General features: G+C 54.4%; 49 protein-coding genes, 1 tRNA gene and 4 pseudogenes. 37 read left to right on the top strand and 17 right to left on the bottom strand.

Translation table 11 applies throughout. The features are described from left to right. Positions 1 to 373 precede the first annotated feature (373 nt). Both H0S68_RS16200 and H0S68_RS16195 read left to right on the top strand, forming a co-directional pair. Complete coding sequence (locus H0S68_RS16200) at positions 374 to 1111, top strand: SDR family oxidoreductase (protein WP_115058470.1); 738 nt, start codon at positions 374 to 376, stop codon at positions 1109 to 1111. Then, a complete protein-coding gene (locus tag H0S68_RS16195; protein WP_410528839.1) occupies positions 1104 to 1247 on the top strand; it encodes a hypothetical protein in 144 nt (47 codons plus the stop codon). Before H0S68_RS16200 ends, H0S68_RS16195 begins: the two co-directional genes overlap by 8 nt. 16 nt (positions 1248 to 1263) lie before the next feature. Here H0S68_RS16195 and H0S68_RS16190 read toward each other — a convergent pair. From H0S68_RS16190 to dpiA, 3 genes are all read right to left on the bottom strand, one after another. Then, positions 1264 to 1339, bottom strand: a tRNA-Asn gene (locus tag H0S68_RS16190). A gap of 113 nt (positions 1340 to 1452) precedes the next feature. After that, positions 1453 to 4542 (bottom strand): beta-galactosidase, encoded by a 3090-nt coding sequence (locus tag H0S68_RS16185; protein WP_410528838.1) that lies wholly within the window; start codon positions 4540 to 4542, stop codon positions 1453 to 1455. A 113-nt stretch (positions 4543 to 4655) separates the two neighbouring features. Beyond that, the gene (gene dpiA, locus H0S68_RS16180; RefSeq protein WP_410528837.1) at positions 4656 to 5342 is read right to left on the bottom strand and encodes a two-component response regulator DpiA; all 687 of its coding nucleotides are present in this window, start codon (positions 5340 to 5342) and stop codon (positions 4656 to 4658) included. A gap of 331 nt (positions 5343 to 5673) precedes the next feature. On the opposite strand from dpiA, the gene citC reads away from it, so the two are divergent. The 9 genes from citC to H0S68_RS16135 all read left to right on the top strand — a co-directional run bounded on the left by citC (position 5674) and on the right by H0S68_RS16135 (position 14601). Continuing rightward, on the top strand, positions 5674 to 6747 hold the full coding sequence (citC, locus tag H0S68_RS16175) for a [citrate (pro-3S)-lyase] ligase (RefSeq protein WP_273848613.1): 1074 nt from the start codon (positions 5674 to 5676) through the stop codon (positions 6745 to 6747). Further along, positions 6744 to 7052, top strand: a complete 309-nt coding sequence (citD, locus tag H0S68_RS16170) for a citrate lyase acyl carrier protein (protein WP_048762543.1) — start codon at positions 6744 to 6746, stop codon at positions 7050 to 7052. The genes citC and citD overlap by 4 nt, the downstream gene beginning before the upstream one ends. Continuing rightward, positions 7036 to 7956, top strand: coding sequence for a citrate (pro-3S)-lyase subunit beta (citE, locus tag H0S68_RS16165; protein WP_020827712.1), 921 nt, complete (start codon positions 7036 to 7038; stop codon positions 7954 to 7956). Before citD ends, citE begins: the two co-directional genes overlap by 17 nt. Continuing rightward, positions 7956 to 9461, top strand: a complete 1506-nt coding sequence (citF, locus tag H0S68_RS16160) for a citrate lyase subunit alpha (RefSeq protein WP_044552441.1) — start codon at positions 7956 to 7958, stop codon at positions 9459 to 9461. Before citE ends, citF begins: the two co-directional genes overlap by 1 nt. A 4-nt stretch (positions 9462 to 9465) precedes the next feature. Further along, positions 9466 to 10014: a citrate lyase holo-[acyl-carrier protein] synthase gene (gene citX / locus H0S68_RS16155; RefSeq protein WP_129940858.1), complete on the top strand. Its 549-nt coding sequence runs from the start codon at positions 9466 to 9468 to the stop codon at positions 10012 to 10014. After that, on the top strand, positions 9995 to 10918 hold the full coding sequence (citG, locus tag H0S68_RS16150) for a triphosphoribosyl-dephospho-CoA synthase CitG (protein ID WP_410529469.1): 924 nt from the start codon (positions 9995 to 9997) through the stop codon (positions 10916 to 10918). The genes citX and citG overlap by 20 nt, the downstream gene beginning before the upstream one ends. 39 nt (positions 10919 to 10957) lie before the next feature. After that, a complete protein-coding gene (locus tag H0S68_RS16145; protein ID WP_020827708.1) occupies positions 10958 to 12421 on the top strand; it encodes an anion permease in 1464 nt (487 codons plus the stop codon). Positions 12422 to 12571: 150 nt separating this feature from the next. Beyond that, positions 12572 to 13801 carry a bifunctional glucose-1-phosphatase/inositol phosphatase gene (gene agp / locus H0S68_RS16140; protein ID WP_048762545.1) on the top strand — a complete coding sequence of 410 codons (1230 nt, stop codon included), beginning with the start codon at positions 12572 to 12574 and terminating at the stop codon, positions 13799 to 13801. 104 nt (positions 13802 to 13905) lie between these two features. After that, entirely contained in the window at positions 13906 to 14601 is a 696-nt protein-coding gene (locus H0S68_RS16135) for a 4'-phosphopantetheinyl transferase (RefSeq protein WP_201896222.1), read from the top strand. 37 nt (positions 14602 to 14638) lie between these two features. Here H0S68_RS16135 and rarD read toward each other — a convergent pair whose 3' ends face one another. After that, positions 14639 to 15532: an EamA family transporter RarD gene (rarD, locus tag H0S68_RS16130; protein WP_122079838.1), complete on the bottom strand. Its 894-nt coding sequence runs from the start codon at positions 15530 to 15532 to the stop codon at positions 14639 to 14641. A 139-nt stretch (positions 15533 to 15671) separates the two neighbouring features. Here rarD and alkB point away from each other — a divergent pair, with 139 nt between their 5' ends. Then, positions 15672 to 16319, top strand: coding sequence for a DNA oxidative demethylase AlkB (gene alkB, locus H0S68_RS16125; RefSeq protein ID WP_020827704.1), 648 nt, complete (start codon positions 15672 to 15674; stop codon positions 16317 to 16319). Here the strand turns inward: alkB and H0S68_RS16120 are convergent. Continuing rightward, positions 16302 to 17237 carry a LysR family transcriptional regulator gene (locus H0S68_RS16120; RefSeq protein ID WP_020827703.1) on the bottom strand — a complete coding sequence of 312 codons (936 nt, stop codon included), beginning with the start codon at positions 17235 to 17237 and terminating at the stop codon, positions 16302 to 16304. The genes alkB and H0S68_RS16120 overlap by 18 nt on opposite strands. An 84-nt stretch (positions 17238 to 17321) precedes the next feature. Between H0S68_RS16120 and H0S68_RS16115 the strand changes: the two genes are divergently transcribed. Further along, the gene (locus H0S68_RS16115; protein WP_048762548.1) at positions 17322 to 17951 is read left to right on the top strand and encodes a serine-tRNA(Ala) deacylase AlaX; all 630 of its coding nucleotides are present in this window, start codon (positions 17322 to 17324) and stop codon (positions 17949 to 17951) included. Between the two features lie 16 nt (positions 17952 to 17967). Here H0S68_RS16115 and H0S68_RS16110 read toward each other — a convergent pair whose 3' ends face one another. Further along, on the bottom strand, positions 17968 to 18216 hold the full coding sequence (locus H0S68_RS16110; RefSeq protein ID WP_048762549.1) for a hypothetical protein: 249 nt from the start codon (positions 18214 to 18216) through the stop codon (positions 17968 to 17970). A gap of 175 nt (positions 18217 to 18391) precedes the next feature. Between H0S68_RS16110 and H0S68_RS16105 the strand changes: the two genes are divergently transcribed. From H0S68_RS16105 to H0S68_RS16070, 8 genes are all read left to right on the top strand, one after another. Next, complete coding sequence (locus tag H0S68_RS16105; protein ID WP_041414747.1) at positions 18392 to 20017, top strand: TIGR04028 family ABC transporter substrate-binding protein; 1626 nt, start codon at positions 18392 to 18394, stop codon at positions 20015 to 20017. 10 nt (positions 20018 to 20027) lie between these two features. Next, a complete protein-coding gene (locus H0S68_RS16100) occupies positions 20028 to 20972 on the top strand; it encodes an ABC transporter permease (protein ID WP_130016434.1) in 945 nt (314 codons plus the stop codon). After that, the gene (locus tag H0S68_RS16095; protein WP_115058480.1) at positions 20969 to 21859 is read left to right on the top strand and encodes an ABC transporter permease; all 891 of its coding nucleotides are present in this window, start codon (positions 20969 to 20971) and stop codon (positions 21857 to 21859) included. The genes H0S68_RS16100 and H0S68_RS16095 overlap by 4 nt, the downstream gene beginning before the upstream one ends. Beyond that, complete coding sequence (locus tag H0S68_RS16090; protein ID WP_130016417.1) at positions 21856 to 23532, top strand: dipeptide ABC transporter ATP-binding protein; 1677 nt, start codon at positions 21856 to 21858, stop codon at positions 23530 to 23532. Before H0S68_RS16095 ends, H0S68_RS16090 begins: the two co-directional genes overlap by 4 nt. After that, positions 23522 to 24568: a putative FMN-dependent luciferase-like monooxygenase gene (locus H0S68_RS16085; RefSeq protein WP_130016416.1), complete on the top strand. Its 1047-nt coding sequence runs from the start codon at positions 23522 to 23524 to the stop codon at positions 24566 to 24568. The genes H0S68_RS16090 and H0S68_RS16085 overlap by 11 nt, the downstream gene beginning before the upstream one ends. Beyond that, positions 24565 to 25683: an alkylhydroperoxidase domain protein gene (locus tag H0S68_RS16080; RefSeq protein ID WP_130016415.1), complete on the top strand. Its 1119-nt coding sequence runs from the start codon at positions 24565 to 24567 to the stop codon at positions 25681 to 25683. The genes H0S68_RS16085 and H0S68_RS16080 overlap by 4 nt, the downstream gene beginning before the upstream one ends. A 258-nt stretch (positions 25684 to 25941) precedes the next feature. Continuing rightward, positions 25942 to 26850, top strand: coding sequence for a sugar glycosyltransferase (locus H0S68_RS16075; protein WP_400826110.1), 909 nt, complete (start codon positions 25942 to 25944; stop codon positions 26848 to 26850). Next, positions 26828 to 28003, top strand: coding sequence for an O-antigen ligase family protein (locus H0S68_RS16070; RefSeq protein ID WP_400826108.1), 1176 nt, complete (start codon positions 26828 to 26830; stop codon positions 28001 to 28003). The genes H0S68_RS16075 and H0S68_RS16070 overlap by 23 nt, the downstream gene beginning before the upstream one ends. Here H0S68_RS16070 and H0S68_RS16065 read toward each other — a convergent pair. Then, positions 27984 to 29090: a glycosyltransferase family 9 protein gene (locus tag H0S68_RS16065; RefSeq protein ID WP_217331411.1), complete on the bottom strand. Its 1107-nt coding sequence runs from the start codon at positions 29088 to 29090 to the stop codon at positions 27984 to 27986. The genes H0S68_RS16070 and H0S68_RS16065 overlap by 20 nt on opposite strands. Positions 29091 to 29237: 147 nt before the next feature. Next, positions 29238 to 29873, bottom strand: coding sequence for a flavodoxin family protein (locus H0S68_RS16060; protein ID WP_198640059.1), 636 nt, complete (start codon positions 29871 to 29873; stop codon positions 29238 to 29240). Positions 29874 to 29994: 121 nt separating this feature from the next. Here H0S68_RS16060 and H0S68_RS16055 point away from each other — a divergent pair, with 121 nt between their 5' ends. The 3 genes from H0S68_RS16055 to H0S68_RS16045 all read left to right on the top strand — a co-directional run bounded on the left by H0S68_RS16055 (position 29995) and on the right by H0S68_RS16045 (position 31996). Continuing rightward, positions 29995 to 30876: a LysR substrate-binding domain-containing protein gene (locus H0S68_RS16055; RefSeq protein ID WP_048762554.1), complete on the top strand. Its 882-nt coding sequence runs from the start codon at positions 29995 to 29997 to the stop codon at positions 30874 to 30876. A gap of 87 nt (positions 30877 to 30963) precedes the next feature. Continuing rightward, positions 30964 to 31551, top strand: coding sequence for a nitroreductase family protein (locus H0S68_RS16050; RefSeq protein WP_020827689.1), 588 nt, complete (start codon positions 30964 to 30966; stop codon positions 31549 to 31551). A gap of 157 nt (positions 31552 to 31708) precedes the next feature. Next, positions 31709 to 31996 carry a DUF2623 family protein gene (locus tag H0S68_RS16045; RefSeq protein ID WP_020827688.1) on the top strand — a complete coding sequence of 96 codons (288 nt, stop codon included), beginning with the start codon at positions 31709 to 31711 and terminating at the stop codon, positions 31994 to 31996. A gap of 33 nt (positions 31997 to 32029) precedes the next feature. Here H0S68_RS16045 and H0S68_RS16040 read toward each other — a convergent pair whose 3' ends face one another. Then, complete coding sequence (locus H0S68_RS16040) at positions 32030 to 32599, bottom strand: helix-turn-helix domain-containing protein (RefSeq protein ID WP_116690177.1); 570 nt, start codon at positions 32597 to 32599, stop codon at positions 32030 to 32032. 39 nt (positions 32600 to 32638) lie between these two features. Between H0S68_RS16040 and H0S68_RS16035 the strand changes: the two genes are divergently transcribed. Further along, on the top strand, positions 32639 to 33157 hold the full coding sequence (locus H0S68_RS16035) for a GNAT family N-acetyltransferase (protein WP_187961644.1): 519 nt from the start codon (positions 32639 to 32641) through the stop codon (positions 33155 to 33157). 25 nt (positions 33158 to 33182) lie between these two features. Next, positions 33183 to 33626, top strand: a complete 444-nt coding sequence (locus tag H0S68_RS16030; RefSeq protein ID WP_048762557.1) for a DMT family transporter — start codon at positions 33183 to 33185, stop codon at positions 33624 to 33626. 53 nt (positions 33627 to 33679) lie between these two features. Here H0S68_RS16030 and H0S68_RS16025 read toward each other — a convergent pair whose 3' ends face one another. Both H0S68_RS16025 and H0S68_RS16020 read right to left on the bottom strand, forming a co-directional pair. After that, complete coding sequence (locus H0S68_RS16025) at positions 33680 to 35866, bottom strand: TonB-dependent siderophore receptor (RefSeq protein ID WP_410528836.1); 2187 nt, start codon at positions 35864 to 35866, stop codon at positions 33680 to 33682. 249 nt (positions 35867 to 36115) lie between these two features. After that, a complete protein-coding gene (locus H0S68_RS16020) occupies positions 36116 to 37003 on the bottom strand; it encodes an SDR family oxidoreductase (RefSeq protein ID WP_129982406.1) in 888 nt (295 codons plus the stop codon). A 144-nt stretch (positions 37004 to 37147) separates the two neighbouring features. Between H0S68_RS16020 and H0S68_RS16015 the strand changes: the two genes are divergently transcribed. Then, a complete protein-coding gene (locus H0S68_RS16015; protein WP_115058490.1) occupies positions 37148 to 38080 on the top strand; it encodes a LysR family transcriptional regulator in 933 nt (310 codons plus the stop codon). 32 nt (positions 38081 to 38112) lie between these two features. On the opposite strand, the gene H0S68_RS16010 is transcribed toward H0S68_RS16015, so the two are convergent. From H0S68_RS16010 to H0S68_RS16000, 3 genes are all read right to left on the bottom strand, one after another. Next, a complete protein-coding gene (locus H0S68_RS16010) occupies positions 38113 to 38712 on the bottom strand; it encodes a hypothetical protein (RefSeq protein ID WP_410528835.1) in 600 nt (199 codons plus the stop codon). A 593-nt stretch (positions 38713 to 39305) separates the two neighbouring features. After that, positions 39306 to 40337 (bottom strand): methionine synthase, encoded by a 1032-nt coding sequence (locus H0S68_RS16005; protein WP_046373150.1) that lies wholly within the window; start codon positions 40335 to 40337, stop codon positions 39306 to 39308. Between the two features lie 27 nt (positions 40338 to 40364). Then, the gene (locus H0S68_RS16000; RefSeq protein WP_128865677.1) at positions 40365 to 41342 is read right to left on the bottom strand and encodes a DUF1852 domain-containing protein; all 978 of its coding nucleotides are present in this window, start codon (positions 41340 to 41342) and stop codon (positions 40365 to 40367) included. 167 nt (positions 41343 to 41509) lie between these two features. Here H0S68_RS16000 and H0S68_RS15995 point away from each other — a divergent pair, with 167 nt between their 5' ends. From H0S68_RS15995 to H0S68_RS15985, 3 genes and pseudogenes are all read left to right on the top strand, one after another. Continuing rightward, positions 41510 to 41713: a transcriptional regulator gene (locus tag H0S68_RS15995; RefSeq protein WP_128865676.1), complete on the top strand. Its 204-nt coding sequence runs from the start codon at positions 41510 to 41512 to the stop codon at positions 41711 to 41713. Positions 41714 to 41857: 144 nt separating this feature from the next. Continuing rightward, a pseudogene (locus H0S68_RS15990) lies at positions 41858 to 41969 on the top strand (type II toxin-antitoxin system PemK/MazF family toxin); the annotation flags it as partial. A gap of 355 nt (positions 41970 to 42324) precedes the next feature. Next, positions 42325 to 42444: pseudogene (locus H0S68_RS15985) on the top strand (patatin); the annotation flags it as partial. Between the two features lie 158 nt (positions 42445 to 42602). On the opposite strand, the gene H0S68_RS15980 reads toward H0S68_RS15985, so the two are convergent. Beyond that, positions 42603 to 43484, bottom strand: coding sequence for a hypothetical protein (locus tag H0S68_RS15980; RefSeq protein ID WP_064793685.1), 882 nt, complete (start codon positions 43482 to 43484; stop codon positions 42603 to 42605). Positions 43485 to 43877: 393 nt separating this feature from the next. Here H0S68_RS15980 and H0S68_RS15975 point away from each other — a divergent pair. Then, positions 43878 to 44141: pseudogene (locus H0S68_RS15975) on the top strand (JAB domain-containing protein); the annotation flags it as partial. A gap of 24 nt (positions 44142 to 44165) precedes the next feature. Here H0S68_RS15975 and H0S68_RS15970 read toward each other — a convergent pair. Beyond that, positions 44166 to 47567, bottom strand: a complete 3402-nt coding sequence (locus H0S68_RS15970) for a DEAD/DEAH box helicase (protein WP_064793687.1) — start codon at positions 47565 to 47567, stop codon at positions 44166 to 44168. Next, positions 47554 to 48327, bottom strand: coding sequence for a Hachiman antiphage defense system protein HamA (locus H0S68_RS15965; RefSeq protein WP_064793688.1), 774 nt, complete (start codon positions 48325 to 48327; stop codon positions 47554 to 47556). Before H0S68_RS15965 ends, H0S68_RS15970 begins: the two co-directional genes overlap by 14 nt. A gap of 365 nt (positions 48328 to 48692) precedes the next feature. On the opposite strand from H0S68_RS15965, the gene H0S68_RS15960 reads away from it, so the two are divergent. From H0S68_RS15960 to H0S68_RS15935, 6 genes and pseudogenes are all read left to right on the top strand, one after another. Beyond that, positions 48693 to 49880: an ABC-three component system protein gene (locus H0S68_RS15960; protein ID WP_064793689.1), complete on the top strand. Its 1188-nt coding sequence runs from the start codon at positions 48693 to 48695 to the stop codon at positions 49878 to 49880. Further along, positions 49880 to 50383 (top strand): three component ABC system middle component, encoded by a 504-nt coding sequence (locus H0S68_RS15955; protein WP_064793690.1) that lies wholly within the window; start codon positions 49880 to 49882, stop codon positions 50381 to 50383. The genes H0S68_RS15960 and H0S68_RS15955 overlap by 1 nt, the downstream gene beginning before the upstream one ends. Next, a complete protein-coding gene (locus H0S68_RS15950) occupies positions 50380 to 52323 on the top strand; it encodes a DUF3732 domain-containing protein (RefSeq protein ID WP_064793691.1) in 1944 nt (647 codons plus the stop codon). Before H0S68_RS15955 ends, H0S68_RS15950 begins: the two co-directional genes overlap by 4 nt. Positions 52324 to 52855: 532 nt before the next feature. Further along, complete coding sequence (locus H0S68_RS15945) at positions 52856 to 54673, top strand: hypothetical protein (RefSeq protein ID WP_227514810.1); 1818 nt, start codon at positions 52856 to 52858, stop codon at positions 54671 to 54673. 359 nt (positions 54674 to 55032) lie between these two features. Beyond that, a pseudogene (locus H0S68_RS15940) lies at positions 55033 to 55482 on the top strand (IS66 family transposase); the annotation flags it as partial. Positions 55483 to 55878: 396 nt separating this feature from the next. Further along, positions 55879 to 56999 (top strand): IS3 family transposase gene (locus H0S68_RS15935; protein WP_089184586.1). Its coding sequence is split into 2 segments (ribosomal slippage): positions 55879 to 56137 and positions 56137 to 56999, totalling 1122 coding nucleotides; the frame shifts between segments, so codons are not numbered across the junction. The last annotated feature ends 95 nt before the right edge of the window (positions 57000 to 57094 follow it).

Genomic DNA, 57094 nt, shown 5'->3' with positions numbered 1-57094 from the left:
GGAAGGGAAAGAGGGCAGCGTTGCGTTCATTGCGTTAATAAAGGGGAGCTCTTGATTAATGCTTCTTTGGTGGGTTTTTGTAAAATGATTTATATGAGGGAAAATAACTTATCCAATAATAAGCTAATTAATTGTTGGTGTGCTGATAGAGGAATTTCTAACCAAACTATGGCGATGAGGTAGTGGTTGGTAAGATGATAGGTCTGTTTTGTGCCAGGAGCGGATGTTGCATGTCCCCTAGAACGCGATTAAACAAATTGCGGTGCGGCTTATTCCTGCCTCTCATGAAAAAGGGCACTAACTGAAAGATGCCAGTCCATCTTCTCATGTATATCTACATCCACACATAGTCATTATGAAAGGATGGATGGAGATGCTGAGAGGTAAAAGAGCTGTGATTACTGGTGGAGGCGCGGGATTTGGGCAAGCGCTGTGCGTGTGGTTGACGCGAGAAGGCGTCGAGGTGCATTTTTCCGCGAGGCGTGCTGATGATATTCAAAAAACTTGCAGTATCATCACGGCTGAAGGTGGGAGTGCAAAAGGGTATATCTGTGATTTAACCCAGCCTGAATCCATTTCTCAGTTTTCTTCACAGCTGTTATTTTCCGACAAGCCCATAGACATTTTAATTCTCAATGCCGCTCAGTGGCTGTCAGGCACGTTAGACGATCAACCCGATACAGAAATCATCAATACCGTCAGTTCAGGCCTGACAGGTTCAATTCTACTGACTCAGGCTTTGCTATCCGGATTAAGACGTTCTGAAAGCGCGGATATCGTCTCAATTATATCTTCATGTGGGATCCCGCATTTTACAGATTCAATTGCGCACCCCGCTTTTTTTGCTAGCAAACACGGGCTTAGCGGTTTTACAACTAAACTTTCTAACCAGTTGTCCGAAGAGAATATACGTGTGACCGGGCTGTATCCCCCGGATTTTGAACTAACCGGATTAGATACATTTGTCGATAGCCAGCCCAGAATGGGGGAACGTCTAATGAATGGGCGCTCGATCTGGGAAACAATTCGTTTTGTGCTGGCTCAACCGCGTAGTTGCCATATCAGTAGCATCTACTTTGAAGGTCCAACTCGCGAAAAACTGAATGTTTGAGGCTGAGTTTGGCGATGTTGAACAGAGCACTCAACGTCCACTCCTCGCTCAAAGCAAAAAGCAAAAAGCAAAAAGCAAAAAGCAAAAAGCAAAAAGCAAAAAGCAAAAAGCAAAAAGCCCGCTCAGGTTTCCCTGAGCGGGCTTCTCTAATATGGCTCCTCTGACTGGACTCGAACCAGTGACATACGGATTAACAGTCCGCCGTTCTACCGACTGAACTACAGAGGAATCGTGTGAACGGCCGGAATCATAACGGGGTGTTGGCAGCATGTCAAAGGCGGATTACGCATTCTGTGACTGTTTGCTTACAGAATGCGCAACCCGTTGAGGTTTTGGCAGATTTAGCCCAGTTCCGCGCGTTTTAACCGCAGCTGATAGTGGTAATGGCTGCGGCTGAGCAGGTAGTCCGCATTGACGCTCGGGCTCCAGGAATCGTCGCCGCCGACCCCCATATGGAAGCCGTCCAGGTTGAGCCAGGTACCGGCTTCCGGCAGCAACAGATGCTGGTGGCTACAGTCCATCAGCTGACGCAGGCCGTAGCGGCTGAGTGAAAAGTGGAACTGCCCGTCGACGTGCCAGTCGCCGTACTGCAACTGGCGGGTGTCGCAGCGCAGGCCGTTTTCGCCGGGGAAGATGTACGGCGTGTGCAGTTCTTCCAGCGGTCGTTGCCAGCGCCCGAATTGCGCGGCAAGGCGACGGTCCGGATAGTTTTCATGCGGCCCCAGGCCCAGCCATTGTACCTGCGGATGGGTGTCCGCCAGTTGGCAGGTCAGGCCGATACGCGCCGGTGGCGGCAGGCTGGCGGCGATTGCGACGTCAACGCTGACGCTGACCGCGCCCTGGCTGTCGAACAACCACTGTTTGCGGCTGCATAACAGCGTTTCCCCATCTACCCCGAACCGGTGCTCGCTCACCACCCTTACGCCGTCGCTCAGCAGATCGGCCTGCAGCAGCACGCAGTGCTCTTCCAGCCGGTACATGCCGGCCAGCTTCCAGCGTTCGACCCAGGCATTGGGATCGATACGTTCCACTTCGCTGATGCCAATGTCGTTATCCAACGGCGCACGGATAAAGTTATCTTGCAGCGGCGTCAGCAGCAGCGCTTCGCCATCTTGCCACCATTGGCTCAGGAGGCCATTTTCGCGGGTAAACTGCCAGCGTTGCTCGCCATGGCCGATCTCAATCGTCCGCTCATTCTGGTTCAGCTGTGGGGCAAGGCCTTTCGTTGCCGGCGGCGCCAAATGCAGCGTGCGCGGTACCGGCCATTGATCCCAGGCGCAGCGATGGTTGGCTTCGGACCAGTCGGTGGCCTTGGACTGCACCACCGCCACATTCAGCCACAGCTCGCCGGGCTGATGAAGTATCGGCAAGCGGTCGAGCAGGTGGAAGCTGGCGCTGCCCTGCGGTGGTAGCGCGAGGTCAAAGCTGCCGCTGGCGCGTTCTAGGCCGTCCAGCTCCAGTCGCCAGTCCAGCCGTTCGTTATCGCTATGGCGGAACAGGTACTCGCTGCTGACGGTCAACGTCAGCGTTGTGGCATCAAAGGCAAATTGGAAAAACTGCTGGGCGCGTTGCGCCTCGAACAGCGCCGGGTGTGGCGTGCGATCGGGGAACACCAGGCCGTTAAGGCAGAATTGCCGATCGTTAGGCGTGTCGCCGAAGTCGCCGCCGTACGCCCAGTACTCATCTCCGTTGTCATCGCGGCGGGTGAGTGCCTGATCGACCCAGTCCCAGACGAAGCCACCTTGCAGGCGCGGATACTGGCGGAAGGCCTGCCAATAACGGTCAAAACCGCCGAAGCTGTTGCCCATCGCGTGTGCGTATTCGCACAGGATCAGCGGCCGCTGTTCATCCGGCAGGCCGATCCACTTCTTGATCGACCACTTGGGCACGGCAGGGAACGGCTGATCCTGATCCACCCGGGCGTACATCGGGCAGATAATGTCGGTTGCGGCGCTGTTGGCGCCGCCGCCTTCATACTGCACCGGGCGAGTCGGGTCCTGGCTTTTCACCCAGCGATAAAGCGCGTCGTGGTTGCAGCCGTGGCCGGATTCGTTGCCCAGCGACCAGATAATAATGCAGGGGTGGTTGCGATCCCGCTGCACCATGCGCGTCACGCGCTCGCTCATCGCTGGTAGCCACAGCGGATCGTCGGAAAGCCGGTTCATCGGCTGCATGCCGTGGGTTTCAATATTGGCTTCGTCGACCACGTACAGCCCATAGCGGTCGCACAGCCGGTACCACAGCGGGTGATTGGGGTAGTGCGAGCAGCGCACCGCATTGAAGTTGTGCTGTTTCATCAACAGAATGTCGTGGCGCATCGTGGCTTCATCCATCACCTGGCCGTGCTGCGGATGATGTTCATGCCGGTTGGTGCCGCGGATCAGCAGCGGCTGGCCGTTCAGCTTCAGCAACCCGTTGCTGATGTCGATCTGACGGAAGCCAACGTCATAGGCTTCCACCTCAATAATTTCCCCGTCTGGCGCCAACAGTGCCAGCGTGGCCCGGTACAGCGTTGGGGTTTCAGCGCTCCATAGCGCAGGCTGTTCCACCGGCAGACGCAGCGTTGTGCGGTCATCATAGGCACCGCGCTCGTCGATAATTTCGCTGCCGAGCGCCTGGATTTTTTCGCCAATCAGCTGGCCATCGCGCCACAGCTGCAGTTGTACCCGGTGCTGTGTCGGTCGATTGACGTGCGCTTCCACCACCAGTTCGCCACGGCGGAAGCCGTCGTAAAGCGGGGTTGTGATGCGAATATCGCTCAGGTGGGTGGCGGGTTTATGCAGCAGGCTGACGTCGCGGAAAATCCCGCTCATGCGCCACATATCCTGATCTTCCAGATAGCTGCCATCACACCAGCGCAGCACCATCACCGCCAGTCGGTTTTCACCGGCCTGCAGCCAGGGGCTGAGGTCAAATTCGGCGGGCAGGCGGCTGTCTTGCGAATAGCCGACCCAATAACCGTTGCACCACAGGTAAAACGCCGAGTTGACGCCGTCAAAGATAATGCGCGTCTGCCCCTCGGCCAGCCAGGCGGGATCGACGGTGAACTGGCGGGAATAGCAACCGGTCGGGTTTTCTTCCGGGACCAGCGGCGGGTTAACCGGGATCGGGTAGCGGACGTTGGTGTAGATCGGCGCGTCATAACCGGCAAGTTGCCAGTTGGACGGCACCGCCAGCCGGTCGGCATCGGGCAGGTCCTGCCGCAGCCAGGCTTCGGGCACCGCCTGCGGGCTGCGGTAATAGCTGAACTGCCAGTCGCCGTTTAACGTTTTCTGGCTGCTGCTGGGGCTGTCGTCACGCGCCGCATTCAGATCGCGCCAGCTCGCAAAAGGCGGATGCGCAGCCAGCCGCTGATAATGGGTGCAGGCCGGATTTTGCCAGTCCCGGCGGGCAATAAGGTCTTTCAGGGAAGGAGAGGGCAGAGCACTCATCGGCGATCGTCCTGTCGGCAAAGTAGAGGGGCATCATGCCGAATAAGATGCTGAGGAGAACCCAAAAAGTAAAGCGGTTACATTCAAGCTTGCAGGGGCGATCAAATAACCGCTTATTCTGGCTGAGCAGGCCGGTAAATCCGCTGCGGACGGCCTACCTTGCCGTAAATGATTTCGGCGCGCAGCTGCTGGGCGGCGGTACAAAACTCCAGATAACGGCGTGCCGTGGTGCGGCTTAACCCCATCTGTTGCGCAACGCTTTCAGCCGTGTGGCTGACCGAGGGCTGTTCGAACAGGCCGCGTATTTTAACCAGCGTCAGCTCATCGATGCCTGCCGGCAATGTCGCCATAGGCTCGCCGCGGGCGTAGGTATTGAACATCTGATCAATGCGGCGCTGGTTAAGGTGTGCCTTATCCTTCAGCGCCTGGTGCCGCTGGCTGAAGCGCAATAGCGTGTGGGCCAGCCGATCATAGGCCAGCGGTTTGATCAGGTAATCGAACACCCCGTAGCGCAGGGCTTCGGCCACGGTGTCCATGTCGCTGGCAGCGGTGATAAAGACGATACCGCCGACATAACCGCTCAGCGTCAGTTCGCGCAGTAGCTCAATGCCCTGGCCGTCGGGCAGGAAGTTATCCAGCAGGATCAGATCCGGCTTGAAGCGCTCGACCATGGTACGGGCCTGCGCCAGGGTACCCGCCAACCAGATTTGTCGGCAGCCGCCGTTTTGCCGGATAAATTCCGCGTGCATTTCTGCCAGCGGCGTTTCGTCTTCGACGATCAGTATATTCAGCCATTCCATAGTGAATCCCGTCTCCCCGTCGTCTTGCAGATTGCGATCAATATGCTACGAAAATGTAAGCTAATTGCCGCGTAAAATAAAGATTATCTCAATAATAAACACCATAAAAATAATTAAGTAAATAAAGAACATTAAATAACTTATTAACCGAAAGGGGTTTGTGAAATAGGTCAATAATTCGCTATTTTTTTCTGTTTACCATTGTTTCATTAAGTGTCCTTGGCGGATTTATCTCCATGGTTTTTAAGGTTTTAATTCCGGTGATAAATGTTAATTGACACTCTTTTTTGTATTTATTTTGTTATTTAATAGTTAACCCAGAGAGCGTGTTATGTTGGGCGACACCCTATTTAATCGAGTCAAAAGGTCCGATCATAAAAGTATCGCGCAGATTAATGCTTTCCTGCGCAGTAACGATCTGAATATTGACACCACGGTTGAAATATTTATTACCGTGACGCAAAACGATAAGTTGGTCGCCTGCGGCGGCATTGCCGACAATATTATCAAGTGCGTCGCCATCAGCCCGCAAATGCGCGGCGAAGGTTTGGGGCTGACGTTGGCAACCGAGCTGGTGAATCTGGCTTATGAACGCCATCACACCCAGCTGTTTATCTACACCAAAATCCAAAATGAGCCGCTGTTCCAGCAATGCGGTTTCTACCCCATCGCCCGGGTGCCGGGCATCGTGGTGCTGATGGAAAACAGCCCGTGCCGGCTGAAACGCTATGCCGCTCAGTTAGCGGGCCAGCGCCGGCCGGGCACCACCATCGGCAGTATCGTGATGAACGCCAACCCCTTTACCCGCGGCCACCAATACCTGGTGCGACAGGCCGCTGCGCAATGCGACTGGCTGCACCTGTTTTTGGTCAAGGAAAATACTTCGCGCTTCAGCTATGAAGATCGGCGGCGGCTGGTGCTGGCGGGCACCGCAGACATTCCTAACCTGACGGTGCACGAAGGGTCGCAATACGTCATTTCACGCGCCACCTTCCCCTGTTACTTCATTAAAGATCAAGGTATTGCCGACGACTGCTACACCGAAATCGATCTGAAGATCTTCCGTCAGTATCTGGCGCCCGCGTTGGGCATTACCCACCGCTTCGTCGGCAACGAGCCTTTCTGCGCGGTCACCGCCAAGTACAACCGCGATATGCGTTATTGGCTGGAAACCCCGGCGCTGCCCAGCCCGCCGATCGCGCTGGTGGAAATCGAGCGTTTGCAATATCAGGGCACGGCGATCTCCGCCTCCTGGGTGCGCAAGCTGCTGGCTGCCGGTGACTTTCACGCCGCCGCGCCGCTGGTGCCGCCGGACACCCTGTATTACCTGCAAGATTTGCAAACGCAGCGCCGGGCCAAGCCGGCGGCACCCCCCTTTGAATCCGCACAATCAGGTGAAAGATGAAAATTATCCGAGAAGCAATGGCCGGCACGCTGGAATCCAGCGATGTCATGGTGCGCATCGCCCCCGCCGAGGGGCCGGAACACGATCTGCTGATCGCCAGCAGCGTAGAGAAACAGTTCGGCGAAGCCATCCGCCAAACGTTGCTGGAGGTGTTGCAACGTTATCAGGTGGAGCCGGTGCAGGTGATGGTCGACGACAAAGGCGCGCTCGACTGCGTGCTGCGGGCCCGGCTGGAAACCGCGCTGATGCGCGCCAGCGACAACGGCCTACTGCCATGGGGGGCGCATCATGAAAACGCTGAATAAACACCGTCTGCGCCGCAGCATGCTGTTCGTGCCCGGTGCCAATGCGGCCATGGTGAGCAACGCCTTTATCTATCAGGCCGATGCGCTGATGTTCGATCTGGAAGACTCGGTGATCCTGCGCGAAAAAGACGCTGCGCGGCGGCTGGTGTATCACGCGTTGCAACACCCGCTGTATCAGGAAGTGGAAACCATTGTGCGCGTCAACGCGCTGGATTCCGCCTACGGGCTGGCGGATCTGCAGGCGGTAGTGCGCGGCGGGGCGGACATCGTGCGCCTGCCGAAAACCGACAGCGCGCAGGACGTGGTGGATATGGATCGCGAAATTGCCGCCATCGAAGCCGACTGCGGGCGTCCGGTGGGCAGTACCGGCCTGCTGGCGGCGATTGAGTCGGCGGCGGGGATCACCCAGGCGGTCGCCATCGCCCATGCCTCACCGCGATTGATCGGCATCGCGCTCGGCGCGGAAGACTACGTGCGCAACCTGCGTACCGAACGTTCGCCGGAGGGTATTGAGCTGCTGTTTGCGCGTTGCTCGATATTACAGGCGGCGCGTGCCGCGGGCATTCAGGCGTTCGACACCGTGTATTCCGATGCCAATAACGAAACCGGCTTCCTGCAGGAAGCGGCGCTGATCAAACAGCTCGGTTTCGACGGAAAATCCCTGATTAACCCACGGCAAATTGAACTGCTGCACAACCTGTATGCGCCAACCGCCAAGGAAGTGGCTCACGCCCAGCGGGTGGTGGATGCCGCGGCGGCGGCGGAGCAGGAAGGGCGCGGGGTAGTGTCGCTCAACGGCAAGATGGTCGACAGCCCGGTGATTGAACGCGCGCGGCTGGTATTGCAACGCGCAGCGCTTTCCGGCATCCGCGAAGCGTCGGTTCAGCACGGAGAGGAAGCATAATGAAACGCCAACAACGACTGATGACCCTGAACAACCTGGCGGACCTGCGCTGCTATCAGGATGCCTCCAAGGCCAACCTGCAGGCGCGCAAGCCGCGCGATATCAAACGCTGCGACACGCTGGAACAGGCGGTACGCCGCAGCGGTTTGCAGGACGGAATGACCATCTCTTTCCACCATGCGTTTCGCGGCGGCGATCTGGCGCTGAATCAGGTGATGGAAACGCTGGCGGCGATGGGGTTCCGCAACCTGACGCTGGCCTCCAGCTCGCTGAGCGAATGCCATGCGCCGCTGGTCGGCCATATCCGCAACGGGGTGGTGAGCCGCATTTACACCTCCGGCCTGCGTGGCCCGCTGGCGGATGCCATCTCACGCGGCCTGCTGGCCGAACCGGTACAAATTCACTCCCACGGTGGCCGCGTCAACCTGATCGAGTCCGGTGAACTGGCGATAGACGTCGCCTTCCTCGGGGTTCCGGCCTGCGACGAATTTGGCAATGCCAACGGCTACAGCGGCGAAGCCTGCTGCGGTTCGTTGGGCTACGCCAAAGTGGATGCCGATACCGCAGGCACCGTGGTGTTGCTGACCGAAGCGATCCTGCCTTATCCGCATCATCCGGCCAGCCTGGCGCAGGATCGGGTCGATCTGATCGTTCAACTCGAGCGAGTGGGGGACGCCGACAAGATCGGTGCCGATGCCACCCGCATGACCTCTAACCCGCGTGAATTACTGATTGCCCGCCGCGCCGCCGAAGTGATTGCCGGTTCCGGCTTCTTTACCGAAGGTTTCTCGCTGCAAACCGGCACCGGTGGGGCTTCGTTGGCGGTGACGCGTTTTCTGGAAGACAAAATGCGCGCGCGTGGCGTTCGCGCCGGTTTCGCCCTCGGCGGCATTACCTCAACCATGGTGGATCTGCATGAAAAAGGGCTGATTGCTCGCCTGCTGGACGTGCAGAGTTTTGACCGTGCGGCGGCGATGTCGTTGGCGCGCAATCCCAATCACATTGAAATCAGCGCCAATCAGTATGCCAACTTCAGTTCGAAGGGCGCTTCGGTCGACCGGCTTGACGTGGTGGTGCTAAGCGCGCTGGAAATCGATACCGGCTTCAACGTCAACGTGCTGACCGGTTCCGATGGCGTGCTGCGCGGGGCTTCTGGCGGTCACTGCGACACCGCCGCGGCGGCACGGTTGGCGATCATCGTCGCACCGCTGGTGCGCGGGCGCATTCCAACGCTGGTCGAGCAGGTGACCACCTGCGTCACGCCGGGCTCCAGCATCGACATTTTGGTTACCGATCACGGTATTGCCGTTAACCCGGCGCGGCCGGAGTTGGCGCAGCGGCTGCAAGAGGCCGGGCTGCCGGTGGTTGGCATCGACTGGCTGCGCCAGCGTGCGCTGTTGCTGACCGGCGAACCGCAGCCGATCGCCTTCACCGACAAAGTGGTGGCGGTCGTGCGTTATCGCGACGGTTCGGTGATCGACGTGGTGCATCAGGTGGCGGAGTAACGTGATGACCTGCGTCCCTCCTGAACTGGCCGCCAACCGCGCCGTCAGCCTGCCGGAACTGCTGACCAGCCGCGAGTGCCGCCAGGCACGGCAGCAGGCGTGGCAAGCTCAGCATGCTTCCACGTTGCTGGTGCTGACGCTGGTGGTGCCCGGTGCGGTAAAAGACAGTGCCCTGACCCGCAACATCTTCAACCTCGGCTGGCAGGCGCTGCAGCAAATGGGGCATGAGCAAAACTGGCACTGCCTGCAGGCGGAAGCGCTGGCGCTTTCCACCGGTTGTGAAGGGTTTATGGCGCTGCAGGCCGATGCCCAACGGGTGAAAGACTGCGCCATGCAGCTGGAGGTTCAGCAGCCGATAGGTCGGCTGTGGGATATCGACGTGCTGGATCCCGAGGGCCGTATTTTATCGCGCCGCGATCTGGGGCTGGCGGAGCGCCGCTGCCTGCTGTGCAGCCAGCCGGCCAAAATCTGCGCCCGTCAGCGGCGACACAGCAGCGAACAGCTGCTGCAGGAAATGGAAAGGATGCTCAATGATGCGCTCTCAACCCGTTGAACTCGCCCGGTGTAGCCCATCGGCGCCGGTCAGTGGCTTTGCCCATGCCGCCTACCGCGCCCTGTTGGTCGAAGTGAACCTGACGCCCAAACCGGGGCTGGTGGATCGCCACAACAACGGTGCCCACCGGGACATGAACATCGGCCATTTTTACCGCAGCGCCCGCGCCATCGGCATCTGGCTGCCGCGTTTTGTCCGCCAGGGGCAGGAAGACGCCCATTGCCCGGCTGCCGAGCAGTTGGTCAGGCTGCGTCCGCTGGGGCTGGCCTGCGAAAACCACATGTTCCAGGCCACCGGTGGCGTCAACACCCATAAAGGCAGCGTATTTTCCCTCGGCCTGTTGTGCACCGCTTTCGGCCGCCTGTCCCAGAGGCCGCAGCCTATTGACGCCGCCACGCTGTGCGCCGAAGTGGCGTCGATGTGTCGTGGGCTGGTGGCACGCGAGCTGCAACAGCGCAATGCGTTGCAGACCGCCGGCCAAAGGCTGTTTGCCCAACACGGCCTGAGCGGCGCGCGCGGCGAGGCAGAGTCCGGCTTCGAGCGGGTGATTAACGGTGCGCTGCCGCTGTACCTGCAACGGCTGAACGACGGGTGCGATGAGCAAACGGCGCTGATGGACAGCCTGCTGTGGCTAATGGCCAACAACGATGACACCAACGTCGCCTCACGCGGCGGTCTCGAAGGCCTGCGTTGGTTGCAGCGGCGTGCCGGCGAACTGCTGGCGCAGGGGGGAGCCCAGGGCAAGCAGGGCATAGCACGCCTGCGGCAGTTCGACGCCGAGTGCATTCACCGCAATCTCAGCCCAGGTGGCAGTGCCGATCTGTTGATCGTCACCTGGCTGCTGGCGCAATTACCGAATTCCACTAAGCCCGCCGCCTTTCAAGCCACAACTTGGAATCCCTAGGGCATAGCTAAAAAAATAACCCGTCTTCAGGAGAAACTTATGTCCGAAACCAAGGAAAAAATCTGGAAAGCGCTGGCGCCGCTGTTGGTGCTGGCGATCCTGCTCTGGATACCCACGCCCGACGGCATGCCGCCGCAGGCCTGGCGCTACTTCGCCATTTTTGTGGCGATGATTGTCGGCATGATCCTGGAGCCGATCCCGGCGACGGCGATCAGCTTTATCGCCGTGACCCTCAGCGTGCTGAGCGCCAACTGGGTGCTGTTCGGGGCGCAGGAATTAGCGGAGCCGGGCTTCAAGGCCGGTAAAGAGGCGCTGAAATGGGGGCTGGCCGGATTCTCCAGCACCACCGTCTGGCTGGTGTTCGGCGCATTTATCTTTGCGCTCGGCTACGAAGCCACTGGGCTGGGGCGACGCATTGCGCTGTTTTTGGTGAAGTTTATGGGCAAGCGTACCCTGACGCTCGGTTATGCGGTGGTGATCATCGATATCCTGCTGGCGCCTTTTACCCCGTCCAACACCGCCCGTACCGGCGGCACCGTGTTCCCGGTGGTGAAAAACCTGCCGCCGCTGTTTGATTCCTTCCCCAACGATCCCTCCTCACGGCGCATCGGCGGTTACCTGATGTGGATGATGGTGGTCGGGACCAGCATCAGCTCCTCGATGTTCGTCACCGGCGCCGCACCTAATGTGCTGGGTATCGAGTTCGTCAGTAAAATCGCCGGCGTGCATATCAGCTGGATGCAGTGGTTCCTGGCCTTCCTGCCGGTCGGCCTGCTGCTGCTGGTGATTGCGCCGTTGATTTCCTATTACCTGTACAAACCGGGCGTTACGCACAGCAGCGAAGTCGCTTCCTGGGCCAATAGCGCGCTGGGGGAAATGGGCAAGCTGACGCGCAAGGAGTACACGCTGATTGGCCTGGTGCTGCTCAGCCTGTGTCTGTGGGTGTTTGGCGGCAAGATATTGGATGCCACCACGGTCTGTTTGTTGGCGGTATCGCTGATGCTGGCCTTACACGTAGTGTCGTGGAAGGACATCACCAAATATTCCAGCGCCTGGAACACCTTGGTGAACCTGGCGACGCTGGTGGTGATGGCCAACGGCCTGACGCGCTCCGGTTTTATCGACTGGTTCGCGCTGACCATGAGCACCCATCTGGACGGATTCTCGCCGGATATGACGGTCGTGGCGCTGGTCCTGGTGTTCTACTTCGCTCACTACCTGTTCGCCAGCCTGTCGGCGCACACGGCAACCCTGCTGCCGGTGATCCTTGCCGTCGGTAAAGGCCTGCCGGGCGTGCCTATGGAGCAGCTGTCGATGCTGCTGGTGCTGTCGATCGGCATCATGGGCGTGCTGACGCCGTACGCCACCGGTCCTGGGGTTATCATTTACGGCTGTGGCTACGTGAAGTCGAAAGACTACTGGCGGATGGGCGGTATTCTGGGCGTGGTGTACATCGCCGCGCTGTTGTTGATCGGCTGGCCGATCATGCGTTTGTGGATGTGATTTTCTAAATTATCGGCGGCCCTCGGCGAAGGGCCGCTGAGCAGACCTTTCCCTGTGATGCTCATCACACACTTTCGGCGTTAACCTCTCCATGATAGCGAAGCAATAGCTAACACATTAAAAATAATCACAATCCTGGAGCCTCTGCGGATGAAAAGAAAAACTTTATTGCTGTGCTTGCCGTTATTTATGACCGGGACTGCCTTGGCGGAAACCAACGACTATCAATTGGATCAGGTGCTGGTGATGAGCCGCCATAACCTGCGTGCGCCGCTGGCCAATAACGGCAGCGTATTGGCGCAGTCCACCCCTAAAGCCTGGCCGGCCTGGGACACGCCGGGTGGTCTGCTGACCACCAAGGGCGGGGTGCTGGAAGTGTATATGGGCCACTACTTCAATGCGTGGCTCAAGCAAACCGGAGTATTGCCGCAGGAAGGCTGCCCGACCGCCGGCAGCGTTTACGTCTATGCCAACAGTTTGCAACGCACGGTGGCGACCGCGCAGTTCTTTACCAACGGTGCTTTCCCCGGTTGTGACGTCAGCGTGCATCATCAGGACAAAATGGGGGAGATGGATCCCACCTTCAACCCGATCATCACTGACAACAGCGAAGCTTTCAATCAGCAGGCTCTGGGGGCAATGAACGCCGAACTGGCCTCGTTGAAGCTGGACGCCTCCTACAAGCAATTAGAAAAAATCATCGATTACAAAGATTCCAGCGCCTGTAAAACCGACAAGCACTGCGATCTGACCAAAGAAGCCAGCAAAATGAGCGCGGTGCCGGGCAAAGAGCCGGGTGTGGCCGGGCCGCTGCGGGTAGGGAACTCGCTGGTGGACGCCTTTATGCTGCAATATTACGAAGGCTTCCCGATGAAGGACGTGGCCTGGGGCAAAATCACCACGCCACAGCAGTGGAAACAGTTGGCGCAGCTGAAGGACGGCTATCAGGATTCGCTGTTTACCTCGCCGGTAGTGGCGCAAAACGTGGCCAAACCGCTGCTGACGTATATCAACGGCGCACTGATTGGCGAACGCAAGCCGGATTCACCGAAGGTAACGGTGCTGGTGGGGCACGACTCCAACATTGCCTCCCTGCTGTCGGCGATGGAGTTCAAGCCGTACCAACTGCCGCATCAATATGAGAAAACGCCGATTGGCGGCAAGCTGGTGTTCCAGCGCTGGCACGATAAGAAAAACGATCGCGATTTGCTGAAAATCGAGTACGTGTATCAATCCACCGACCAGTTGCGCAATGCCACTCCGCTGACGCTGAAAACCCCGCCACAGCGCGTGACGATGGCGTTAAAAGGCTGCCCAATCGATAAGCAGGGCTACTGCGCCTGGAGCGACTTCGAAAAAACCATGAAAGGGATTCTGTAATCCTGTCGTGCCTCTCCCTCGGTAACGGGGGAGAGGAATAATCATTGTTGCTCAGGAGCTCGGCGTCTAAAATTAGCGTTCTGCACACCCAATATGGACAACCCGTGTTCTCTTCTTTTATTCCCACCTTTGAACGGTTGAACCTGGACGATTACCCGGGGCAGGTTGCCCGTTGCCGCTTTTCTGTGGCGCACTACCAGGATGATTGTTTCGCTGCCATTGGCATGACGCTCCCCGAACATCTGGCGCGTGCGGTGCCAAAGCGGCGGGCGGAATATCTGGCCGGGCGTTATCTGGCGCGGACCTTGTTGGCACCGCTGGGTTTTGCGGATTTCACGCTGTTGCGCGGCGAAGACCGGGCACCGCAGTGGCCGCCGGGTATCGCCGGTGCGCTCAGCCACAATGCGGGCACAGCGCTTTGCGCGGTGCATCCGGAACCCGGGTTGGGCGGCGTGGGGCTGGACGTTGAAACGCTCATTCCCGCCGCGCGTGCGGAGGAGCTGCAGCGAGCGATCGTTAGCGAGGCGGAATCTGCCCAACTGCACGCTCATTCACAGCCATTTAACCACCTGCTGACCTTGGCCTTTTCCGCCAAAGAGAGCCTGTTCAAAGCGCTATATCCGCAGGTGCGCTGCTATTTTGACTTTCTTGACGCACGCCTGGTCACGCTGGATACGCAACGACAGACGTTCGAATTGGAACTGCTCAAAACCCTTACGCCGCAGTGCCATGCAGGTCGCCGTTTCTGCGGCCGTTACTGGCAACAAGGTGACGATGTCACAACTTTTATTTATTTATAAATCAATAAAATAAAGCCAAGAATTCGGCGTTGCACTGTCACATTTTCCGGTGGATTCGCCTGCGGCGCAGCAGGTGGCTGGCCCCTTCCGACACCAACAGCAGCACCGCCAGCCAGATAGGAATATAGGTCAGCCATTCATCCCGGCCGATACTCTCGCCAAGCAGCAAGGCCACCACCACCAACAGCACCGGCTCCACATAGCTCAGCAGGCCGAACAGGCTGAACGGCAGCAGACGGCTGGCCAGGATATAGCACACCAGCGCAGCGGCGCTGATCACCCCCAACAGCGGGATTTGCCAATAAAGTGCCGGGCTGATGCTCAACGCCGCCAGTGGCCCGTTGCCCCCGAAAGCGAACCAGGCGGCGACCGGCAGCATCAGCGTTAGCTCACACCACAAGCCACCCAGGTTGTCGGTGCCGAAACGGCGACGCAGGATAAAGTACACCGGGTAGCCCAGCGCCACCAGCAAGGTGGTCCAGGACACGCCGCCGACCTGATACAACTCGTTGCCGACGCCGATAATGGCGCAGCTGACCGCCAGTTTTTGCAGCAGCGAAAGGCGATCGCGGAAGATCAGGCGTCCTGCCAGCACCATGGTCAGCGGCAGCAGGAAATAGCCGAGCGATACCTCCAACGCCTTGCCGTGCAGCGGTGCCCAGAGAAACAGCCAGAGCTGAACCCCCAGCAGCGCCGAACTCAGCGGCAGAAACAGCAGGCGGCGCGGCCGCTGTTTTATCCAACTCAAGGTCTCGCTGACCTTGCGCCAGTCGGCGGAAAGCACCATAAACAGCGTCAAAAACGGCACCGTCAGCAGGGTACGCCAGCCAAAGACTTGCTCACCGTCAAGCGGGGTCAGGGTAGAGGTGTAGTAATACATCACGCCGAACAATACCGAGGCGATGACGGAAAGAACGATCCCTTTAATCACATGCGATCCTGAAAAGTTATTGATTTTATTGCCGGTACTCTAGAGAAGTTTAGCGCTAACAACAATGCGGCGCATCAGGCTGGACAATCGCCAACGGCAAGTTAAAATAAATACTGTGTATTAATACAGGTGTTTTGTCATGACCCTCGATCTTTTTGAAGACTCCGTGCCGCCGCCGTGGCGGGAACAGATTGCGCCAGGCGCGGTGGTGATGCACGGTTTTGTGCGCGATCACGGCCCAGAACTGCTGGCGGCGGTGCATGGGGTGATTGCTCAGGTGCCCTGGCGGCACATGACTACGCCGGGCGGTCATGTGATGTCGGTGGCGATGAGCTGGTGCGGCAACGGCTGGAGCAGCGACAGCCGCGGTTACCGCTATTCGGAGCGCGATTCGCGCAGCGGCAAACGTTGGCCGCCGATCCCGGATATCCTGATGGCGCTGGCGGATGAAGCGGCACAGCAGGCGGGCTTTGCCCCGTTTGTACCGGATTCCTGCCTGATGAACCGCTACGATCCGGGCAGCAAGCTGTCATTGCATCAGGACAAAGACGAGCATGATTTCGGTTCGCCGATCGTTTCCGTTTCCCTCGGGCTGCCGGCGGTATTCCAGTTCGGCGGCATGCAACGTAGCGATCGGGCCCAGCGCATTCCTTTGGCGCACGGCGACGTGGTGGTGTGGGGCGGCCCGTCGCGGCTGTGTTTTCACGGCATTATGCCGATCAAGGAAGGCTACCATTCGCTGGTGGGGCCGCACCGTATCAATATCACCTTACGCAAGGCGCTTTAGCTGCGGCTCTTTCGCCAGGCAGGCCACCAGATAGTCGATAAACACCCGCAGCTTGGGCGGCAGGTACTGATTGGGGGCATACAGCAACCACAGCCCGCCGTGGTAACTGCTGAGGAAATCCCATTGCGGCAGCACCTGCACCACTTCGCCGTCGTCCAGCGCCTGACGGGCGGTAAAGTACGGCAGGCTGCCAATGCCAATGTGCTGTTTCACCGCATCCAGCCGCACGCCGGTATGGTTGGCGGCGTAGCGCCCACGTACGTTGACCGTCACCGTTTTCCCGGCCTGGCGGAATTTCCAACGGGCGTCGTTCGGCGTTTCACCCAGATAAATGCAGCTGTGCTGCGCCAAATCCTGCGGATGCCGCGGCGTTCCCTGCTGTGCCAGATAAGCCGGTGTGGCGCACAGCAGGTGGTCGATGGTCATCAGTTGGCGGCCAATCAGCCCAGGGGAAGGGCGTTCGGTGATGCGCAGCGCCAGATCGACCCGATCATCAATCAAATCCATATAGCGGTCTTCCAGCCGCAGGCGAACGTCGACTTTGGGATAGCGGCGTAAAAACGCCGGTATGTGCGGGTGCAGCACATAACGCCCCACCGCCTTGGGCACGCTGACGCTGACCAAGCCTTCAGGCTCTACTGCACCGCGCCCGCTGAACTCCATCACCGAGTGCGCGGCGTCCAGCATGCTGCGGCAGCGTTGAAATACTTCTTCGCCCTGTTCGCTTAGCCGCAATTTGCGCGTGGTGCGGTGTAGCAGTTGCAATGCTAACGCCTGTTCCAGTTTAGCCACGCTGCGGCTGGCGGCAGAGGGGGATGTGCCCAGTCGACGGGCGGCGGCGGAAAAACTGCCGCTCTCGACCACCTGGACAAACACGGCCATTTCGGCCAGCAGCGAATGAGAGAGATTTGTGCTCACAGCGCAAAGGTCCATTGTGTTATTGACGGATTATCCTTTGATTATGGCATGAATATAATGGGCTCTCTAATCAGGAGAAAAACCATGACCGAACGGCTTTATTATTATAGCGACGAATTACAGGGCGCAGCGCAGGTGCTGGCCTGTACCCCGATGGAAGAGGGTGGATACGCGATAGAGCTGGACGCCACATTGTTTCACCCGCAGGGCGGCGGACAACCGGCCGACGGCGGTAAGCTTGGCGGCATCCCGGTGCTACGCGTGGCGCAGCAGGGCGACAAGGTGCTGCATTTCACCGCCGAGCCGTTGGCCGCAGGGCCGGTGAGCGTGCAGGTTGATGGTGAACAGCGTCGGTTGCATACCCGTTGGCACTCCGCCGGGCATCTGATCGGCTGGCTGGGGGAAACCCGCGGCTGGCAACCGGTGAAGGCGCACCACTGGCCGGGCGAAGGGCGGATCACTTTCACACCGGGCGCTGAGCCACAAACGCTGGATCAGGATTTTCTTCAGGCGGAGCTGGCAAGGCTGATTGCGGCAGACCTTCCGCGCAGACAGGTGGCGGTTGACGGCCTGCGGCAGGTGGGATTTGGCGAACTGCCGACCTATGGCTGCGGTGGCACCCATGTGCCCTCGCTGGCGGAGCTGGGCGCGGTAAACATCACGGCGCTCAAAGTGAAAAAAGGCCAGTTGATTGTTCAGTACGCGCTAGATTAAAACGTCGTCCGGGTGGCTATTTCGCCGGCCCGGCCTGCCGCAGCATGGTGCAGAACGCGCACTGGCATCCCGCCTGCGGCAACGCCGCGCAGGTACCGATATTGACCGGTTGCGCGTCCATCGCGTGAAAACCGTAAAACATATTCTCCAGGCTGTTTTCCGCTGCGCGCGCCTGTTCAGGCCTTGGCTCGGGCACCTTGGACTGAAACGCGGCGGCCCGACCGGCCAACAGGCCAAGGAACAACAGCGAAAGCTGAATTTTCATTTTCGTCTCCCCGATGTGATTTCTGATACGTTATAACAAAACACCCATTCTGCCAACCGTCGCTGCCTTGTGCATTTTCCGCCATAGGTTAGCGAAATTAGTTCGTTCAACTCCCCGCCGATTTGGTTTGTTATCTAATCCATAACATTCCGAAATAAAGAAGGCGTGGCACACTATGTTTAAGTTCTCTTTCAATAGATTAACCAGCGGAATAACAGTGGCATTGGGCTTGACGGTGGCGGCTACTCCGGCGCTGGCGTCGGTGCAGGGCGGCACGCTGATCTACCTGGAACAGCAGGCGCACACCAACCTTTATCCGCCTTCCGGCGGCTTCTACCCCAACGGCGGCATCCTCAACCAGATCACCGACAAGCTGACCTACCAGAACCCAAAAACGCTGGAGATTGAGCCGTGGATCGCCGAATCCTGGAGCAGTAACGCCGACAAAACCGAATACACCTTCAAGCTCCGGCCGGGCGTGACCTTCTCGGACGGTACGCCGCTGGACGCCAACGCGGTGGCGAAGAACTTCGATACCTATGGCCTGGGCAACAAAGAGAAACGTCTGCCGGTCTCCGAGGTGATCAATAACTATGACCACAGTGAAGTGATCGATCCCTTGACCGTGAAGTTCTACTTCAAGCGCTCTTCGCCGGGTTTCCTGCAGGGTACTGCCACCATAGGGTCAGGGCTGGTTTCTCTCAGCACCTTAAACCGTAATTATGACGAATTGGGTGACGCGCGCCATATCATCGGCTCCGGCCCATTCGTGGTCAGTGCCGAAACGCTGGGGCGCGAAGTGGATCTCAGCGTGCGCAAAGATTACCGCTGGGGCCCGGCCAGGCTGACGCAGCAGGGGCGCGCCAATCTGGACGGTATCAAGGTGATCGTGACCGGCGAAGACAGCGTACGTATTGGCGCATTGCAGGCCGGGCAGGCGGACTTTATTCGGCAGATCCAGGCCTATGACGAGAAACAAACCCAGGATCAGGGTTTCACTATCTACGCCGCCCCAACGCGCGGCGTCAATGACAGCGTGGCCTTCCGGCCGGACAACCCGTTGGTGAGCGACCTGCGCGTGCGTCAGGCATTGCTGCACGCCACCGACAGCAAGCAGATCGTCGAGACGCTGTTCTCCGTTAACTATCCGCAGGCCAAATCGGTGATTGCTTCTTCCGCCGCCGGTTTTGTCGATCTTTCCGCCAAACTGAAATTCGACCCGGCGCTGGCTAACCGCCTGCTGGATGAAGCGGGCTGGAAGAAGGGCGGCGACGGCCTGCGTGAGAAGGACGGAAAAAAACTGTTGTTGAACGTTTATGAATCGCTGCCGCAACCGCAGAACAAGGCGGTGCTGCAGCTGGTTTCACAGCAGTGGGGCAAGGTCGGTGCGCGTTTGAACATTCTGGCGGGCGACGCCGGTAGCAAGGTGGCGGATAACCTGGATCCGCAGAAAACCCCGGCGGCGGTGGTGGAAGTGGGGCGGGCCGATCCGGATGTGATTAAAAGTCAGTTTTACCCGACCAACCGCGATGCGCTGTTACAGCAAGGCGGGACGGGCAAAAACAGCGCATTTAAAGATGACAAGCTGAACGCGCTGCTGCTGGGCATCGCTTCAGAGGTGGATGCCCAAAAACGCCTGCAGATTGCCGGCGAAGCGCAAAACTACCTGCTCGATCAGGCCTACGTGATCCCGTTCTTCGAAGAGCCGCAGGTGTTTGCCGGAGCGCCTTATCTCAAGGGCGTAAGTTTTGAAGCGGTCGGCCGCCCGAGTTTCTACGGCGCATGGCTGGAAAAACGCTGAGGAGACCATGATGAGCCGATATCTGGCAAGGCGTATCGGGCAGGCGCTGCTGGTGCTGTGGGCGACCTTTAGCCTGTCGTTTATCTTACTGCAGGTGCTGCCGGGTGATGCCATTCTGATTAAGTTTCAGAACCCGGACATGGGCCTTAGCCCGGCGCAGATCGCCGATATGCGCGCGGCCTATGGCGCCGATGTGTCGCTGTGGCAGCAGTATCTGCATGCGCTGGGCAACGTGCTGCGCGGGGATCTCGGCTATTCCATTCAGGCCGGCGTGCCGGTGACGGAGCTGTTGGCCACCAACTTGCCCGCCACGTTGCAACTGGCGCTATTGGGGTTTTCGCTGGCGCTGATCCTGGCGTTGGCGTTGGCCTTTATCTCCAATTTGACCCGCTTTGGCTGGCTGAGGTCATTGCTGCAGTCGCTGCCATCGCTGTTTGTCTCGGTGCCGACCTTCTGGTTGGGCATTGTGCTGATCCAGCTGTTTTCTTTTCGGCTCAAGCTGATCCCGGTGATCAATCCGGGGGAGTGGGAAGGGCTGATCCTGCCGATTGTGACGCTGGCAATACCGATTTCCGCCCCGCTGGCGCAGCTCCTGATCCGCAGTATCGACCAGGTACAAACCCAACCCTTTGTCGCCGTGGCCCGTGCCAAAGGCGCCAGCCGCAGCCGGGTGCTGTGGCGGCACGTGGCGCGTAACGCCATGCTGCCGGTGCTGACCATCGCCGGTATTTTACTCGGCGAACTGATCGCCGGTGCGTTGATTACCGAAACCGTGTTTGGCCGCAGCGGGCTGGGGCAACTCACCTTGCAGGCGGTGCTGAATCAGGACGTCGCGGTGCTGCAAGCGATCGTGGTGATTTCCGCCGCCGCTTTCGTCACCCTCAATCTGCTGGTGGATCTGCTGTTCCCGCTGCTGGATCCGCGATTGAAAACCCATACAGGAGCCGCCGTATGAGCAGTATCTCCTTTGAGAAATCCAGCGTGCCGGAGCGCGATCTGGGCGCGGTGGAAAGCGAAGGCACTTTGCCAACGCACCGTCCGCGCCGCCGTCGTGTACCGCTGACGCTGTTGCTGGCCTGGGCGGTGATTGCCATCGCGGTGCTGTGGGCGCTGGCACCGCAGCTGTTCACGGCCTACAGCGGCACCGAAGGCATTGCCGGGGCGCAGCGTTTGGCACCGGGGGGCGAACATTGGTTGGGCACCGATCAACTGGGGCGCGACCTCTATGCGCGCATTGTTTATGGCGCTTCGCAGACGCTGTCCGCCGCGCTGGTGGCGGTCGCTTTAGGCCTGCTGTTGGGCACCGCGCTGGGGCTGATTGCCGGTGCGGTGGGCGGCATCGCGGATGACGCGGTGATGCGCCTTGTCGACGTGTTGCTGTCGATTCCCGGTCTGCTGCTGTCGTTGAGCATCATTATTTTGCTGGGCTTCGGCACGGTTAACGCCGCCATCGCCGTGGGGATTACCTCGGTGGCGAACTTTGCCCGCCTGGCGCGCGCCGAGGTGGTACGGGTACGCCACAGCGATTACGTCGAGGCGGCCTATGGCAGCGGCGGTACCTTCTGGGCGGTGCTGTGGCGGCACATTTTGCCGAACTCGTTAACCTCGGTAATTGCCTTCTCGGCATTGCAGTTCGGCAGCGCGATTCTGGCGATTGCTACCTTGAGCTTCCTGGGTTACGGCACGCCACCGCCGACGCCAGAGTGGGGGCTGCTGATCGCCGAAGGGCGCAACTATATTTCCACCGCCTGGTGGCTAACCACCTTCCCGGGGCTGGCGGTCGTGGCGGTGGTTCTGGCGGCCAACCGCATCAGCCGCGCATTGGGGAGAACGCCAGTATGAGTATTCAGAGCGCATTACAACGGGCGAGCGCCACACCACCGGTACTGGAGCTGGAACAGGTTTCGATCGCCTATCAGGGCGCGGCTGGCAATCAGCGGGTGGTGCATCAGGTGTCGTTTGCCATTCAGCCTGGGGAAGTGGTGGCGCTGGTCGGCGAGTCCGGTTCCGGCAAAACCACCACCGCGCAGGCAATCATTGGTTTGCTGACGGAAAACGGTCGCCTGGAGCAGGGGGCAATACGGCTGAACGGCACCGACATCAGCCACTGGTCATCAAAGCGTCTGGATGCGGTACGCGGGGCGCAAATCAGTTTGATCCCACAAGATCCTTCCAGCTCACTCAATCCGGTGAAAACCATTGGCGATCAGGTGGCAGAGATCATCAACATTCACCGTCGGCTGCCGCGCAAGCAGCTGCAGCAGCGGGTGGTGGCGTTGTTGACCCGCGTCGGTTTGACGCATCCGGAGCTGCGGGCGCGTCAGTATCCGCACGAGCTTTCCGGCGGCATGAAACAGCGGGTGTTGATCGCCATTGCCATTGCGCTGCAACCGGCGTTGATTATCGCCGATGAGCCGACCAGTGCGCTGGATGTCACGGTGCAAAAACGCATTCTCGATCTGATCGACGAACTGCGGCAGGAGTTTGGCACTGCGGTGCTGCTGGTGACCCACGATCTGGCGGTGGCGGCGGAACGCGCCGATCGGCTGCTGGTATTTCGCCATGGCCGGGTACAGGAGCAGGGAGTGACTGCCGAGGTGCTGCGCGCCCCTGCCAGCGACTATACCCGCCGGCTGTTTGCTGATGTGCCCTCATTGAGCCGTGCAGTGGTGCCGCAACCCGGTCACCGCACGCAGGAGCTGGCGATCCAGGTCAATGGGCTGGTGAAAGATTTCCCCCTGGCCGGTAGCGGTGGCAAAACTTATCGGGCGCTGGACCAAGTGTCGTTCAGCGTGCCTGGCGGCACTACCCATGCGCTGGTGGGGGAGTCCGGCTCCGGTAAAACCACATTGGCGCGCTGCCTGCTCGGTTTCCAACGGCCGGACGCCGGGCAAATCATTATCGACGGCGTCGACTTTACGCGCTTGAAGGGCGAAGCGCTGCGCCAGTTCCGCCGCCGCATTCAGCTGGTGTATCAGAACCCATTCGGTTCGCTCGATCCGTCCCAGACGTTGTATCAGGTGATTGAAGAGCCGCTGCTGAATTTCGAGCCGCTGACCCAGGCCGAGCGCTATCGCCGGGTGCGAGATTTGTTTGAACGCGTGGCGCTACCGAACGAATTGCTGAGCCGTAAACCTCGCGAACTTTCCGGTGGCCAGCGACAGCGGGTGGCGATCGCCCGGGCGCTGGTGCTGCAGCCGCGGGTACTGGTGCTGGATGAAGCCACTTCGGCATTGGATGTCACGGTTCAGGCGCAGATCCTGCGGTTGCTGCAGGATTTGCAGCAGGAATTGGGGCTGACCTATTTATTTATCTCACACGACCTGGCCACGGTCAGGCAGATTTCCCACAGCGTTTCGGTGTTGCACCGCGGCGTGCAGGTGGACAGCGGGGCGACCGGTGAGCTGTTCGCCATGCCGGGCAGCGATTACACACGTCAGCTGATTGAAGCCATTCCCGGCCGTCAGCTTTATGCCGAACAGCCCCAGATTGAGGATGCATTCTATGAGCAGTAAAAGACTCGGTTTTTTCACCCGGCTGCTGGATCAGGGCAGTGCGCAGCAGCGTTATCGGCTGGCGACCGAACAGATCGTGCATGCCGAACGGGCCGGCTTTGACAGCGCCTGGGTGGCGCAGCACCATTTTCATGAGGACGAGGGCGGCCTGCCTTCACCGCTGGTGTTTCTGGCGCAGGTGGCGGCGCGAACCCGCCATATCCGGCTCGGCACCGGGGTGATCACGCTGCCGATGGAGTCTGCGATTCGGGTGGCCGAAGACACTGCGGTGCTGGATCTGCTGTCCGACGGCAGGTTGGAAGTCGGTATCGCTGCAGGCGGCACGCCTTCTTCGTTCAGCGCCTTCGGTTTCGACGCCACACAGCGTCACGCGGTGTTTGCCGACAATTTCAGCACCCTGCTGCGAGCCTGGCGCGGTGAGGCCCTGGGTGGCGAAGATAACCGCCTGTATCCGGCGGCACCGCAGTTGGCCGAACGGGTCTGGCAGGCGACCTTTTCGGTGGAAGGCGGCGAGCGCGCCGGGCGGGCCGGTGACGGCCTGATGCTGTCGCGTACTCAGCCGCGCCCGGCAGATGCGCCGGATTTGCCGCTGGACGAATTGCAGAACCCGATTATCGACGCTTATCTGGCGGCGCTGCCGCCTGGCATTGCGCCGCGTATCATGGGATCGCGCACCGCATTGGTAACCGACCATGGCCAACAGGCGCGGGACTTTGCCGCCAAAGGGTTGAGCCGTGGACTTGATCGCCTGCGCGCCAGTGGCCACCGGCCGTCCGACGAGTCGCTTGATGGGCTGATCCGCGCCTTTGACGTGCACCTTGGCACCCCGGAGCAGGTGATTGCTTCATTGCAAAAAGACAGCGCGCTGGCGCGAGTGACCGATCTGGCATTCCAGGTGCACTCTATCGATCCGCCGCACGCCACCATCCTGCGTTCTATTGAGTTGATCGCCCGCCACGTTGCCCCGGAGCTGGGCTGGCAACGCCGCAATCCCGCATCCGTCTCCTACGAACATCACGCTGAGGAAAAGGTATGACTGCAACATTGCTCTCTAAAGATTTGCTGGCTGAGCTGGCAGAGATCGCCCCCAATTCTGCATTGGCTCAGGCCAGAGCTACCCGACAAGCGGCGACAGATGCGATTCAGGCCAGCTATCTGGCGCTGTTCTCCCCCGCTGATGCCGGCGATTTCCCCGTCGTGCAACGGTTGCAGCTCGCGCAGCGCATCAGCGAATGGCATGCGGACAAGCTGCTTGCTGCACACTACGGCACCTTGTTGCAGCAGGAGAGGGGCGTTCAGCCTGGCCCGCATTTGCAGGCAGCGTTCGATCACGCCGAAAGGCTGGCGTTCAAACCCGCCAGCGCCGACGCGCAGCATTTGCAGGCATTGCAACAGGCCGGCTGGTCGCTGGACGCTATCGTCACCCTGTCGCAGCTGATCGCCTTTGTTAGTTTTCAGAGCCGCTTGCTAACGGGTTATCGGCTGCTTGAAGGAAAACCACTCGAAAGCTCCGGCGGAGCACCCGTCAGGGCTGGCGGTTGGCGTACCGAATCCGTGACTCTTGGCGGCCGCCACGCACCACCGGTGTTTACCCGCCAGGAACTGGGTTGGGAGCCCTGGATTGCTGCCAAGCCGCTGGCAGAGTTTGATGAGCAAGGCCAGGCGCTTTTGACGCGCTTCGGGCACAGCGACTCGGATTACTTCCGCCTGCTGGCGCGTAACCATCCGGTGCTGGAGCAGAGAACGTTGGCGGATCGCGCCATTTTCTACACGCCGGGTGGGTTGGAACGTAAGGATCGCGAGCTGGCGGCAACGGTGGCCAGTAAGGTGAATGGCTGCATCTATTGCGCTTCGGTGCATGCCCGCAAGGCGGCGCAGTTGTCCAAGTATACGGATGAAGTACAGCGCCTGCTGGATGTGGCCCCGGGCGGCATTTTGAGTGAGGGGCAAGGGGAGCCGTGGCGGACGCAGATAGACTTCACCGCTGCGCTGTCCGCCACGCCGCCGCAGGTCAATGCCGGGCATCTGGCGGCGTTGCGCGAGCAAGGGTTGGACGAACTGGCGTTGCTGGATCTGGTGCAATCGACCGCGTTCTTCGCCTGGGCCAATCGGCTGATGCTGACGCTCGGCGAGCCTTTCGACGATCTATAAATAACCCTCAGCACAATCCATGTTAATGGGGCGAAAGTATGCGCCCCTAGGCAATTAAAGAATAATTATTACCGTTCCCTACAGGTTTTTAACTCGGTTAACAAATCCACACACCTCTTTTCGTTAACATTACGAAGAATTCAAAATGCAATAATTGCCCATGTTCATTAATGCTCAGATACTCAGCCCTACAATAAATCTAATGCGGTCAGGACAGTTCTGTTCGGCGCAAATACATTTTTACAGGGCAGGGATACGATGGGCAGTTTTCTTAAGCAGGTGTATCGTTATTCTCATTCACGGCCTTATCGGCACAATGAAAATCTCTGGCCCTACGTAAAAATCGAACGTGCAGACAGCGGCGAGATTGCCGAATTACATTATAAAAAGCAGACTGTTCCTATAGTGACGCTGTCAGCTGTTAAAGACAGCTGCAAGGGGCCCATATTATTGACCGCTACGGGGCCGTCGGTGAACGCCATTCGCTTTAGTGAACTGCCTGAGATGCCGGCCATCGGGGTCAATGGGGCTTTTAGTCTGAGCCAAAAGGTTAACTTTCGGTTTTATGTGATTGTCGATATGGGGTTTATCGATCGGCGGCCGGATATTATCGAAAACATTATTCAGGCGCCGGATTTAATCCTTTTTACCACGGTTCACGGCGTGGCGAAAATTATTGATTGCTTCACCCTGGCAGGCGTCAAATGCCGGTTTTCAGTGGTTGAGGACGCGAGCTGCAAAATTTACAGCCCCCAAATTCCTCTCTCGGCATTGTGGGACCATTATCACAAAGACCGCAGCGTTTTTTTCTCGCCTGGCAACAAAACCATCGGCTTCAGCCACGATATTCGACACGGAGTTTTTGATGCCGGCACGGTAGTGTATTGGGCTTTTCAGATCATTGCCTTTCTTGGGTTTAAACAGCTATTTATTGCCGGGCTGGATATGAATAATTTTAATTTGCCGCGTTTTTATGAAACTAATGAAAATAAGTTGCCGACATTTTTGCCGGAGAAGGTCGATGACCTGATTATTCCGGCATTTAGCCATGCCGGTGAGAGAATGAAGATGAGAAAAATGGTGATTAGAAACTTTTCATTAAACAGCGCAATAGATACCGGTATTTTTGAAAAGGTTGATAGTAATGATTTTTTCAAAAATAATTGAGTTCACCGAACGACTCTCTTTTTACGCCATGCTGGCCTTTTCTTTTTTTAGCGCCATTTTTTGCGGTTTTACCCGGGTCAATAATTTATTCCACATCGCGGCATTCTTTTTTCTGCTGACGCTGGCCACACGCCCCGGAGTTCGCTCGGCCTGGCTTAACCGGCGTGCCGCAAGCGCGGGAATGGCGCTGGCAGCCTGCTTTCTTGCCTATTATGCCGTCAGCAATCTTTGGGGCGGCACGCCGGATGATACGGCATCTACCCTGACGCACGGCGTTTATATCCTGCTCTATCTGGCCTTGCTGGTCACCGTATTGGAAAGTCCGGAGCGCAACCTGCTGCTTTGCGCCGTGATCGCCGGCATCACGCTGCTGTGTTTGTATCTGGCGTGCGTTGATTTCCGCGAAATTTATACTCTCCGAGAAACTTCCGGAGCCAACCCTGGCCCGCGCAACGTGATCGACCTGGCCGGCTATGCGGCGTTGGGCATCATTCTAAGCCTGATGGTGTTCCGTGATACCGGGAAGAAAAGGGCGCTGTCAGCGATCCCGTTGTTGTTCGCTTTTATGGTGTTCACCCAAAGTCGCGGCCCCCTGATGGCCTTATTGGCGGCGTTGGCGTTAACCACCTCCTATCTGGCGCTGAATAAAAAATCGCTGCTGGCCATTACGGCCGCGGTGTTATTTGCCGTGGGTGCAGTGCTGTTTTCACCAATCGGTGAAATGTTGATTACGCGTTTTGAAGAGCTGTATCAACAGAGCTTTGTGCGGATGAGCATCTGGCGGCACAGCCTGTTGCTGGTCGAACAGGCACCGTTCTTTGGCTATGGCTTTGATAAGCAGCTGACCTTTACCAATTACACCGGCGAGTTTATTCATACTACCCATAGCCTGTATTTGGGAACGTTGCTCAAAGGCGGGTTGGTGGGGTTTTGCCTGTTTGCCGCTTTATTGACGTTTGGCGCACAGCTGGCCGTGCGTCATCTCCGGGCCGGTCGCCGCCTGGAAGCGGCTTTGTACCTGTTTATGCTGATTTTCTACTGTTCACAGGGCATGTTTGTCATCGCGAACCCAGCCGAGTTTTGGTACCTGTTTTGGTTCCCGCTGGCGATGGTCTTTGCCCAGCCTCCGCTGATTAGCCCACCGGCGCGCTAATTTTCAGCGCGTTCGTCACTTTTTCAAACACCTCATTTTCAGTGATGATGCTGAGCGGCTGTTGGCGTTGCGCGGCATTGAGCTTTTGTTCATCCACCGGGACGTACATCACCTGATGCAATTCACTGTTTTGATAGGGGCCGGTGTGCTGTGGATTGGCGGTAACAAACAGGCTGACGGTCGGTGTTTTCAGGGCGATGGCCAGGTGCAGTGGGCCGGTGTCGCCGGTGACCAGCACCTGCATGTTCGACATCACCGCCAGCAGTTGCGGCAGGGTGGTTTTGCCAATATGGCTGACCACGCGCAACTGCTCGGCTGCCGTCAGCCCCGCCATAAACGCCCGTTCAATAGACAGTTCTTTGGGGCTGCCGATTAATTCAATCTGGTGGTGCGGCGAAGCTGCCAGCAGCAGTTTCGCCAGACGAATAAACTGCGCGACCGGCCAGCAGCGCAGCGTTTCAGAAGCGCCCATTTGCAAGCCGATCGAAATTTTTCCTGCGGCTTTAGCCACTGGCGAAAACTCGACAGGAATAAACATCTCGGTGTTGTCGCTTTGGCAGCCCAACTGAGCCACCAGATCCAGCTTGCGTTGAATCAGATGGCCGCCGGTGCTGCGGCTCACGCCACACAGCCAGGGCTCCATGCCGGTGGCTTTATTACCGTAAGCGTCTTTGAAGACATATTGGCAACCGGCAGTAATGGCGACCATCACATCATAAGGGGATTTGGAGTGCAGGATAATCGCCAACTGAGGCCGGTGTTGGCGCAGTTGGCGAATAACACCGAGCATGTCTTTCGCTTTATGATCCCAATAAATAACCTGATTAAAGCAGCGGCTGGTCGCGACCAACTGTTTGTTCTTGTGGCTGGAAATCAGGGTGATGTTTGCTGCCGGGTAGCGTTCACGCACCGCGCGGATCGCCGGCGTGTTAAACATCAGGTCGCCGAGGGCGCTGGTGGAAAAAATCACGATGCGTTCAAAAACCTGCTCAGGCTGAAAATGGGCCTTATCCTTAAAGTTGCCACCCAGCCGGGTATACATCCGCAGGCCAAGGTTGGCCGCCGCTATTTTCCACTGTTTTGACATCTTGTTCCGCTTTGGGTTGATGGGTATGCCGATCTGAACCCTGGCATCATATGACGTTTGTTGTGGTGGGCCAATGGGCGGCAATATCTTGCTACATATGCTTGCGCAACCTTGATAAAGGGGCAGCAAGGCTGCCCCTGGGCGGCGTCAGTTTTGCCAAACCTGCGGGCTGCGCGGCGTATCCATTCGGTAGTCTGAATAGGGACGAGTGAATATCTCGCGCCCCAGCTCGCGGGCGGCTTGCAGCGGGTTACGCGGATCGCGGCTGATTTCGCCCCGGCTGTTGCCCGCGCCATGAACCAGCCCGACGAATTCGGAATGCGAATAGCGGCTGAACTCCTGAATTTGATGCACAATCCCCATCGCGGCACCGGGATAGGTTTCCTCCGAGGCTACCGCCAGCCCGATGCGTTTGCCGCTCATACGCTGATGCACCTGTTCCGCATCGGGGTAGGCGCTGGAGTAGTAGCTGAAAGAGCGGTCGAAAAAGGCTTTGGTTTGCGCCGACATGCCGTACCAGTAAAGCGGGGTGCAGAACACCGCAGCGTCCGCCGGCAGAAAATGCTCAAGGAACAGTTCGCCATAACGGTCGGCAGGCCGGGTGGCGTGGCGCTCATCCACCAAAAAACCGTTGATGTAATCGTCTAAAAAAAACAGGCTGGCGTCGGTGCCGGCTTCCGCGGCACCCGCCATGATGGCCTGCGCCAGGGTTGCACTGTTGCCGTCGCGACGTGGGCTGCCAACCAGGACGATGAGTCGTTTTGACTGATGAGATGAATTCATGTCGTTCTCCATTGATGGGGGTGTAGAACACGAGAATCAATTTAGGGTGAATAAAGCTGTGGTGACAAATGACGGCTATTCTTTCAGGATGAGTTCAATTCATCTGCAGGGAGCCCTGACCATGTTTGCCTCGCTGCCGGTTACCGCATTGCGCACCTTTGAATCCGCCGCCCGGCTGCGTAGTTTTAAACAGGCGGCTTTGGAGTTGGCGGTGACGCCGACGGCGGTATCGCATCAGATAAAAGCGCTTGAGCAGCAGCTGGGTTTTGCATTATTCGATCGGATACCGCGGGGCGTGCGGTTGACGCCAAAGGGCGAGCGTTTGTTCGCCGGAGTGCACGGCGCATTGCTCGACGTGGCAACGGTGCTGGATGCCCTGCGACCGACGCCGAGCGCGGGGTCGCTGTGCGTTTCCGTTACCCATTCCTTCGCGGCGCTGTGGTTGGTACCGCGCCTGGGGCGTTTTTATCAGGCCTATCCGCACTATTTGGTACGCCTGGAGGCCTGCGCTGAGGTGATTGATCTGCAGCAGGACGCCAGCGTAGACATCGCTATTCGTTACAGCAGCGCAAACTACCCGCAGTTGTATCAGGCGGCGCGGCTGGAAGAGAGTTTTGGCGTTTACGGCGCCCCGGGGTTTTGTGCGGCGGAGCAACCTGCACCAACCTTGATCACCGTGCGCTGGCGGGATTCCACCCTCTACGAAACCCGCTGGCGCGATTGGTGCCTGGCTGCCGGGGTCGATTGGTGGCAGCGCCACACGACGCTTCGGGCCTATGACGAAGAGCATTATGCGCTGCAAGCGGCGGTAGCCGGGCAGGGGTTGGTGCTGGCGAGCTCGGTAATGGTGTCCGATCAGGTGCGTAATGGCTTGCTGGTACCCTATCGGCCGGATATTCGCGTGCCGGGATCGGCCTACACCGCGTTGTGTGTACCCGGGCGTGAACGGCACCCGCCGGTACGGGCATTCCTCGACTGGCTACAGCAGGAACTTGGCGGCTGATGAACAGCACAAAATAAAAGTTTTTCTGGCGTGCGGCATGGGAATATTGGATAAATTTGGTATTCCATTCCCATGAGAGAGATGTCCATGAGCCAGCCAAGAGTTTCCGATCACCCGATTGATGCGCAGTTTATTGAACGCTGGTCGCCGCGCGCGCTGGCGAATGATCCTATCGACGATACGACCCTGTTGAGCTTCTTCGAAGCGGCACGCTGGTCGCCTTCGGCGTATAACATCCAGCCGTGGCGCTTCGCTTATAGCAAGCACGGTTCGGCCAGTTGGGACAGCTACCTGGACTTCCTGATTGAATTCAACCGCGGCTGGGCGCAGCACGCTTCGGCGCTGGTGGTGATCATTTCGAAAACGACCAGCCTGAACGGCGAGAAGGAAGTGGATAACCCAAGCCATTCCTTTGATACCGGTGCTGCCTGGGCCAATCTGGCGCTGCAGGCGCATCTGAAAGGCTGGCTGACCCACTGCATGGGCGGCGTTCACCACGATAAAATCAAGGCTGCGCTCAACCTGCCGGATAACTATCAGGTGCATGGCATGGTGGCGATCGGCAAGGCGGGCGACAAATCCCTGCTGCCTGAATTCCTGCAGCAAAAAGAGATCCCTTCAGGGCGTTTGCCGCTGGAGCAGACGGTGGTGGAAGGGCTGAACTTTACCCTGTAATCGCTTTTTCTGAGACTGATCCGGCCCGCAGGGTTCCCTCTGCGGGCTTTTTTATTGCCTTGCGTAGATGAGGTAAAACTTTGTGAGTATGTCCATGAGTGCGATGATCGCTATATAATATTTTATATAGCGATTGTTGAAAATTAGGGGAGGGTACATGGACAATCACTTCGGTAAGGGGCTGATGGCCGGGTTAGCCGCGCGGGACGCCAAGCCTGCTGCGCAACTGTCCCGTTTCTGTTGTGACTACAAACGTGGCTTTGTATTGGGCTATGCGCACCACCTGGCGGAAAGCCTGGGTGACGAAAATCAGGCTGCGTTCGAGGCCGGCTTGCTCTGCCGGGCTTACGATCTTAACGGCGAGATGATGAGTGAGTTCTTCACCGGCGGCAGCAACCGCCTGGCCGAAAAGTTTTTCTGCGCGGGGTACAACCGGGAAGGATAACCTTAAGCACCGCCACGCTTTGGCCTGAGCGACTCAGGCCTTGTTCATCACCACCACCAAATAGATGCAGAGTTCAGCGCTTTCATTCTTGAACACGCAGTCGGTCGGTGGGCCAAGTTCCAGGCAATCGCCCTGGTCCATTTCATGGCGGGTTTCGCCTTCCTGAAACACCAGCGAGCCGGACAAAACCCAGATCAATTGCCGCATAAAGGCATAGGCCGAAGCCGGCATGGGGATCGCGGCCCCGGCGGGCAGTTCAATGCGCACCAGATCGAGCGGCATATCCGACTGCGGCGACACATGGCGACGCACGTAGCCGCTGTCGGGATCGACCCACAGCGGTTGATCCTGCTTACGCATCAACCGGCCTTCCTGCGTTTCCGCCCGGGCGATCAGTTTGGACATGCTCAGACCGAACGCGCCGGAAAGCCGCCCCAGCAACATCGCCGTTGGGCTACTGTCGCCGCGTTCAATTTTGTGCACCATCGCGCGTGAAACGCCGGCCCGTTCCGCCAGATCGGACAGCGACCAATGGCGTGCCTCACGTTCGATGCGGATCCTCGCGCCGATGCGCTGATTTAGGTTGTCTAATTTATTATCCATATCGTAGTATGATAGTAGACGGTCAACCAAGAGGTCAACATGCTTATCCGTAACGCGACTATAACCGATAGCGCAGGCATTGCCGCTATCTATAACGACGCCGTGCTGAACACCACGGCAATCTGGAATGAACTTAGCGTCGACGAGGCAAACCGCGCCGCGTGGATAACAGAACGGCAGGGGATGGGCTACCCGGTGCTGGTGGCGATTGACGCAGCGGGTGAGGTAATGGGCTATGCCTCATTTGGCGATTGGCGGGCGTGGGACGGCTATCGACACACCGTCGAGCATTCGGTGTATGTTCGGCGAGACAGCCGCGGCGGCGGGGTAGGTAAAACGCTGTTGATTGCGCTGATTGAGCAGGCGCGGGCGATCGGCAAACACGTGATGGTGGCGGGCATTGAGTCCGGCAACCACGCGTCTGTGCAATTGCACATTAATCTGGGCTTCGAAATGGTAGGTCGCATGAGCGAAGTGGGTGCCAAGTTTGGCAAATGGCTGGATTTGACCTTCCTGCAGCTGAAGCTCGACGACGCCAACGCCCCACCAAAGCGCTAATGGCACAGCGAAAACCGAGATCTCTATGAATATCATGCTATTGCTGCTGGTTGCGGCCGGTGTCAGCCTGGTCATTCAGAACCTGTTGATGGTGCGCATTACAGAGAGCGTGTCGACGGTGCTGATTACGCTGGTGATCAACTCCAGTGTTGGCCTGGTGTTGTTGATGGGCCTGCTGTTTGCCAAAAACGGTGTCACGGCTCTGGCCGAAGTCACGGGTTCCCTGCGGTTGTGGATGTTGTTACCTGGCTTGTTGGGATCGTTTTTTGTGTTTTCCGGCATTTTGGGTTACCAGAAGCTGGGGGCGGCAACCACCATTGCCGTACTGGTTGCCAGCCAGTTGGTGGCGGGATTGATGGCCGATATTTATAAGGCCGGGCCGGCGGCAATGCGTGAAAATTTGCCCGCGCTGCTGGGGGCCGTGTTGCTGGTGATTGGTGCTTTTCTGGTGGCCAGAAGAAGTTTTTAACGCCTAAAGAGCCCGCCCGGTTTCCCCCCGAACGGGCCTGCTTATTTATTCGATCAGAATGACAGGGTCATACCGGCGTAATACGCGCGCCCAGGTTCGTTGTAAGTTGATGCCCCTTGGTTCTCGCGGTATAGCTGTTTATCGAACAGGTTACTGATACCGGCATTCAGGCGCAGATCCTTGGTCAGATCGTAATTCATGCCAACCGCGGCCACGGTGTAAGCTCCCACTTCATTGGTCGCCAGCGAACCGACTTCATTACGTATCTCGGCATATTCGCGGGGTTTCTGACGACCATAGAATGTCCAGGTGAGGTTGGTCGAGAGTTTGTCGGTTACCTGATAATCCAGCATGGTGTTAACGGTGTATTTCGGGATCACGGAAAGCGGGTTCCCGGTATCCTTATTTTCCGATGTGATCATATAGGTGGCGTTGGTACGCCAATTCAGCCGATCTTTCACTACCGGGATCACCAGGTTGCCTTCTAGCCCTTCCACCACCGCCTTGCCGCCATTTTCCCAACGCAGAATGTTGTAGCCGTTAGAGGCGTAGCCCACCAGATCGGTCCCGGAAACGATTTTGTTTTTATAATCGTTACGGAAATAGGTAATACCGGCGTTGAACCCTTCATAGGTGAACTCCAGGCCGACTTCTTTGTTGATGCTGACTTCCGGATCCAAGTCGGCATTGCCCATCAGGTAGCAGCTCCCCGTCGCAATGTTGTCCGGGCAGCCGTTGCCGCGGGTGGCCAGCAGGTAGCCTTCGCTGGACTGATACAGGTTTGGGGCTTTGAAGACGCGGGCGATCCCGGCTTTCAGTTTGAAATGGTCGCCAAGTTCCTGCGAGGCATTCAGGCTTGGGCTCCAGTTGCTGCCGAATTTGCTGTGATAATCAAAACGCATGCCGGGGATCAGCAGGGTGCCGGGCAGGACTTCGATATTATCTTCGAAGTACAGGGCGCTGAGTTCTGCGCTGTTTTTGGCGCTGCGTCCGGAAGGATCGCCGGAGATATCGCCGATGGTGACGCCGCTGGCATCGGTGACCTGCATAGAGGCCGGATCGTCGAGCTGCTCACGGTTCCACTCGGCCCCCAGGGTCATGGTTTGTTCGAACCACAGGTTGAGCGGCAGCGTCACTTCACCGGTGGTTCTGACATTTTTCAGCCGACTGGTGTTGAATTGGTCGCTGTTGATCATCCCTTCGACACGCCCGGTAGAGCCTTCCTGAAGACGGGTATTGTTGGTTTTTTCGTAGTAAACGCCGACGCGTGACTGGCCCCAATCCCAGATGCCGTTATGGGTGATGCCGTAAGTCTGGCGATACAGGCGGTTGGTTTCTTGTCCGTACAGCGACGAAACCAGATCGTTCGGGCTGAGATTACCGTTGCTGTACTGGGTATCGCCGGCGTAGATATTGCCTTGGCGGCTATAGCCCAGCTCAAAATCGAGGATCTGCGTCGGGGTCATTTTCCACGAGAACAGGGCGTTGACGTCTTTGTTGCGTACGCCTTCGCTACCGGCAGCATAGGAACCGTTTTGCGCGGTGTTGATATCCGCCGCATCGGCGTCGGTCTTGTTAAAGTTGCCGTACAGGCGCATGGTGAGCGCGTCGCCGGCCAACGGGCCGCTGAGGCTAAAGTTGGTGCGTTTCGTTGCGCCTTCCTTGTCGTTTTCAGGCTGATTGGTAAACAGCGACAGGCTGCCATGCCAGTCATTGGTGGGGCGTTTGGTGATGATATTAATCACGCCGCCGGCGGCACCGGAACCGTAACGCGCCGCCGCAGGCCCGCGCAGCACTTCGATGCGCTCAACCATTTCCGCCGGCACCCAGTTGGTATCGCCGCGGGTGTCCCTTTCGCCGCGCCAGCTATAGCGAACTGAATTGCGCGACGTGGTGGGGACGCCGTCGATTAAAATCAGCGTATTTTCCGGCCCCATGCCGCGTATATCGATCTGGCGGTTATTGCCTCGGCTGCCGCTGGCGCTGTTGCCGGTCAGGTTCACGCCGGGCATTTTGCGGATGATGTCGGATAAATCGTTGACCGGCGGATCCTTGGCGATGTCCTCGGCGGTAATAATGGAAACGCCAGGCTGCTGTTTTAATTGTTCTTCCGCCGGCGCCAAAACTACCATTTCCTCACTTTCCGCTGCCAAATCATCGGCAGCATAGCCGCTCCCGCTAATTAATCCCGCCAGCAAAATCGCGCCTGGTTTCAATTTGAAAGAGTGTGTGTAAATCATGCATCTTATCCCTGAAAGTATGTGCAAATATTATTGAATAATTATGATAACGATAACTATTCTCATTTATTGTAAGGAAAGTGCAAATTCACAATATCTCCACAATGTCGTTTCGGGCGGGGTGTGTTTTTATCTGATTGATAAATTTATATTTAAAAAATTTTTCTGATGGTGAGCCTAAGTGGCGCAGGGCAGATGTAAAGCTAAAGCCCGCCTGGTTTTCCCCAAACGGGCCAGATAAAAAAGGAATTAATAGGCGAAAGCGGCCCGATGTTTGCGGATAAACTCTGGCCAACGAACCGGCTCTTTGCCGGCAATTGTCGGGAAGTTGTCAAAGGTTTCTTCAACGCCGGGAATATCGCGTTCGGCAATGCGGCGCAGATTGTCGCCAACGCAGTTCATATAAGCCATTTCGGCGCCAGATTGCCGCATGTTCTCCAGGAAAATCCGGTAATCGAGCGCTTCATAGCGAAATGGCTGGCCCAGTATTTCCGTCAACATGGCCGCAATCTCGCCATAGGATTTGGCGTCATAACCCAGTCGATAGGTTTTGCCCGCATGCTGTTCAGGGTGCAGCAGTGAACAGGCTGCCGCCAGCGCGACGTCTTCGCCGTCGACCCAACTGAAGGGAGCATCACCGGTGTATTGCTGAATGACGCCGTTGACCACCGCGGGAATGCCACCGTAGCCGATCAGATTTTGCATAAAGCACTCCGGCCGCAAATGCGTAAAGCTGAAACCCAATGCCTCAATATAACGTTCGATCAATTGATGCCAGGCCCAGTGAGCAATGGTGGTGTCGTCGCGGCCACAAGCACCGAGGTGCACAATATGCTGCACCCCGGCCTGTTTCGCCTTATCGAGAAACACCTTGCTCTGGCGCAGCATGTCGACGGTATAGCCGGTCGCCAGAAAGGCGCGGTCAATACCCTGCAGCGCCGGCGCCAGCGTTTCTTCTTGATCAAAATCCATAATGACGGTGTTGATGCCCTGAGCGGTAAAAGGCTCGGCTTTTTTCGGGGAGCGTACCGCCGCCACCAGGGCAATGGTGGTGTCTGCCTGCAGGTTACGCAAAGTATCGCCGCCTATCTGGCCGGTGGCGCCGGTAATCAGCACCCTTGGTTTGTTTATGCTCATCAATAAACTCTTGTCATGGTCTGTGGTTGAATCGGGCCTGGCCCTGAGGATGTATTACCAGATCGAGTTTACGGGGAATAAATTTCCTATTTAGGCTATAAATTACCGAGTTTATGGAATTAAATTCATTAATGGTGACGGACTATGTTTTCTTCCGAACGACTCAAAGGTATCGATCTGTTTGTCTGCGTAGCCGATCTGGGCAGCTTTACGGCCGCCGCAGAACGCCTGAATTTGACCGGTTCCGCCATCAGCAAAGGCATTGCCCGTCTTGAAAGCCGGCTGCAGGTTCGCTTGTTTAACCGGACCACGCGGCGTCTCTCACTGACCGACGCGGGGGAAACCTTTTACCGCACCTGCACCAGCGTATTGGGCGAGCTGGAAGAGGCGGAGCTTGCCATGCAGGCTGAAAATGCCGAGCCACGGGGAAGGGTGCGTATCGATCTTCCTGCCGCCTATGGTCGTCTGCATGCTTTACCGGTGATCCTCAAGCTGATTGAGCATCATCCGCTGTTAATGCCGCATATTTCGTTTTCCGACCGCTTTGTCGATCCTGCGATAGAGGGGATCGATATTATTGTGCGTATCGGCGGCGCGGATATTTGGCCGAATACTTTAGGACACTGTTATCTGGGGGCGCAGCGGCATATTTTTTGCGCTTCACCGGCCTATGTGAAAAAGCGCGGCGTGCCGAACAACGAACAGGATTTGGATAATCACAGCTGCGTGGTTTACGGCGAAGGCAACGGTATGCTCACCCCCTGGCATTTTGCCGGCGTGCAGGCGAATAACAGCGAGAAAAGGGTGTTACCGGCGCGGGTGGCTATCGGCGATGCAGAAGGGCAGCTTACCGCGGTTTTGGCCGGGCACGGCATAGCGCAGTTGCCTACCTGGTTGGTGAAACGGCAGCTTGCAGAGGGTTCGCTGGTGGAGGTATTGCCTCATCTGGCAACCGATGGATTACCGATTAATCTGGCCTGGCTCAAGAGCCGGCAGGCGCTGCCGAAAGTTCGCGCGTTATTGAAGATCCTGACTGACAACCTGGGGCCCGATGGCAGCATGACAGAGCGCACCTGAGGTTCGTTAGGCACTCAGCGACAGAAACATTCTCAGGAAATGGCGGCGGCGAGGTTGCGCAATTCCGGCAACACGCCCAGATTTTTCTCCTGCACGATATCCTGAAAAACTTTCAGGATCACCGCTTTGACTACGTCGGAGCTTCGCATCAGGTTCTGTTGTTCCATTAGGCTATTGACTTCAGCCAGCTGTTTTTTAGTGACTTTCATCGACAGCCGTTTGGATGCCTTGGCATTTGCCAGCTCGCTGCCTAACAGCGCTTTCAGTCCTTCCTGATGATAGTAGCCGGTGGTCAGCGCATGAAGGTAATACAGGATCAGCGTCTTATGAAAATCTTCGCCCAGTGAAGCATCTATTTTCTGCGTGGCGACGTTAAGAATATCGAGATAGTGCGCCGGAACCCGGACTTCCAGCGCCGACTTGCTTTGTTCAAACTCGCTTTTAATTTGCGGTGTGGATTGGGCAGGGACACTGACCACGGAGTCGCACTGGTTACAGACCGCGGCCAGAATATTCTTCACCGTGCCACGCCGATCGCTGAAGTCCACATCGCGTAAACGATAAGTCGCGATAGATTTCCCGCAGTGGTGACACAGAACGGCACGCGTATCGCCTTCTTTAACAATTTTCACTTTGAACTCCTTGTCGATTTATTGGTGCACGCTGATAAAGATGACGTCGGGTTCCATAAAATAAAATTTTACGTACCAGCAGCAACCGGACTTCCAGGGTTGAAGAATGTGAACGTCAGTAGCGGCATCCTGATGATGTGGACGGCACTGATATGCGTCTCCGGAAGTTTTCCTGATAAGTTCGATTACCTCGTTTTTATCAACCTGACCAGTGGCGAACAGATTCTTGACATCGATGTTGCCACGTACCTCATGGTCATACGCGCCTTGCTGAAGACAGCGTATAGCGAGCTTTTTTACGTCCCTGAATCCCATCTTATCTCCGCATATTGTACGAAAATTGGCGTACGCACAAGGTGTCTGAAAAATTTCATAGCGCTTACTCTACTGGCGATAGTGAGGGGGAAGTTAAGTGATGAACGTGTGTCGCGTGGAGAAAAGACTAAAAGGCGCAGCACTGCGCAAACTGATGCAACGCGTAGCAACGTTGGCGGATAAAAATGCGAGAAGCCCGCTCAAGTTTCCCTGAGCGGGCTCAAATAGGGTTTACCACTTCGCACATTTATCCGCCGAAAGCAGGATATTGGGCGAAGTTACTTTGCTGAAAGCTCTCTGCGGATGATCTCTGCACCTGCGCTTAAGGCATTGAGTTTGCCTGTGGCTACCCGACGCGATAAAGGCGCCATGCCGCAGTTGGTCGAAGGGTAGAGTTTGTCGGCATCGACAAACTGAAGGGCTTTCCGCAATGTATTGGCCACTTCCTCCGGAGTTTCTATGCTGTTGGTCGCCACGTCAATGGCCCCGACCATCACTTTTTTACCGCGGATCAGTTCAAGCAGATCCATAGGAACATGCGAGTTATGACATTCCAGCGAGATGATATCGATATTCGACGTTTGCAGTTTGGGGAACGCTTCTTCGTATTGTCTCCACTCTGATCCCAGCGTCTTCTTCCAATCCGTATTAGCCTTGATGCCATAGCCGTAGCAGATGTGTACCGCTGTTTCACATTTAAGCCCTTCAATGGCTCTTTCCAGTGCGGCGATCCCCCAATCATTCACCTCATCAAAAAAAACGTTAAAGGCGGGTTCATCAAACTGGATAATATCGACGCCCGCAGCCTCTAATTCTTTGGCTTCCTGATTGAGGATCTTGGCAAATTCCCAGGCCAGTTTTTCGCGGCTCTTATAGTGGTTATCATAAAGCGTATCGATCATGGTCATCGGGCCTGGCAGGGCCCATTTGATGGGTTGCTTGGTCAACTGACGTAAAAACTTGGCATCTTCCACAAAAACGGGTTTTTGACGCGCCACAGCGCCAACCACGGTTGGTACGCTCGCATCGTAGCGATTACGGATTTTAACCACCTCACGCTTCTCGAAATCAACGCCGCTCAGGTGTTCGATAAACGTAGTGACAAAGTGTTGGCGCGTTTGCTCGCCATCGCTGACAATATCAATGCCTGCACGCAGTTGATCATCCAGGGACAAGCGCAGGGCATCTTGTTTTCCCTCAATTAATTCCTCATCTTGCAGTTTCCACGGTGACCAAAGTGTCTCTGGTTGTGCAAGCCAGGAAGGTTTCGGCAAACTGCCGGCAGTAGAAGTTGGGAGCAAAATTTTCATAATAAATGACCTTTTATTTTCGATTAATCAAAGAGCGTAGTGAGCAGACCATTGCTCAAGAATATTCTTGTAGGGTTTGATGAAATGCTCTTCAGTAAATTTCCCCTGCTCAATAGCCAACTGGCTGCGTTCTTCTCGGTCATAAACAATTTTTGTCAATGAATGATCCTGCTGATTCAGGCTTGGCTGATAATATTGCCCTGCGGCAGAGTTCGCATTGTAAATCTCAGGCCGATAAATTTTTTGGAAAGTCTCCATCGTGCTGATGGTACTGATAAGCTCAATATCAGTGTAATCACTGAGCAAATCGCCGGAGAAATAAAAGGCCAAAGGCGCAACGCTATTTTTCGGCATAAAGTAGCGAACCTGTAATCCCATTTTTTCGAAATACTTCTCAGTCAAAGAGGAGTCATTTTGCTGATATTCTATGCCCAATACAGGGTGTTGGTTACCCGTCCGCTGATAAGTGTCTTTACTTGAGACGCTTAAGCAGATGACCGGTGACTTTTTAAAATTCTGTTTGTACTCCGTTGAGTTGACGAAATACTTAAATATGTTGCCGTGCAGGTCGCCAAAATCATCTGGTATGCTAAACCCAGGTTGGTTTTTGTTGTGTTCCAGCAGCAATACACTGAAGTCATAATCTCGCACATAAGAAGAGAAATTATTCCCGACAATGCCTTCAATCCGCTGGTGAGTTTTTTTATCAATAATGTTGGTTTTTAATATTTCAATCACTGGGAAGGTATTGCCATTGCCTTCAACACTCATCTCGACAGAAATAATTTCAAGCTCGACAGAGTAACGATCGCCTTTTGGGTTGTCCCAATGCGCTAACGTATTGAAACGATTATCAATCATTACCAATGTGTTGCGCAGATTCTCCTGGCGATTTTTTCCTCTGGCCAAATTGGCAAAATTGGTGGTAATACGCGTGTTTTCAGAGGGGTTATAATCCTCATCGAAAAGGCTGCGCTTAATCGTAAATGTAAAGTCTCTGCTCATCGCGATGTTGCACCCTAAGTTCTGAGATGAAAACTGAATTGGCTTCTTGATTTCGTAGAAGTTACTGGTTTGTTCACTCATCAGTCTTCATGTTGTCAATAAGTTAATGTTGCATATTTTATGCCAGAGCCATCGGATGAGTGAAAGCGACTAAATTTCATTACCACATGAGCTATCTTCATGATCTGACAGCGGCGGGTATCGGCAGAGTTGCCAACCCCCTGGGCTTACCGATCCGCAGCGGCATCCTGCGGGCAGAAACGGTCAACAGAACAGGCCAATGGGAAGGGGATAAAGACGAGGTGAGGGTGCTGATTGCCGAAGCGCTCGGTATCGCACCAGAGCAAATCAGGCCTTCGCGTTATCGCTGAGATATTCCCGGCGCAGCATGATCCGGAATCTGCGCCGCATTTTGTTTATCTGATTGTCATAATCATTTGAATGATGAGAATAATTTTCTATCGTACGCCTCGTCACGTTAAGGCAAATGCCATCGGAGTCCGACTAAAAATAGCGACCAGCCCAGAACCATTGATCTGGGGGGCTCGTAGCGGCAAACGACTGGAACGTATACCTGACAGTATCATGAATGAGGTGCTGGGCAGGCTGGAAGCTATTCTGAGCTGAAGCTTTAAATTAAATAGAAAAACAAAAGCAAAACGCCCGCTTAAGTTTCCTTAAGCGGGCGTCTTTAATATGGCTCCTCTGACTGGGATCGCCTTTGCCAGTAACTGGCTAATAAATAAGCTAAACCTGAAAGCTCTTGTTGTCAAGACCACCAGAATGACCACCAAGTGCTGAAGTGCAACAGACCATAAAATGGCCTCTCGCCAGTCGGCTATCGAGTTGGTTTCTCTGACCATGAACGCCGCATATTAATGACCTGCTCAACATCGACTAAATAGCTGCGCGGAATAGTAGATCACTTTGAGGGAACCCAGCCCGGATTGTGCGATCAGATCAATCACCAAATCAAAACAAATCACCAACCTATTGTGAAGATCTCCACACTTATTTTGCGGATGGTGGTTTGGTCGCTAACAACCCCAGCTATATCGGTCTGCTGGAAGTTTTCAGGGACATGAAGTTTGATTTTCCTGATGTTACTCATAAAGTCAGTGTATGTATCGTAATAGGTGATGCTTTGTTTCCACATTTTCACCGACTGCACTCTTTGTATCTCTTCCTGCGAGCATAACCCGGATGCACTGGCTCACGCTGAAGTACCCGATACACTCGTGCATCGGGCATGTAGAAAGGTTACTGTGTTTGAAACTCCCAGGCATCAATCTCACCGAAAGTGATCTTTTTGCGATGGTCTACCGCTTCCGAAGGTACTAAGTATAATTTGTCTTCCATTTGGAAAAAATAATAACGATTTCCAATGATGATTTTTTCTTCAGGATCTGGATATTTTTCCTTAAATATTTCATTGTCATCGTAGAAACATTTTGCAGGATAAGAGACTCGATCGATAATGAGGTCAGTGGAAGTCATGGGGGCGTTGATAGTGTGCAAATCGCGAGCTTCATAGGGGGTTATGAACAAGTAGTCGGACATCAACTCTACTCGTTGAACAAACTCATGTTCACTATCGTTATTTTTTTTAAGAATATCAACTAACCCGGAATAGAGAGCGTTTTTTTCAAAGAGTGAATTACCGGTCTTTGAGAATTTTACATATTGGTAAATCAGTTCATTGATAACTCTAAACTGCGGAATGGTGACAGTGGTCTCGCTGGCTGTCACTTCGGCACCGTTATAGTTGAGCCGATGGTGAAGCATTTTATTTCTAATCTGAGAACACATTTTGTACAGCGTATGAAGGAACAAATCATCAATTGAATCTTTATCAATATTGGATTCGAGAATGAGGATTTTTTTGTTGAAGCTTTCGTTGACACAGTCAAAACGAAGATCAACATAGCTATCCAGATAATCAAAGAAAATAGGAAATAAGACAAATTTTGTGTAATTATTTTGCAAACTGCTATTCCATGAGAAAAAACCTATGCAGTTTAATGGGTATTTTGTAGTTGAGCTACCATTCGTCTTGCTGTATAAAAATCTATTGTTTGCCATATTGTTCATAAAGCAGTTACCGATAATAGCCTGAACAATGTCAAAATGTTTTTGCATCATACTGTGACTCCATGTCTGTAAAACATAAAAAAACCTTAGATAAGAGGGGAATACTTAAATTTGCGCCAATGATCCTAACATTGTGGTGTTGAGACAAAAGCAATGATTGGTCACTGATGTCCGCCATTTTACCAAGAGTGTGATAGGGGTATCGTCTTGTTAACGGGTATACAGAACGCAGAACAGCAAAAAATCCTGCTTAAGTATCCTTAAGCGGACTCTTCTTAAATACGGCTCCTTTGACTGGGATCGCCTTTGCCATTAATTGGCTGATAATTAAGCTAAATCGCAAATCCCTTTCTGTCAAGCCCCCCAAACTGACCACTTATGCTGTACATGCAATCTATCTTGAGCATACAAATCTTTTGTTAGTCAGAGTTTAAGTACACCCGTTTTAGTTCCACGGCGCTGGTCAAGGAATACCTGCGCAGCGAGCTGGTAGGCTTTGAGCATGAAGTCTTTGCGGTGCTGTTTCTGGATACGCGCCACCGGCTGATCAAGTACCGGGAGATGTTCCACGGCACCATCGACAGTGCATCGGTGTATCCGCGTGAAGTGGTCAAGGAAGCCCTGGGGCTAGTTGAGGTGCGTATGCAGGATCAGGTCAATGTGGCCGGAGCAGGCTCCGTGTCGTTTTCGGAGCAGTGGCTGATTTGACGTACCATCTACACAAAAAAGCTATCAGTCCTTATCCACCCAACGCGCCTCGCCTTTTCCAATACGGCGGATGGTGACACTCGTTCCGTTCTGTAGAGATTCAACTTCAAGCAGGCTCGGTAGTTCCGCCTGAAGCCTCTGTCTGATTGTTGTGAGCTGTGAAAAATCTGGCGTCGCGATCGACACTTGTCCATCTTGCGGATCAACTTCAATACGCAGAGGCACTGTTGAGTCTGTTGCCCATTGCATGGTCCACTCCTGCGACGCCCACCTGCCATCTACGCTTGACACAACGTCGTGCCGAAACTGCTGCCAGATTGCATGAGTCTCAAGCGTGGGCCATCCAGGAACATGGTCGAAGCCTGCTACTTCTTCCGATCGTAACCAGGTTTTCATTTCCGCGCGATTTGTGAAGCAGGGCGCGAGCTGCTCCACGGCTGTCTTGGCGGCCACCCGCGAGGGCAGTCCGGCCCGAACAAGCATGGCCATGGCGTTGGACGGTAGTCCAGCTTCCAGGCAGGCGGCAGCAGCTCCTTCGACGGGTAGTTCTGATTCGTCTCCATTGATGCGCCGATTCATCCGGATGGCTTCAATCGCCCAAACCAGGCGATAGACAAATGCGTCGTCCACGAAGCGCATTCCCTCTTGGCCGATGGCCGCTACGTCTTGCCCTCGCACCCAAGCTCCCAGCAAGTCTCTCCAGTTCGCCGGCAGTGGGTCATCTGGAACGAAGGGACGGATCGCAAGAAGCCGCTCTCCCATTCCAATGAGAGCAGCGATCAGGGCATCTGCGTCACTGGCGAGGGCGGCTGCATCGCCACGGTCAAGAAGCACAGTCAGCTCGACAGCCAACGCGTCGATGGCAAGGCCCGATTCTAGGCCCACTCCCATCGCGAACTGACCTTTGCGTTGCTCGACCGTTGTTTTGTTCCAAATGAGCTGTGCTCTACTGAGGAGAATCCACACTTGCTTCTGCTTTTCGACGCCGTCAAGGTGAGCGATTTGCCTTGCCCAAAGTGAACCCGCAAGGGCTTCATCGAGCAGCCTTGGTAGATCCGCACTTTGCGCGTCAAGCGCTTCGACGAGCCCAAGGACGGTTGTATCCAACCGCTCGATGAGGCTCTCCATTGAGTCTGACTCCATCTCACCATCTACAGCGTCCGGGAACCAAGCATCTTGCGTGCTAGACAGGTAGTCCATGGCATCCCCACGCGCAAAAACACCCGACGTCGAGAGGCGACGTATGACCTCGTTTACCACGACAATGATGCCGCTTGAAAGTGACCGAGTCTTGGCCGACGTGACCAACTCTCTCCATCGCTGGTGGCGCCAATTTTCTGGCTGATGCATTACGTGGATCACGAGTCCTTCGAGATCCACGAATGCGCGCCCGGCGCGGCCCGCAACGTTGGCAAACTCCTCACCCGTGATCAGAGTGCCCGCCCTGTACAGATTTGGGATCAGGAGTACCGCTGCATTGAGGTTCAGTCCCTGCGCCAAGGTGGGTGATGCCACGGTAACGCGTAGAACGCCTGCGGCAAGTAGTGTCTCCACTTCCCGCAGGAAGGGGCCGGGAAGACGACCATGATGAATCGCAACGCCGATGGCCAGACAGCGTACTGCAGGATGTTCGGCGCCTAGCCACTCCCTACCTACGGACATGGCACGTTCAACCTCTTGGGCGTTGGCAAGCAGAGATGGCAGAAAGCCTCGTCGCTGCAGGTCCAGGGCAGTCTCGGCAAATCCTTCAACATGATCTCGTTGGGTGCAAAATACGAGAGCTCTCTTTCCTTGCTCAGAGAACTTCCATGCCGCTGCGAGAGTTAGCTCCTTGTTGTCCTTTGGAAACGCCTTTCGACGAGGGCGAATGGGTGGGACCTCTGGCACAAAGTGTCGAATGAAAGGGCCATCTGGCTCAAGGTCGAAGCTCAGCCGCGCAGAATTTCCGAGCCAAGACAGAGTGCCAAAGCGCTGACGCGTAGGGCGCCAACTGGACTGGATCGGATCGCCAGGCGCATCACTGCGAATCCACGCAGTCAGATCGTTGAGCTGATCGCCTGCCGGTAGAATTGCCGAAAGACAAACGATCCGTCGGTCGCCATGGTCAGTGCGCCGCAGCAACCGTTGCACCAGATTCTCATAGCGGATCTCGCGTTCACTTGGGCCAATCAGATGTCCTTCGTCTAGGACGATCAAGCCGACATCATTGATGATGTCGGGGTCGTTCCGCAAAGCAAAATCCAACTTTTCTGGGGTGGCTATGACGATGTTCTGTTCCCGCAGCGCATCCTCGTCATTTCCTGCTACACCGCTGCTTCCATACAGCGACGAGACAGAAAATCCAAGAGGTGTGAATGTCTTGCGGAAGGAGCGCTCGGTCTGAGCGGACAGAGCCCTGAGTGGTGTGACTATCAAAACGCGTTTACCACACGCCAGGGCCATCAACACAGCGATCTCTGCAATCCGTGTCTTGCCCGCGCTCGTGGGGAGCGCGACCACTAGGTCGTCGGAGACATCGACGGCTCGCTGTGCCGCCAGAAGTTGAGAAGGCCACAATTCGACCTCAGATGACCTCCTGCAGTACAACTCAGAGACAAAAAGCTTCCGAAGTTGTGCGTAGTCTTGCGAGCCAAGTGGCCCTTCGGAGGGCAGAACCTTGTGCAGACTGCTTGCCCAAAGATCATCTATCAGGTTCACGGTGATTCGAAGAATCCACCAGAGTGACACCGCGCTGGCCGCTCCGGTCAACGAAATCGCCCGTCTCAGCAGGTTGCGAGCTTCTACAACGAGGGACTCTTGGCCGGTTTGCAGGGCAAACTCAAAGAACACCAATGCTCTGAACATTGTCGACGTCGCTACACGCGAAACGATATCGTCGGGGTCAAGCGCTCCCTCGGCCGCAGCTCTGGCGATTCCCTCATCTCGGTTCGCTGGGCTGCTAAGCCAATCCCTCGCACGTTGAACCAGGCCTTGAAGATCACGCACGATTAGGAGCGCGAGCGCATCCTCGGCAGGCGAACGATTCTGATCGGCCTGTAATTGCGACAGAAGCGAAAATGCCAGCGCAGAGTAGTTGGCCAAGTGATAGGAAGCAGCCCCCATTGTTCGATAGAACCCTCGAGATGCGTCGGCCTGTGACCCGTTCTGAACCAATGCCTCAAAAGCCCCACCTGCCTGTACGAAGCCTTTTCGCCAAGTCACTGCATCGCCTCCAAGCTCGCGTAGCGCCAAGGAAACACGTAGTACTGAGAAGCCATAGTCCGCAAGATCGGAGTCGAGCCCTTCGCTGAAGGCTGGAGCGTCTGGTGGCAAGTTTCCTTCATGGCGAATAAGAGCCCTTGCTTGACCCCGGGCCTGCAGGCGACCTCGATATCCGTCTTGTGTGATGTCGAGCAGGAATGCAGTCAATTCTTCAATCGTTTCCAAGTGCCAGAGCCCTCTCGTAGCAGGCCAGAATGAAGGCCTGATGGTCTTCTATGCGCAAATTTGCAGAAAGATGGGGACGAACCAGATCCGCCGCTGCGAGATCGTCGTACAGTGCCTGAGGCGTGGCGTTGCCCGACAAGGTGAACAGCATGTGACTGGTTCGCCCTTGGGGCGCAGCTCGACTGGCGACTTCATTACGAATCCGTCTACCTATCTGCCGTCGTTCGCCTTCACCCTCCATGAGTCGATCCGCGACGAAGAGAAGGGATGTTGCCGTAGGTCTGCCATCGTCTCTGGACAGTGCTTTTCGCGCCTCAGAGATGGTGGCGTTGGCAAGGTTTGCACGACTCTTAGACTCGCCTTTTAAGTAGTGCAAATTTTGTTGGTCATCGAGCTTTAGACCGACGAAATCGTCGCCGCGCAGCGCCATCTCTCGACCATCCTTGTATCGCAGGCGACGGATCGGAACCTCGAATTCAAGATGTTCTTCGACCAACTCGGACGCGAGGATCTCGCCAAGCTCTCCCGAACGTGCTCGGGTGGAGCGCGGCATGCGCTCAGCCAAAATTGCAGCCGCGCCTGGATATCCCAACTCACGGACGTCTTCAGCTATTTCGTCCAAATTGTCGTAGTGAGCTCGGATCCGAGTAGTTAGGGTAGCTTCGATAGCAGCCCTTCCTCCATCGCGTTCGGACAAGCGCCATAGCTGCTTGTTGTCTTGCTCTTGGATAGTTATGTCGCACCAACGTGGATATAGCATTCAAAAGCTCCGTATTCTTATGCCAGGTCTTTCTGAGAGAGGTGGATTAAACCCTCAGTGCGACGGCCGCAAGCTGCAATTTTCTTCCAACCCAAAAGTTGCCTCACGTCATCACTTTAAGTTCTTCGACGTTACCCCGGCTTCAGCCTCGCGGAGAATACTAATGATCTGTTGGTTGGAAAAACGCTTCTTCATGGGGATGCCCTCATGTGGCTTATGAAGACATTACTAACATCGGGGTGTACTAATCAACGGGGAGCAGGTCACCACTCATAAAATATTTTTCAGAATCTTGGGTGTTGACAGTAGTAAATTGATTGGATTTCAGTTAGAAAATATTATCGATAAATTAACGGAGTGACGGGATGAGTAACGCGCATGAGGCCAGCGCGTCGGCCACTGGCTATCTGTATCAGTGTCGCTACGCATTGCTAAAAGGACTGGAAGCTACTCTGGATTCACCAGAGTTCAGGATTTCAATTGAAAAGTTTGATGATATAGCTTTTGAGGCAAACGGCTTACCGATTCATCTTATCCAGACCAAACATCATAAAGCCAAAACTGGAAAGCTGACTGACAGCAGCGCTGACCTTTGGAAAACGCTACTCATCTGGATAAAAAGTGTAGCCACCGATAGTGGCGGTTTCTCAAGAACTCGTCACTTCCTAATAACAACTGGTTTGGCACCTTCGAATTCGGCATCTTTTCTATTACGAACAGAAAGTCGTAACGAGGCTCAAGCCGATTTTTTGTTACTCACGACTGCAAACAGTTCAAATAACCGCGCGCTACAAGAAGCTTTCAACGCCTATAAGCTCTTACCGGAGGAGGCTCGATTTGCTCTGTTAAGATCAATATATGTACTTGATAGATCTCCTTCGATTACTGATGTTAAAGAAGATATTTACCGGCAGTTGCACCGTGCTGTAGGAAGACAGCATATCGAAATTTTCACCGAGCGTTTAGAAGGCTGGTGGTTCGACCAAGTGATACGTATGCTCAGCGGCAATGAGGTGGGCAGCATCCCAGTGCTGGCTATTGAATCCCGCATTGATGAACTGCGAGAGGAGTTTCGACGTTCCTCATTACCTGTAGATTTTCGGTCATTTTCTCCTCCTCAAGAAGTGATCGCTCAGCTAGATAGTCGACCCTTTGTCAATCAATTGCGTAAGATAAATCTCGGTTCGGCCCGTATTGAGTATGCCATCCGTGATTATTACCGAGCTTCAGAGCAACGCTCAAAATGGGTAAGAGAAGAATTATTGCTTAATGATGAGCTTAAAACGTTCGAGCAAGACCTGATAGAGGCTTGGCAACCACGATTCGCCGCACAGAAAGACGATTTATTACCTGATAGTGATGAGTCCGATCGTATACGTTCTGGAAAGGACCTGTTCACATGGGCAGAACAGCAGGCATGTTTTCCTCTCCGCAGCCTACGAGAGCGGTTTCTTACCCACGGAAGCTACCATATTTTGGCTAACCGATACGCAGTGGGGTGGCACCCTGACTTCATGCAGAATAATAGTGATGAACAGAAAGGAGAGGATTGATGATGGAGCCTTGGTCTTCCCGTCCCATCGAGGAGAGCTACCTCTTCAACCCAGCTTTCTGCGTATTGCTTATAGCCAATACATCGTCAGAATTCAATAAAAAGACCGGTTGCTCTTTACCCTTTGCACTAGCCTTTATAATCCTTCCGATAATTCTTCATCAGAAAACACGCAAGGCTCTGCCTGCTACAACCGTAACGTCACTAATGGCATGGTGCCAGGACAACCGAGATACGATGATTAATTTCCCCGACAGAGTCAGGCGGCTAAACGGTATTACCCGTGAGAGCATATTATTTGGCACAAGGCAAAGCGCTCTTTGCTTGGATGAAAATGGTGACTTAAAGAAAGGAGCTAAACTGCTCTCACCTTCAGAAAAACGAACGCCGCTGTTTACTCAGGAAGCCGGAGAATGCATTGAGCGTGCGGCATTTCTGGGGCGTTGGCTCGCAGCAGCTGGTACAACAGCGACTATTTATGCTGCATGGGGGATAGCGCCATGAGTCTTCAGATAGCCAGCCTTGTGATTTACAACCACGGGGGAGAACGTCGTGAAATCACCCTTCATCCCGGTCAACTGAACATCTTGACCGGCGCATCCAAAACGGGTAAATCAGCAATAATTGATATTATTGATTACGTTACCGGGCGAAGCGAATGTTACGTAGCCGATGGCGTTATCCGCAAATGTACACAATGGTATGGGATCCTTTTTCAACTGAATGATAGCCAAATCTTTATCGCGCGACGCAATCCAGATGCCGGTACACAGTCTCACGGCGACATCTATATTGCCCGCGGGAGCTCCCTGTCGATTCCCGATGGCGCAACTCTCCACAAAAACACTACAGTCAACGCTGTGGAGAAATTTCTGGGAACGGCAATCGGCATTAATGAAAACGAACACCGTCCCCCGAGTCCTACGCGACCCTCTCTGGAGGCAAATTTCCGCCACTCGCTTCTTTTTTGTTTCCAGGATCAGAACGATATTGATAACAAACAGCGTCTGTTTCATCGCCAAGATGATGGTTTTATAGCGCAGGCTATCCGGGACACCTTTCCTTATTTTCTTGGCGCAATGGATGAAGAGCGGCTCTTACAGCAAGCCCAATTGGACGATGCGCGAAAACTACTGCGTCAGCTTGAAAGGTTGGTACGGGAAGCTGAATCGCTGGATGACGCCACATTTCCGCGTGCAAAAGCTCTTCTTGAAGAAGCTAAAATGGCAGGGCTTACCGACGATCGAACCGTAGTTGTAAACTATGAGGCCTGCATGACTCTGCTCCAAAGCTTGAGCGAGCGAGGAGTATTTTCAGATGCAGTTGTAGTAAGTGATCATGATGACATATTGATGCGACTGCGCTCAGAACGTCAAGGGATGCGTACTGAGCTTGAGAGACTGAATAGCGAGATTCGTGAAACGCGGGCGTTTACCTCAGAATCAACCGGCTATGAGCGAGAGGCGCGGGAGCAGCGTGCAAGACTCAGCGTAGTGAATTTGATAAAGTCCTCAGAGGTATCGCAGCTTTGTCCTCTTTGCGAAAGTCACCTCGAAAACGTTCCTCCTTCTGTTGCTCAACTCAACCATTCACTCAGTGAATTGAGCCGACAACTTGAGGCGGTAGAAGCAGAAAATCCAAGGCTCCAGAAGCGCTTAGCAGCCCTCCAAATACAGGAAAATACTCTCCTCAATAATCTTCGAGAGAATCAGAAAAAAATCAGTGATTGCATCCAACAAGCTGAATATCTGCGAGTACAGCAGGAAAACTTTATGCTGCAGGCGCGGACTCTGGGGAAAATCGCACAGTATCTTGAAACTGTCAGCGATGCAGAGCAGTATTCGGGTCTTCGCACCCGGTTAGAAAATCAGCAATTGACTGTAAGTTTCCTTGAAAAAAAATTGGATCCGACTGCTGTACGAGAGAAACTTGCGGCCTTCCTCAATATAATCGGCCGTTATATGACTGAATATTCGGAACTTCTCGATCTAGAACATCAGGGAAGCAACCTGCGTCTAGATATTCGCAAACTCACCGTTGTGGCAGATACCTTGGACGGACCGGTACCACTTTTCCGTATGGGCAGCGGGGAAAATTGGGTCGGCTACCATATTTTGGCTCATCTGGCCCTTCATCGCTGGTTCCGTCAAAAAAAACGCCCCGTGCCAGGATTTCTAATTCTCGACCAGCCATCGCAGGCGCATTATCCACCTGAAAAAGATAATGATGGGTCTATTGACGCTCTGAAGAATGAAGATCAGAACGCTGTAAATCGGCTGTTCAGCCTAATCAACCACGCTGCTAAAACGCTCGCCCCTGATTTACAGATAATAGTTATGGACCATGCAGACCTTAAAGATGACTGGTTTCAGGCTGCAGTCTCTGATCGCTGGCGTAATGGCGTAAAACTTATTCCAACAAGCTGGATAACACCCCAGAAATAATGGCAAGACGCAAATTTGAGCCTACAGCGCACTTATTTCTGAGCGTAAGAACACTGTGCTATGTTGGCGGGGATAGCTACTATCCGGTGACTGAAGTAATGAAGGTTTAACTGGAACAACGACGTCTAGGCAGGCGAAAGATTTGTAAGTAGGTCTGGAGAAGATAAGGTTTGGCTCTGCATGAGAATGTGAACGCTGGAACATAAATCCAATTGAGGCATTAACTATAACTTGCTGCAGTGCTGTGCCAAAGCAATAAATTTAGTAAAAATATGATGGCTAGATTTGATAGGTTGATTTATAGGGGTTGTTATGTGTTTTGCAAATTTAAAGATACTCAACTTTCGTGATTTTGAGACAGTTAATATCCCTCTGACGGGCAACATAGTCTTGTTGGGCGAGAACCTCGTCGGTAAGAGTAATCTTCCATTAGCGATTCGCCTGTTCAACCTTATGATAGATAGATATTAATGGTGTGATTTATAAGGGAATGTACAATCATGAAAATGTGCCAAATACTAACAGGAGTTTTATGATGATTGATAGATTAGAACTTACAAAAAACATTCAATTCTATAACTTAATAATACCAGAAGACAATCGAAACAGAACAATAACAGACGTTGAAATAACTAATATTTTGGATGCTGCAGATGACAATATTGAACCTGGTAGTGATTACCTATTAGAGGAATTTAGAATTGAAAAAAGATTAATTGAAAATGATATCCCGTATAAATATTCATTGCGAATCTTCCCAACACTCAAGCCAGTGTATTTTATTGGGGAGATCGAGGGCGGAGAGAACTACCAAGATAAAATTTATGCTTTTATATTAATTCTTGAGTTTGATAATAGTGTGGCAATAATAAAGAAAAGCTGTGCAAATATTTCAGATGATATTGAAAGAAGTTTTAATTTAGTATCGAGTAATTTATTGGCTAGCACCTTTAATGATTCTGATGTTTTATTCCAAAAAATATCCACAAGAACAATAACTAATTCAGATAAGGCAATCAGAAATAGATCTGCAGAATCAGCAGATCTTAAAGGTTCTTACTCTACTCATGCTGCTGGCAGGTCAATACCTTACTACTTAAAACTTAGGCAAGGTGCAATAATTAAGACAATCTCTGGTTCAGGACGATTGGTAGAGGCGTCACAGAGAGTTAATTTCGATGAAATTGCGACATGGTCTTATAATCAACTTTGTCTGATAAGGCAAGGTGGAGGGGTTAAGGACTTCCTCAATTCTTTTGCAAAACAAAAAGATTTAAGTGAGGTTTTAAGCTCTACTGTGCCAAGTGCCTTATTAATAGAAAGTACTTCATTATATGAAAAGTTACAATCGGAAGGCGCCATACTAAAATACAAATTGCCTGATGGATCCGATTGCATTCTAAATGAAATACAAGTAAATCGGTTGCTTCATAAACTTGAAAAAGTTTATGAAATAAAACCTGACTTGACTATTCAAGTGCCGCTTGGTAAGGCTAAGGTACGAAAAAACAACAAAACACTAACGATTGACTCTACTGTTCTAAAAAAAATAAAAGTTTCGTACAACTCTAAAGATATAACTTTGCAAAGTTTTATCTTTAAAAATGGTTTCTACAGCATTACGTTTACTGACCCATGCTATATGTATTTTATGGGTAATTGTTTCGAAGACTCTTCAGGCATATCGGAAATCAATAGCATATTAGAAATGCTTGTCCCTAAAGCTAATATAAAAAACGTTTTAAGTGAGAAAGGTTTGCTTTTAAAAGGAATGGATAAGTTCTCTAATGATTCCATGTTTGATGTGGTGGAAAACATTCATAGTGGGGATGATTACATTTTTTGCGATGACTTAGGGAATGAATGGGCAGACCATATCACATTTAATAAAGCGGATTCATGCATTTGTTTCATTCATTCAAAGCATGGTGACAAAAGCACATCAGCAAGTAAACTTCATGACGTTGTTGGTCAGGGTATAAAAAATCTTGGATATATGTATTTTAACACTGCTGATTTTACTGTTAAATTAAAAACAAAATTTAATAAAAACTATACTGGAGTTTACAATAAAAAGTCAGTGTCAACCAAGATAAAAAAGGTAAGAAAAGGTGACACTAAAAACATTAAAAAATACCTTGACGACCTTTTTAAGGATGTTAAATTGCATAGAAAATGCATTCTTAGCTGTTCATTTTTATCCAAAAAAGAGATAGAACGCGAGTTCATTAATTTGCGAAGAAAAAAACCGGTTAAGCCTCATGTGATTCAACTGCTATGGATCTTGTCTTCTTTTTCTCATGCTGTAAAAGAGGCTAATGCTGTTCCAATTATTTATTGCGATAACTAGAAAACATTTTGAGAGGGGTAGAAAACCTCTCAAAACAATACCGATGAATATTCCTAATTTATACTATCGATTGGAGGTTTGGAATTTGTTTGAAAGGTGCATCAAACTCTATGTATCCAATCTCAATAGATTAAATTTCAAGCTCTATACAGCATGCTTTATTTAGAAGGAGACAATTGATACTACTCTTTTGATCAGGTATCAATCGCAGAGCTATGAGAATAAATAATAAAAAACTCATAAGCTGAATTGATGAGCTTTAAGTTACGCGCCAACAGGAAGGCAACTGATCCTATAGGATAATCCCTTGAAAAGTCAGCACTTGAATATGTGGGATTTTATCATGACCTTAAATAAGGCTGAGGCCAGAAATACGCGGGCTCCCGGCATCAGAGCGCCTAGCTGCCAGGCAATCCCCGAGCAAACCGCAGTTGGCTTCGCTGCATAAGTGGTTGATAGAGAAAAGCGCGACACTGTCGTAGAAATCCCGGTTGGGGGTGGCGTTCGCTTATGCGTTCAATCAGTGGGGTGCTCTGTGTTATTACTGCGATGACGGGCCGGTGGAACCTGATAATGATGATGCGGAGCGGGCGCTGAGAGAGGTCTGTCTGGGGAAAAGAATTATATATTCTTCGGTAGTGACAATGGCGGTGAGCGCGGCGCACTGCTTTATGGGCTGATAGGCACGTGCAAACTCAATGTATTGACCCTGAGGCTTATCTGCACCATATCCTGGCGTACTGCCGAAGGCGTCTACAAATAAAGTGGCCGAATTGCTGCCATGGAACGTGGTTCTCACCGATAAATAACCGTCAATACGGCGTTCACTTAACGCTTATCGATATAGTCATTCCATTTTTCTTCAAGAGATATACCCTTGTGGCGTAGCTTTATGCCTAGTGTGTACTCTCTAACGTCCGCTTTCGTTAAAGATGAGTGTCAGACTTGAATGTGTTCTACCTCAGAACACTGCTACATCAGGTCTGAAGTTATACAGTGAAATTCATTTTCTAAATCACAACCTTCAACCCATTTCACCGCTGCGAACCAAGGGGCGCTACGCCCGGCTATGTAGGTCATATCTTTTCCTTCCGTGTGCTTTTCGTTCCCGTATCAGCTTCCGGCTAATCGTTTTGACCTGCTCCCCGTTGATTAACACACCCCGATGTTAGTAATGTCTTCATAAGCCACATGAGGACATCCCCATGAAGAAGCGTTTTTCCGACGAACAGATCATCAGTATTCTCCGCGAGGCTGAAGCCGGGGTTTCTGCCCGTGAGCTCTGCCGTAAGCACGCCATTTCCGACGCCACCTTTTACACCTGGCGCAAGAAGTATGGCGGTATGGAAGTGCCTGAAGTTAAGCGCCTGAAGTCGCTTGAGGAAGAGAACGCCAGACTTAAGAAGCTGCTTGCCGAAGCCATGCTGGATAAGGAGGCACTTCAGGTGGCTCTGGGGCGAAAGTACTGACGACAGACCAGAAGCGGGAAGCCGTTGAGTTTATGTGTGATGCGACCGGTCTGTCGCAACGTCGTGCCTGCAGGCTTACAGGCTTGTCTCTGTCGACCTGCCGCTACGAGGCTCAGCGTCTGGCAGCTGATGCGCATTTATCAGGGCGCATTATTGAGCTGGCACTTGAGCGCAGGCGTTTTGGCTACCGCCGTATCTGGCAGTTACTGCGCCGTGAAGGCCTTCATATTAATCACAAGCGCGTGTACCGCCTTTATCATCTCAGCGGGTTGGGCGTAAAACGCAGACGACGTCGTAAAGGACTGGCAACGGAACGTCTGCCGCTGCTCCGCCCGGCGGCGCCCAACCTGACCTGGTCGATGGATTTCGTCATGGACGCGCTGGCAGCCGGTCGCAGGATCAAGTGCCTGACCTGTGTGGACGACTTCACGAAGGAGTGTCTGACAATTACCACCGCATTCGGGATTTCAGGCGTTCAGGTCACGCGTATTCTGGACAGCATTGCACTGTTTCGAGGCTATCCGGCGTCGATCAGAACTGACCAGGGGCCGGAGTTCACTTGCCGCGCACTGGATCAATGGGCCTTTGAGCATGGTGTTGAGTTGCGCCTAATCCAGCCGGGCAAGCCAACGCAGAACGGATTTATTGAGAGCTTTAACGGACGATTTCGCGATGAATGTCTGAATGAGCACTGGTTCAGCGATATCGTTCACGCCAGGAAAATCATTAATGACTGGCGGCAGGATTATAACGAGTGTCGTCCACATTCGGCACTGAATTATCAGACGCCATCAGAGTTTGCAGCACGGTGGCGAAATGGAAAATGTGAAGGTAAACAAACCGACATTACTAACTGAAGGTTGTATCTAATCCTGGGGGCAGGTCAGTTTCCCAACACAACCCGTCCCGCAAGGGTAAATAGCACGCATTCTGCGCCCTTGCGGGCCGGAAC

It is taken from the genome of Serratia sp. AXJ-M (genome assembly GCF_046531865.1).
Classification (GTDB): Bacteria; Pseudomonadota; Gammaproteobacteria; order Enterobacterales; family Enterobacteriaceae; genus Serratia; species Serratia liquefaciens.
Note: the sequence above shows the minus strand (reverse complement) of the source record. Positions and strands in the feature narration are given on the sequence as shown.

What these genes read in the sequence shown, in the direction of transcription:
- H0S68_RS16200 (WP_115058470.1), top strand. Translation starts at nt 374, where the DNA reads ATGCTGAGAGGTAAAAGAGCTGTGATTACTGGTGGAGGCGCGGGATTT.
- H0S68_RS16195 (WP_410528839.1), top strand. Translation starts at nt 1,104, where the DNA reads ATGTTTGAGGCTGAGTTTGGCGATGTTGAACAGAGCACTCAACGTCCA.
- H0S68_RS16185 (WP_410528838.1), bottom strand. Translation starts at nt 4,542, where the DNA reads ATGAGTGCTCTGCCCTCTCCTTCCCTGAAAGACCTTATTGCCCGCCGG.
- dpiA (WP_410528837.1), bottom strand. Translation starts at nt 5,342, where the DNA reads ATGGAATGGCTGAATATACTGATCGTCGAAGACGAAACGCCGCTGGCA.
- citC (WP_273848613.1), top strand. Translation starts at nt 5,674, where the DNA reads ATGTTGGGCGACACCCTATTTAATCGAGTCAAAAGGTCCGATCATAAA.
- citD (WP_048762543.1), top strand. Translation starts at nt 6,744, where the DNA reads ATGAAAATTATCCGAGAAGCAATGGCCGGCACGCTGGAATCCAGCGAT.
- citE (WP_020827712.1), top strand. Translation starts at nt 7,036, where the DNA reads ATGAAAACGCTGAATAAACACCGTCTGCGCCGCAGCATGCTGTTCGTG.
- citF (WP_044552441.1), top strand. Translation starts at nt 7,956, where the DNA reads ATGAAACGCCAACAACGACTGATGACCCTGAACAACCTGGCGGACCTG.
- citX (WP_129940858.1), top strand. Translation starts at nt 9,466, where the DNA reads ATGACCTGCGTCCCTCCTGAACTGGCCGCCAACCGCGCCGTCAGCCTG.
- citG (WP_410529469.1), top strand. Translation starts at nt 9,995, where the DNA reads ATGCGCTCTCAACCCGTTGAACTCGCCCGGTGTAGCCCATCGGCGCCG.
- H0S68_RS16145 (WP_020827708.1), top strand. Translation starts at nt 10,958, where the DNA reads ATGTCCGAAACCAAGGAAAAAATCTGGAAAGCGCTGGCGCCGCTGTTG.
- agp (WP_048762545.1), top strand. Translation starts at nt 12,572, where the DNA reads ATGAAAAGAAAAACTTTATTGCTGTGCTTGCCGTTATTTATGACCGGG.
- alkB (WP_020827704.1), top strand. Translation starts at nt 15,672, where the DNA reads ATGACCCTCGATCTTTTTGAAGACTCCGTGCCGCCGCCGTGGCGGGAA.
- H0S68_RS16115 (WP_048762548.1), top strand. Translation starts at nt 17,322, where the DNA reads ATGACCGAACGGCTTTATTATTATAGCGACGAATTACAGGGCGCAGCG.
- H0S68_RS16110 (WP_048762549.1), bottom strand. Translation starts at nt 18,216, where the DNA reads ATGAAAATTCAGCTTTCGCTGTTGTTCCTTGGCCTGTTGGCCGGTCGG.
- H0S68_RS16105 (WP_041414747.1), top strand. Translation starts at nt 18,392, where the DNA reads ATGTTTAAGTTCTCTTTCAATAGATTAACCAGCGGAATAACAGTGGCA.
- H0S68_RS16100 (WP_130016434.1), top strand. Translation starts at nt 20,028, where the DNA reads ATGAGCCGATATCTGGCAAGGCGTATCGGGCAGGCGCTGCTGGTGCTG.
- H0S68_RS16095 (WP_115058480.1), top strand. Translation starts at nt 20,969, where the DNA reads ATGAGCAGTATCTCCTTTGAGAAATCCAGCGTGCCGGAGCGCGATCTG.
- H0S68_RS16090 (WP_130016417.1), top strand. Translation starts at nt 21,856, where the DNA reads ATGAGTATTCAGAGCGCATTACAACGGGCGAGCGCCACACCACCGGTA.
- H0S68_RS16085 (WP_130016416.1), top strand. Translation starts at nt 23,522, where the DNA reads ATGAGCAGTAAAAGACTCGGTTTTTTCACCCGGCTGCTGGATCAGGGC.
- H0S68_RS16080 (WP_130016415.1), top strand. Translation starts at nt 24,565, where the DNA reads ATGACTGCAACATTGCTCTCTAAAGATTTGCTGGCTGAGCTGGCAGAG.
- H0S68_RS16075 (WP_400826110.1), top strand. Translation starts at nt 25,942, where the DNA reads ATGGGCAGTTTTCTTAAGCAGGTGTATCGTTATTCTCATTCACGGCCT.
- H0S68_RS16070 (WP_400826108.1), top strand. Translation starts at nt 26,828, where the DNA reads ATGATTTTTTCAAAAATAATTGAGTTCACCGAACGACTCTCTTTTTAC.
- H0S68_RS16065 (WP_217331411.1), bottom strand. Translation starts at nt 29,090, where the DNA reads ATGTCAAAACAGTGGAAAATAGCGGCGGCCAACCTTGGCCTGCGGATG.
- H0S68_RS16060 (WP_198640059.1), bottom strand. Translation starts at nt 29,873, where the DNA reads ATGAATTCATCTCATCAGTCAAAACGACTCATCGTCCTGGTTGGCAGC.
- H0S68_RS16055 (WP_048762554.1), top strand. Translation starts at nt 29,995, where the DNA reads ATGTTTGCCTCGCTGCCGGTTACCGCATTGCGCACCTTTGAATCCGCC.
- H0S68_RS16050 (WP_020827689.1), top strand. Translation starts at nt 30,964, where the DNA reads ATGAGCCAGCCAAGAGTTTCCGATCACCCGATTGATGCGCAGTTTATT.
- H0S68_RS16045 (WP_020827688.1), top strand. Translation starts at nt 31,709, where the DNA reads ATGGACAATCACTTCGGTAAGGGGCTGATGGCCGGGTTAGCCGCGCGG.
- H0S68_RS16040 (WP_116690177.1), bottom strand. Translation starts at nt 32,599, where the DNA reads ATGGATAATAAATTAGACAACCTAAATCAGCGCATCGGCGCGAGGATC.
- H0S68_RS16035 (WP_187961644.1), top strand. Translation starts at nt 32,639, where the DNA reads ATGCTTATCCGTAACGCGACTATAACCGATAGCGCAGGCATTGCCGCT.
- H0S68_RS16030 (WP_048762557.1), top strand. Translation starts at nt 33,183, where the DNA reads ATGAATATCATGCTATTGCTGCTGGTTGCGGCCGGTGTCAGCCTGGTC.
- H0S68_RS16025 (WP_410528836.1), bottom strand. Translation starts at nt 35,866, where the DNA reads ATGATTTACACACACTCTTTCAAATTGAAACCAGGCGCGATTTTGCTG.
- H0S68_RS16020 (WP_129982406.1), bottom strand. Translation starts at nt 37,003, where the DNA reads ATGAGCATAAACAAACCAAGGGTGCTGATTACCGGCGCCACCGGCCAG.
- H0S68_RS16015 (WP_115058490.1), top strand. Translation starts at nt 37,148, where the DNA reads ATGTTTTCTTCCGAACGACTCAAAGGTATCGATCTGTTTGTCTGCGTA.
- H0S68_RS16005 (WP_046373150.1), bottom strand. Translation starts at nt 40,337, where the DNA reads ATGAAAATTTTGCTCCCAACTTCTACTGCCGGCAGTTTGCCGAAACCT.
- H0S68_RS16000 (WP_128865677.1), bottom strand. Translation starts at nt 41,342, where the DNA reads ATGAGCAGAGACTTTACATTTACGATTAAGCGCAGCCTTTTCGATGAG.
- H0S68_RS15995 (WP_128865676.1), top strand. Translation starts at nt 41,510, where the DNA reads ATGAGCTATCTTCATGATCTGACAGCGGCGGGTATCGGCAGAGTTGCC.
- H0S68_RS15980 (WP_064793685.1), bottom strand. Translation starts at nt 43,484, where the DNA reads ATGATGCAAAAACATTTTGACATTGTTCAGGCTATTATCGGTAACTGC.
- H0S68_RS15965 (WP_064793688.1), bottom strand. Translation starts at nt 48,327, where the DNA reads ATGCTATATCCACGTTGGTGCGACATAACTATCCAAGAGCAAGACAAC.
- H0S68_RS15960 (WP_064793689.1), top strand. Translation starts at nt 48,693, where the DNA reads ATGAGTAACGCGCATGAGGCCAGCGCGTCGGCCACTGGCTATCTGTAT.
- H0S68_RS15955 (WP_064793690.1), top strand. Translation starts at nt 49,880, where the DNA reads ATGATGGAGCCTTGGTCTTCCCGTCCCATCGAGGAGAGCTACCTCTTC.
- H0S68_RS15950 (WP_064793691.1), top strand. Translation starts at nt 50,380, where the DNA reads ATGAGTCTTCAGATAGCCAGCCTTGTGATTTACAACCACGGGGGAGAA.
- H0S68_RS15945 (WP_227514810.1), top strand. Translation starts at nt 52,856, where the DNA reads ATGATGATTGATAGATTAGAACTTACAAAAAACATTCAATTCTATAAC.